This window comes from Hungatella sp. L36 (assembly GCF_014288035.1).
Window position 1 is genome coordinate 57,672 of the sequence record NZ_JACOPC010000017.1, and the last position, 57,671, is coordinate 115,342.

Consider the following 57,671-nt stretch of genomic DNA (forward strand, 5'->3'; position numbering starts at 1 on the left):
CCGGTGCGGCAGTCGTCGTCTCCTTCGGCGCGGCGGTGGTGGCTGATGTGCTGTTACCTCCGCAGCCACTTAAGGCTAACCCACTGACCATTACAGCTGACAGTACAACAGCAAGCGTTTTTTTCATAAAAAAATCCTCCTTTTTTCTATTTCAGTTTGCTTCATTCCGCTTAACTTTTATACTCTCATTATAACAGAGGCTGATCAAAAGAGAAGGGACCCAAAATTTGGTTTTAGTGCTGTTTTTATAGTTTTTAAGTTTATTACGCATGATTATTGTGCACTTTATCTCTCCCCATTGGGTGTGACTCCGTATTTCTCCTTATAGATTCGTGCAAAATGCTTTGTGCTGCTGTATCCTACCATTTCCGCGATATTCACGATTTTTAAATCTGTATTTAAAATCAGCTTTCTCGCCTTTTCCATGCGTAAGTCCGTTACGTAGTCGATATACTTTTTCCCCGTCTGTTTTTTAAACAGCGTGGAAAAGTAGGCCGTGTTCATGTGAACCACCTGGCTGACCTCCTCCAGGCTGATGTTGCGGTAAAAATTATTTTCTATGTACTGCACCGCCCTGCCGATGCTTCCGCTCTCCTCCGGCACCGTCCCCTTCTCTTCCTTCGTCTCCGCCTGTTCTCTGATCCCCAGGAGGCGCGAAGTGCAGTCTGTCAGTTCAAAACGGTTGACCGGCTTTAAAATGTATTCCCGCACTCCGCACCGGATCGCCGTTCTGGCATACTCAAAATCCCGGTACGCACTGATCACCACATACTGGGTCGTAATTCCCGCGGCCAGCGCCTTCTCGATCATGGCCAGCCCGTCCAACACCGGCATGCGGATATCCGTGATGACCGCGTCCGGATTCCACACAGCCATGGTCTTATATCCCTCCATGCCGTCACCGCACTCCCGCACCTCGATATCCCCGTAGAAATTCTCCAGAATCTTTCTGATTCCCTGTCGTATGATCGCCTCATCGTCACAGATCAAAATCTTTATCATCGTCCTCTTCCCCCTCTTTTCGCAGCGGAATTCTCAGTGAAACAATGGTTCCAATGCCATTTCCCGAGCGCAGCGTCACCTGGCTGTTTCCCCCAAACAGAAGCTTCAGGCGCCTGCTTAAATTCCGCAGCGCAAAACAATCCATAGTCTCTTCCTGGTTGTCCGGCATTAACAGTTCCCTGATTCTGGCGATGCGCTCTGCCGGAACCGCCATACCGTCGTTAAAAATCCTGATTACGAGGAACCCACGCCGCTTTAAAACGGAAACCAGCAGGCGCTTGTGCTCCGGCGTATCCTCGAAACCGTGTTTAAATGCATTTTCCACCAGCGGCTGCATGGTCAGTCTCGGTATCTTTTCCGCCATGCACTCCTCATCTATCGCGTATTCCACGAGAAAACGGTCCGGGAAACGGATTTTCTGTATCGTCACGAAATTCCGCACATTCTCGACCTCTTCTCTGACCGCCACGAGGGTGGACGGCTCCATGGAATAGCGCATCATCATGGAAAATGCCTGTGCCATATCCACAATCTCATAATTATCCCGAATCAGCGCCAGCATGGAGATGCTCTCCAGCGTATTATAGATAAAATGAGGGTTAATCTGGCTCTGAAGCGCCTTAAGGGTAGCCTGCTGGCTTTCAATTTTGACCAGATACTCGCTTTCAATCAGGCGCTTCATATCCTTTACCATGGTATTTAAGCTCTGTACCAGTTCTCCGATCTCATCGGGATGATCATCGCAGACGACCACGTCTAAATTTCCTGTGGCGATCTCCCTCGTCGCATCCCGCAGCGTGATGATTCTCCTGGAAAACCAGTCCGCCAGCAGCTTGTCGATGAGATAGATCAGGATAATGAGGACTACCATGCCGATCAGGAAATAAATCAGGGCCGCGCCGTAGCCTCTCTGCAGTTCCTTTAACTGAAGCCGGAACTCCACGTCCTGACCAAGGGCCGAGGAATAGGAGTACACCGGGACGAAATGGCCGCCTTCCTTATAGGCGTCGGAGATAATCTCGTTTCCACTGCAGATGATCTCATCCCCGCTGCCCTCCACCAGATCGTAAAAAGGCTGAATCATCTTCTGTTTATCCAGCTCCACATAGACCAGCCCCTGTACCTCTCCGTTTTTGACGCTGACTATATTGGACGCCAGAATCCAGACCGGCCTCCCGTCCTGCAGGGAATCTCCGTCCTCCCGGACAAAGGCTGTATCCCCCGCCAGCAGCGCCTCAAACCAGGGCGCACCGGCGCAGGCCGCCGATAGATCCTTGTCGGAAAAGTCTCTGGAAAACGTCTTATCGGCCCCCTTAATGTAGATGGATATCGCGCCTGTTCGTCTCCCCACAGTGCTCATATTGGTCAGGCGGTTCCTGATAAAATCCCTTAAATCCAGCCTTTCCTTATAGGTTCCCGTCACGTAATCATCGATGGCATTCTGTACATTGATGTCCGTTACCATCAGATTCATGCCCTCCTGTGCCTGTGCGAAATACGAATCCAGTTCTTCCACCGTCTTGTCTAAAAGCATCTGAGACTGGCGTTTTGAATTCTCCACGCTGACATTTATGAACACGAAAAAAACGATGGCAAATATTATCATAATCGGTATAATTGCCACCAGCCAAGTCGATAAAGTAAGTTTTTTCTGAATGGACGCGTTACGGTAGCGTTCCATTTTCCAGACTTTTTTCATATTTCCCCAATCCAGTTTTTTGCCAGTTCTTATTTATTCTTTAATGGATTCTATTATAGCATCCCGGACTGGAAATGACAATTTCCCCTGTTCTTCCGGTATCACGCGCTTCGGCCTCCGCATAAAATGATATATCTATGAGAAAGCAGGTGAAGCCACATGGCACACGTATCGAATCAGGCACAGCTGGCCGCCGCGCTGTGCCGTCAGGAACCCTCCATACAGATAACCGCTGATTTCCCCCTCACTTCCCAGCTGAATATCCTGTATGATGTTGCGATAGAAAGTCTTGCGCCGTATTCCCTTCATACGCTGTTCAAGGATCCGGGCTATGACGGCTTTCTGTTCCAGATCTTCGGAGGCGGCGCCCTCCGGCTTGCAAACATCACCCTCGACGGTCGTTCGGAGGACCATGATCCGGCTTCCGTGCTGGCGCGTTCCCTCATCTGCGTGACGGACGGCTCCCTCTGTCTGGATACGCAGTCCGTATTAAAAAATAACAGATCCTACAGCGACGGCGGCGGAGTCCGGATCTGCGGCGGCATATGCTGTACGAACCGCTTTGAAATGATCGGCAGCGCAAGGATCACCGGCTGTTCCACCCGGGCAAACGGCGGCGGGGCAGCGGTCTCCTTAAGCAGTCCCGACGACTGCATCTCCATCTCAGACCAGGCCATGATCGACCACAATTCGGCGCTGAACGGAGGCGGACTCAGTTTCACTTCCGAAATCCCCTGCCTCGGCGGCACCCTGGCTGTCATGGAACAGGCACGGATCACGGACAATGTTTCGCATTTTACAGGCGGAGGCATCTCATTTTCGGGATACCGGCCGGGAGACAGCGCGCCCTCGCTTCTCGTGCTGGATGGATCAGTCGTTCTTTCCGGGAATACCGCCGTTCACGGAGGCGCCGTCTTCTTTTACGGAGCAAACTGCGGAGACCGTATGATCGTGACGGACGGCGTCACAATTGCCGCCAATACGGCCGCAGGGACGGGGGGCGGCATCTGCTATCTGGCGCCCACCGCGGGAACGGACCTCCTGATCACCGAATCTGCTGTCAGCGGCAATACTGCGGGGACCGGAGGCGGCATCTATCTGCTCATGAATTTCGGCGGAGCCGTGACGTTTCTTGAGAGCCGCCTGTCTGACAATACGGCGCAAAGCGGCGAATCCGGGTCCGGCGGCGGGCTGTGGTTTAAGAACACCGCCGCTGACCTGCCTGCCGTCATAACGTTAAACGGGACCGAGATAAGCCATAACACGGCCTCCTCCCGCGGAGGCGGTATTGCCGCTTCCGGGCAGTCACGCCTCACCTTCTTAAGCGGGTCTGTCCATGACAACCGTTCCTCCCGCTACGGCGGAGGCGTCTGGCTCCGTGACCGGAGTGTATTTGCCATGAACGGCGGTGAAATCCTGGATAACCATGCCGTCTACGGCGGCGGCTTCTACAACGATCCCGGCGCGGCCCTGCTGATCACCGGCGGCACCGTCAGCCGAAACAGCTCGGACGCGGGAGGCGGCATCTATAACGCAGAGCAGTCCAGCGTCACCCTCTCCTCCACCGGGGATTTCGGCGGTGAGAGCACGAATACCGCCGCCCTGTACGCACCGGGCATCTACAACAGCGGAGAGCTCCGGGCCGAAAACACACGGGTCATCACAAACGGTGTCTATCTCTCCTCGCGAAACTCCATCGTCAGGATCGTAGGGCCGCTGGCCACCGGTTCCAGGATTCAGATCGACGGCTCCGGCTATGTAAGCCCCAACGACGCCGGCATTCCCATCGTAATTGCCGAGGCGGCTCCTCCCTACCGGCAGCTGACCGAGACGGACCGGGAATCGTTTTTAAAGCCGCCCTCCGGCTTTGATGGATGGGAAATACGGCTGAGCGGCGATTTGACCCAGGTTCTGCTGGCGCCGCCGGGGCCTGGTGCAGGCGAATAAGGCGGATGGGGTATGCTGGCTGCAGCATATCCCATCCGCCTTTGTTTGTTTCCTTATCTATTTCTTCCTCACCGGATAACACACCTCCGTCACCATTTTCTCCGGATCCGATGTGTCGTGGGGGCTGACGTGGTAGATGCAGAACGAAGCACCATCGTACTCGTAACCATTGTCGTGAATCCAGCGGGCTACCGCCTCGTTGACTCTGCTAATCTGTGCATAGCTTCCCTGGTAGGTAGCGGAAGCGATCTGCACAGACGGCACAGTCTTAAATTTCACATGCTCCGTGTCCTTATATGTTCCCGCAACAGAAATCTGAATCTCCACATCCACATCCTGCTCCTTGTAACCTTCATCGTGGAAGATAGCCAATCCATACACCGGGGATGCCATCTGCAGATTCTGACTGCCCGTCTCTCCATGGAGAATCCCCCATAAAATATGCTCCTGGTCGTAAGCCGGAATCACTTTTCTGACACTTGCGACATACCTCTCCGGCAGAGTTTTTAACGTTACCTGATAATCCATCATATTTCCATCCTTCCTGATCCATTCGATGGTGTTATCAAGAAGCTGCAGCTTCGTACCGATGTCGCCCAGCTGGTCCTCCAGCTCTTTCTTCTTAACCCGGAGAAACTTTTCCATTTCCTCCGGTCCGCCGCAGCAGTTTAAGATTTCGCGGATAACCGTCAGGCCAAATCCCATGGATTTCAGGCTCTGGATCTGCCCCGCCACGGAGAGCTGGTCCTCCCCGTAATACCGGTAACCGGTGGCGGGATCGACTACTCTTGGTTCCATAAGGCCGATTTCATCATAATGGCGCAGCATACGGATACTGATTCTCGACAGCTTTGAAAAATCACCAATCTTTAACATTTTGTCACCTCACATATATGTGTTTTTGAGCTCAATATCACTATAGACCGTACCACAGTGTGAGAGTCAAGCGCGGATTGAAATATTTTTTTCAGCACTACAGCATTTCCCCCATATACCGCTTCAGCGGGCTAATCCCGGGATCATACAGAAGCTCCACTGCATTTAGAATATCCTCTTTTAATGCCGCCTTTAATCCATCAGCAGCCTCATTCCTCAGGCAAACCGGTTCCTCTCCCCCGGTTTCTGCCCAAAGCGCCACATCCTCCAGCTCAAAGGGCCCGTTCCGGAAATGCCCCAGCAGGCATCCTCTAAACGCACCATCAATCAGCAGATATCCCAGCACATCGTATTCCGGGTGTGTAAATGTATCCTTCAGCCAATGCTCATTGGACTTCACCAGAAAATCATTTTTGTGGAGAATAAAAACGGAATGTTTCTCCGTTTCCTTTGGTGCATTCTCCACTGTATCAGACGGATCCCCCTCCAGCAGCTGTAAGTCCTCTCTGCGGACGTATCCCCCTTCATACGGCGCCAGCGTTCCATTTGTTACCAGCCGTTCCAGCACGCCTTTTATTTCCTTTAATGGAAGCCTGTAGAAGGACCTCACCATGGCCGCGTCAATCCAGACATTCAGCCACACAAACCGCCTTACCAGTTCCTCTTCCGCCTCCTCCTTCGTATACCGTTCCAGATTCACATCGGGAAACTCAGATTCGAACGGATACCAGGCGCGATCCCATTCGCTGTCCGCCTGATCTTCGAATACGAGGAATTTCTCCTGCAGGCGGTGCAGGGCGGGCGTGATCTCCTTCGTCAGCATACCCGTGAACTCCTTCATCACATGGATCGTCATCGGGCCTTCCCGGTTCAGAAGTTCACAGAGTTCCAGCTCCGTGTCCGTAAGAGGCTTGTCCTTCCGGTAGACAGCCGCGAACAGCTCCAGTTCGTCCGCATAAATGTAGGCAATATTACCGTTCTGGAATCTTCCCTTCATAATAGTACGGCTTCCCCTCATCTTATAGCAGTACTTCCTGTCGTCAAATGCCGCGCGGTATAAAAGCTCCGGCGGAGAACCCGGACAGCTCCAGTATACGCAGAGTACGGGAGACATCTGCTTAAACAGCACTCCATATTCCTTCTTCCCGGCAGGCTTTGTGAAATGCTGGCGTTCCAGACGCAGCTTTAAATATGTATTTCTATTCAACTGAACATACCTCCATATCATTTTATCCTGATTGCGCATTTTACGAAATGTTTATTCGTTGTGCATTCACTACGCACTTTCACCATGTGAGTTCCCGTTTACGCAGAAATACTCATACAGAAACGGGAACTCTCCCTATATCACTGATCCGCTGACCTCTCTTCGTTGTCCTGGTACCACTCCATATTCTTCCTGTTGATCCATTCCGTGGAAACGTCCATCGCCGCCCGGCACGCGTTGGTCTGATCCAGCGCATTCAGCATGACAAAATCATGGATGATCGCCTGGAAACGCAGCGCCGTCACTGACACGCCTGCCGCCCGCAGCTTTTCGGCATAGGCCTCACCCTCGTCTCTCAGCACATCCGCCTGGCCGTTTAAGATCATGGCCTGCGGAAGATCGGTAAGGTGATCGGTACATGCCCTTAACGGGGATGCGGTGATTTGGTTTCTGCAGCATTCCGATGTGGTGTACTGATCCCAGAACCACATCATACCCGCCCGGTATAAGTAGTAGCACTCCGCAAACTCACAGTACGACGCCGTATCGAAACAGGCGTTGGTCACGGGATAATAGAGAAGCTGCTTGTGGATGGCCGGCCCCCTTCTGTATTTGGAGAACAGCGTCATGGCGATCGCCATATTACCGCCCACGCTGTCTCCGGCCACGGTCAATGTATTGGCATTCAGCCTTCTTCCCATCTGTTCAAACAGCTGGGGCAGCTGGCAGAGTACGCTGTAGCACTGCTCAATGGCAGTCGGGTAACACGCCTCGGGAGACCGGGTGTATTCCGGAAAAATGACCGTACAGCCGGTCCTGGCGGCCAGCTCTCTCACCAGCTTCTCATGCGTATGGAAACTCCCGAATACCCATCCGGCCCCGTGAATATAGAAAATCACATTTTCTGCAAATTCACTGTTTATCGGTGTTACCCGGTATACGGGAATGCTTCCCCAATGGCCTGTCTCGACCATGGAAGCCTCCACCTGGGCCGGATACATGTAGACCGGCGCGTCCTGGGCCTTCTCCAGCACCCGGCGTCCCTCTTCCGGCGGCAGTTCAAAAATCAGCGGCGGAACTGAATTCTCAATACAGACAGTCTCCGCCGCCGGTTCCAACAGTACTCTTCGATTCATAGATTTCTCCCATCTGATATGATGTTCTAATGGCATCCTATTCAGAAAAGCAGAATCTGGACCTTAAAAATTATGCCGTCAAAGCTGACCCGCATAATTCCATGATACTTATCCACAACCTTCTCCACGGAGGAGAGACCAATCCCCACTCCGCTGTGTTTTGTGGAGTAATACTTCCCTTCCTTTAAAATCACATCCCGCTGATATGTATTCTGAATCTGAAGGACCAGCTGTTTCCCTCTCATTTCCGCCTGAATCTCCACATGACCGGCGCCGTCCTCCATACCGTTGCACGCCTCCAGCGCGTTCTCTAAAAGATTGCCGAAAATGATGCACAAATCCATATCGGAAACATCCGGTATCTCCGAAAGATTCGCGCTGATATCCAGCCGGATCCCGGCTGCCTCCGCTGCCGCCGCGTAATGGCGCAGAATGACATCGGCAATATGGTTCCGGCAGATGGAAATCTCTTTTCCCTCTATATACTCCGGAATCAGCTCTTTTACATATTCCTTCAGCCCTTTTATATCCTCCGCCTCCACAAATCCGTTGATGGACAGGAGATGGTGCCGCCAGTCATGCTTGAGCCGCGACGTTTTTTCGATGCTCTCCAGAAGTTTACCGTACTGCTCCTTCTGCAGCGTGAGCTGGGCCGAAACCGTTTCCGCCTGCTGTACCGCCGTAATTCCCTTGTACGCCTGAATTAACATCTGCAGCGTCACGTAAAAGAATGCATAGGTGGCAAACGACCAGAGAATCACGAAAACCACGTCACCCGGCCCCGTATGGACCCCGGTTATCCAGTAATCATTGACAATTTTCACATAGAATATCAAGTACGTCAGCGCCGGAATAATCCAGATATAGTTCCAGAAAGAAAGTGACAGCCGAAAATCAATCACCTGCTTATACAGCTTTGCCATTAAAAGCCACAAAAGAGGCGTATAGGCCGCCAAAACGGCCAGCACCAGCACCATCTTCGTCGTCTCCGCCGCGGAATCCAGGTTCAGCAGATTCCCGATCACCTTTGCAATCGCCACAATATTCACATATAAATTCAGCGTCACCAGCACTATAAAAAGGATTTCAAAGGCGCTGCCCTTTATCACAATCCGGAATACCACCACCGACACCAGAAGCCACAGACAGATTCCATAAATGTTATATTCCCGCAGCGGCGATCCCGGAACGAGAAACAGGATGGTAACTGCCGCGGTCACCGTTATATCAAACAAAAACAGTGCAGCCGACCTCCAGTAACCCAGCCGCAGCCGCGATTTGAATGAGAAAAACAGGAAAAATGCGAATACGCAGCAGCAGCACATCACCCGCAGCGTAATGCATGCCATATCCACCAGCGTCATACTCATCTGCGCGCGATCCTCACTTTCCGCAGCCTGCCCTTAATTGCTTTTTCCTGAAGCTTTTCCAGTACCTCCTGACCTTTACCGTTTAGAATCTCCACGTATGTCAGGCTTTCCCTGATGTCGATAATACCGATATCTTCCGCCTCAATCCCATCGATGTTGCAGATTGTACCCACAATGTCCACTGCGCGCATCTTGGATTTTCTGCCGCCTCCGATTGAAAGACGCGTGATTCCAACGTTTAAGGCGGCTCCCTTTTGCGCTTTCGGGGCCCGTCTCTCCCTCTGCCGCGCCCAAAAGGCCTTCGTCATCTCCTCATCCGGTTCGGGGCATGAAGTCACCGGAAGTTCGCGCCCCATATAGGCTTCCACCATATGAAGCATCCGCTCCTCGTTCTCGCACAGGAGACTTACGGCTCTCCCCTTTTCTCCGTTTCTTCCCGTCCGGCCGATGCGGTGTACGTAGGTCTCACGGCCGCCCGGGAAATCATAATTCACCACGAGATCGATCTTATCGAAATCAATCCCCCTGGCCGCAACATCGGTTGCGATCAGATAGCGGAATCCGCCTCTCCGAAAAGCGTCCACTGTTTTTAAACGCTCCCTCTGCTCCATTTCTCCATGAATCATCCCACAGAATATCCGGTCTCTCTTAAGCTTCTGAAGGAGCACATTTACCATCTCTCTGGTTCCGCAGAATATCATGCAGCTCTCCGGGTTTTCCAGAATCAGAACCCGTTTCAGCAGGTCGTATTTCTCTTCCTGGTCCGTGCGGTATACCGCCTGGGAGATCGCGGGCTCCTCTTCCTCTGTATCCGCCTCCGGGGCAATCATGACGGCGTCCGCCATATACTCATCCACCAGGAGCCGCACCTTCTCATCCAGTGTAGCTGAGAACAGAAGAACCGTTCCGCCTTTCGGCAGAAGAGCCATGATCTGTTTCACCTCGTCCAGGAAACCCATGTCCAGCATGAGATCCGCCTCGTCGATGACCAGATACCGGATGCCGGTGAGTTTTAAACAGTCCCTCTGAATCAGATCCATGACGCGGCCCGGAGTTCCCACGACAATGTGAGACTTCTGTTTGATCGTGCGTATCTGCTTATCAATCGGAAAGCCGCCAAAGACCGCCGGGACCTTCAGACGTTTGCCTCGTCCTATGTGAAACAGCTCGCTGCTCACCTGGACCGCCAGTTCCCTGCTGGGCTCCAGCACCAGCGCCTGCGGCAGATTCTCTTCCCAGACAATCTTTTCACAGAGCGGAATACCGAATGCCGCCGTCTTTCCCGTCCCCGTCCTGGACCGCGCCACCACATTCTTTCCTTCCAGAACCGCAGGGATCACTTCCCGTTGTATCTCCGTTGGTTCGTGATACCCCAGGAGCTCCAATGCACGGACGATCTCCTGAGAAAGGGCGTACGAAAGGAATCCGTTGGGGGACACCTGATCTGTATTTGATGCTGTTTCTTCATTATTACATGTCATCTCTATTTCCAAACCATTTTTATTCTCTGACATAATTAAATTCCTTCCATAATAAGAAACCCGAATTCCGGATTCCTCCCAATAAAGTAAAATCAGAAAGCAGGCCATACCATGACCTGCCGGCTGATTTTATTATACAATGGATTGAACCCAGAATCTACTGGCAAAAATAGTTCCCGGACATGTATCCGGGAACTATCATGATTCTCTCTCTCACCCCGCTTTCCGCCGCATCGATGCCAGAACGGTTTAATCCGGCAGAAAACTGATTATTTCTTATTTGATAAAGCTGACGTGCCTGTTAATTTCCTCCACAGCCTCGTCTTTTCTCTGGTTAAACACCACCTTGTTCTCCTCAAACAAATTTCTTCCATGGGTATCGATGGAGACGATCAGGGGGCCAAATTCCTTGATTCTGCATACCCAGAGTGTCTCCGGCATTCCCAGGTCACGCCACTGCGCGTCCTCAATCTCCTCGACACAGGTGGCGGCCACGACTGCACATCCGGCTGGGAATACACAGTGAATCGCCTTTCCTTCCCGGCATCCTTCCATGGTCTTTTCTCCCATGCCGCCCTTTCCGACGATGACCCTGACTCCGGTCTCCTCGATAAATTCCTTCTCAAATTTCTCCATACGCATGCTGGTGGTGGGACCTACGGATACCATCTCAAACCTGTCATCGGAACCCGGAATGGGCCTTACAATGGGGCCTGCGTGAAAGATGGCTCCGCCCCTCACATCGACCGGAAGCTTTCGGCCTTCCTCGATCAGTCTGCGGTGTGCCACATCACGGCAGGTTACGATATGGCCGGATAAGTATATAATATCTCCAGCATGGATATCTTCCAGATCTTCCGCCCGAAGCGGTGTCGTTAATACCTTCTTCTCCATTATAACGTTACCTCCTTATGAGATGTGATGGTATAGTTTAAATCCTTATCAAACTCGATGTGCCCTCTTCTGTGCGACCAGCATCCGACGTTGACCGCCACGCCGATGGTGGATGGATGGCGGGCCGTATTCTCGATATGCACGCCCATGACGGAATAGCTTCCGCTCATGCCCTGAGGCCCTAAGCCGATCTTATTGATCCCGTCTTCCAGCATACGTTCCAGGGAGGCGGCTCTCTCATTGGGATTGTGAGTTCCCAGAGGCCTCATTAACGCCTTCTTGGACAGCAGGGCCGCCGTCTCCACGGAGGTAGCCACTCCGACGCCTACCAGAAGAGGCGGACATGCGTTCAGTCCATAGCTGGTCATCACGTCCATGACGAACTGGGTTACTCCCTCGTATCCGGCTCCCGGCATCAGCACCATAGCCTTTCCGGGAAGTGTACAGCCGCCTCCCGCCATGTATGTATCGATGCAGCACGTATCGCAGTCCGGGACGATCTCCCAGAATACGGTCGGTGTTCCCTTTCCCACATTCTTGCCGGTGTTGTACTCGTCAAAGGTCTCCACGCTGTTGTGGCGGAGGGGTGCCTTGATGGTGGCCTCGATCACCGCTTCCTTTAACAGCGCCTCCAGTTCTCCGATCAGTGGAAAATGGACCCCGCATTTCACGAAAAACTGCAGGACTCCCGTATCCTGACAGCAGGGACGGTCCAGCTCCTTCGCCAGCGTCTGGTTCTTAAACATGGTATCGTAGATGGTTTTGGCCAGCGGGCTGGTCTCCTTCTCTCTCAGTTCTTCCAATTTCGCATAGACGTCGTCGGGCAGTACCTTTCCCGAATAAGCCACGAACTTCGCCATGGTGTCTGTCATCTGTGCAGCAGCCTGTTCCTTGTTCATTTCTTACATCCTCCTTGTTATAAGCACTTTGCGGCTGTCCGTGGGCCGCTTATGTACAGTACTAGAATCATTCTTTCCCGGTTCCTACGGATAAAACGGGAAGAATATGGGCAGCAGCACCAGACTCACAATCGTGGATACCACGATGAGCGGAAGCCCTGCTTTTACATAATCCATAAATTTATACCCGCCTGGCGAGATGACCATGGTGTTGGCAGGCATACCGATCGGTGTCGCATAGGCACAGGAGCCGCCGATTACGGTTGCCATGAGAACGGCTCTCGGATCCGCGCCCATACCGGCTGCGATCGAGACGCTGATCGGAACCAGCAGTGCCGTCGTCGCCGTGTTGGACATGAAGTTTGTCAGCACACAGGAAATCATGAATACGGCTACCAGCAGCAGGAACGGAGACGCATTCTTACCGAGAAGTCCAATCACGAAATCGGCGATGGCTGCTCCGGCTCCCGTGGTCTCCAGCGCTTTTGCAAGGGCCAGCGTTCCGCCGAATAAGAAGATCGTCTGCATGTCAATGGCCTTGTAGGCCTGTTTTTCACTGATAACTCCGGTTAAGACCATGATCAGCGCGCCGACACATCCGGTTATCTCCAGCTTGATTCCAATCTGCTTCTCAAAGATCATTCCTAATATCGTACAGACTAAGACCACCAGGGATACGCTCTGCTTCCACTTCGGAACGCTGCTGTAGTCCACCTGTTCATCGAAGGTGCTGTCCCCGTCGGTCGGTGTCTTCTCCGGCAGGAATTTATAACCGATGGTTGCAAAATAGATGATGCCGCAGATCAGCATCGGCAGGCCGATCTTGGCATATTCGAAGAAACCGAAGCTCATTCCCATCTCCTGCAGGGCGCTCTGGGCAATTAAGTTGCCCGGTGCTCCGATCAGGGATAAGTTACCGCCCAGAGCCGCCGCAAATACCAGCGGCATCAGAAGTCTGGATCTCGAATACCCGGACTTTGCCGCAATACCGATCACGACCGGAATCAATACGGCCGCCGTACCCGTGTTGGATAAGAAGCCCGACATCAGGCCCACCACGATCATGATGGTGACGATCAGCTGGCGCTCCGTCTTTGCAAACCTTGTAACCACGCCTCCGATCTTGTTGGCCATTCCCGTCTCAAAAAGCGCGCCCCCGACAATAAACATGGCCACAAACAGAATGACATTGCTGTTCGTAAAGCCCGCAAATGCGTCTTTCGTGCTCAGCACTCCCGTGAGCACAAGGCCAATACACACGATCATTGACGTGACTGCCAGCGGAATCCGTTCCCACACGAACATCACAATGGCAAACAAGAGAAACAACAGTGTAACAACTACTGGATCCATAAAGCCCCTCCTTTTTCATTGGATACACTTTTGATATTTGATATATGATAATGTATCCATTTGTTATCCTAATCATACGCCTCGGCAGATCCATTTGTCAAGGCGTTTGTTTGATTTCGTTGTTTTGTACTATTTTTAGTGATGATTTTTATTCAATTCTTACAATCCTGGCCTTTATTTCATCCCATCAATCCGTCTCGAATCTGGTGAGGATGTTCTTCATGCTTCTGATAATATGGTCATTCATCAGCTTTCTGGCCCGGCTGCCGTCGTGGGCCTTCATGGCGTCGAGAATCTTCTTGTGCTCGTAGATGGAAATCTTGGCATAATCCTCTTCCGTCACCTTGTGTCCCATGGACAGCCCATTCCACATGGAGGAGAGAAGCGATTTCATCTTCTCGTTGTCCGCCGCCTCCCAGATTCCCATATGAAACGCCTGGTTATATCTGGAGTATTCCGCCGAATCGTTGTCCTCCAGCGCCTTCTCGGCGATCTGATACGCCTGATCCACCGCGGATAAATCCACGCCCTCGGCGCTGGCCCTGGCCGCGGCCTCCCCTTCCAGGACGGCCCTCGTCTCGTAGTGATCCCGGATGGTCTTTTCATTGATCCCCTGGACTACAGCCCCCTTGTTGGGGCGCAGCTTAATCAGCCCGTCTCTGGCCAGTATCTGAAATGCCTCCCGCACCGGTGTCGTCGAGACGCCCACCAGCTCGGCGATTCCTTCCAGCGTGATCTCCTGCCCTTCCTGCAGCTCCCTGGAAAGAATGGCTTTTCTCAGGATAGACGCTACCTGCTCCCGGGCCGGAAGCAGCTTTACCTTACCCAGATTATTCATACGTTTTCTCCTTACTGTTCAGCAGGCAGTCCGCCATACGGCCGTAGTAACGGTTCATGGCGGCCCTCAACGCCTCCTCGTCCCCGCTCGCAAGCGCGGCCCCCACATCGGTCAGCTGTTCCGCAGCCGCATTTCCCCGTTTTACTCTCTCGACCGCATAGGAAACGTAGCTGTCTAAAAGGCGCAGAAACAGCTGATGAATATAGGAATTCTTGAGGCTGGCCAGTGCATGCTTATGCCAGGCCATCTCGGCCCCGGCGGCGGCCTTCCGTTCTCCGCTTCCCGCCGTCTCTGCCAGTTCCGACAGCCGGAGAAGGAGCTCGCCTCTCTTTTCCTCCGGTATCATCAGCAGAATCTCCGTCTCCATGGCGGCGGCCATACGAAAGGTGTCCCTCACCTGCTTCTCTTCCATGGCCGCCACCTGCATATGGCGGTTGGGGAGGCGCACAATCAGGCCTTCCTGCGCCAGAGACTGAAGCGCTTCCCTGACCGGCATGCGCGACACCCCCAGCTGTTCCGCGATCAGTTCCTGCGTCAGCTCCTCGCCCGGCCTCATATTGCCGGCCAGAATCTCGCTGCGTATGGCGGAAACGATATAGTCTTTTGTCTGTACTGCACTCACTGTCTCCATGTTATCACTCCTGTTCTTCCGGTATCGCGTATCAGCCGTTCAGTTTCTCTTTATAATACCCCTCCGCGCAGTACAAAGCGCCTGCCGGATTGTGGGCCAGAACGCGGTCCTTCACCACCAGCGTGGTGACAAATGCATCCGAATACCTGTACAGGAAGGAATCATGCCCCACACAGAGGCCCAATGCGATGTTAAACTCCGTCTTCTGCTCGTTCAGCAGGCTGGCCTGAAAGACCGGGTTGCACATCGGCTCAAATTCACCCGGATGGACCTTCCGTTCCTCGGCAATTCCAATGCGGCTCTTATCTGTCCCTCCAGCCTTGCAGATCACGGATACCACCGTAAATCCATGCCTCGTCAGAATATCCGACACGATCTCCGCCTCCTTCCGGAGGCCCCTGCAGAACGCCAGGCCAAGCTTCCGGTATCCCATGCGTCTGCAAAATTCTATGGTTTCCTTTACTCTCACCCACTGGCCGTATCCCAGGCTCTCTATCTCCGACGAAGTCACGTAAAAATCGTGATTTTCCGGTTTTTCATACTCGGATAGCGCTTCCTTCAAAAGCGGTTCATTTCTCATGGGACAGTTTTTAGGAAGCGCCTTCTTCTCTCCTGCACTGCAGGCATAAACTTTACATTTGGCACACATGTACATTGATCTTACCCAGCTTTCTTTTTATATTTAATATTGTATCCAATTATCGTTCTGATGTCAAAGGCAAAATCCCTTAATTTTCAATGGTTTACCGGCTTACGCACTTTCTTCCGGTATCAAACTGTGCTATGATAAAAGAAATATACTTTGGGCTTGAACCGGGAGGTAATTGTTTTGGGTAAAAAGACACTGGCTGAGATAGAGTCACTGGCCCGCAAAATACTGACTACGTACTTTTGCGACTCTGACATGGAATTCATGATTTCGACATTTGCCGATGACATCGTATGGCTTGGCAGCGGAGAACAGCAGAAGGCGGAAGGAAAAGAAGCAGTAGCCGCAGTTTTCCGCAGCGGCAAGGATGGGATGATCGCCTGCGACATGTGCGAAGAACAGTATCATTCCATCGATTTAGGCGGCGGCTCCTACTTATGCGAGGCGGTCAGCCGTCTGATCAGCAAGCCCGAATCAGAGACCTGCTTAAATATCCAGCAGAGGGCTACCTTCGTTTTCCGTGAAAAGGGGGACGGCCTGGAAACGGTTCATATTCATAACTCTGTCCCATTTTCGGAGATTCAGGACGACGAACTCTTTCCGGTGGAATCGGGCCGCCAGGCCTTCGAGCGTTTGAAATCCGCGCTGGACACGAAAAAGCAGGAATACGAACATCAGACCCGATTTCTGGAACAGCTGTACCATACGCTTCCCTGCGGTATCCTCCAGTTTTCCACCGATCCCTCCCGCACCATCATCTCGGTCAATCCCATGGTATGGCGATTTTACGGATACGCCTCGGAGTCGGAGTACCGGGAGGCGGTCAGGAACCCGCTCCAGAAGGTTGACACACAGGACCAGGAGTGGATCTCCGCGCTTCTCGACCGCCTCACCCTGAACGGAGAGTCCGCCTCCTACCGCCGTCACTGCATCAAGAGGGACGGGGAGGAAGCCTGGATCAATGTGGTAATGGGACGGATCATCAACAGCAACGGTGTGGAGGTCATCCAGGCGGTGTTTACCGATATCACCGAGCAGATGCATCTGGAACAGGCCCAGGAGCAGGAGCGGATTCTGGAAAACCGATCGCTGCGCGCCGCGATCTGCACTGCCTATCCTCTGATCGTGAGCGTCAATCTGACTCAGGACACGTACCACTGCTTTGTAAATGACCAGCTGGAGTATCAGTTTCCTCAGGAAGGCTGCTATACGGAGCTGCAGGGCAGCAGTATTCCGGGAATCTACAGCACCTACCAGGAGGATTTTACCAACGCCTTCGGCCGTGATGCCCTTCTTCGCCGCTTTGCAGCCGGAGAACAGGAAGTCTATATGGAACTGCAGGGGCGGGCAGTGGACGGCAAATACCACTGGCTTTCTATCCACGCCATTGCCGTGGAGAATCCGTTCAGCGACGATGTTCTGACGATCTGTCTGATCAAGTTCCTCGATGAACTGCGGCAGGAACAGGCCCGTCAGGAGCAGCTGCTCCGGGATGCCCTCGCGTCAGCCCAGGCGGCCAGCCGTGCCAAATCGGACTTTCTCTCCCGCATGAGCCACGACATACGGACACCGATGAACGCTATCATCGGCATGAGCACCATCGGCCAGATCAAGCTGAACGATACGAGGACAGTAAAAGACTGTTTTCAGAAGATTGACACCTCGTCCAAGTTTCTCCTCTCCCTGATCAACGACATTCTGGATATGTCCAGGATTGAGACGGATAAGATGGAGATCGCTCATGACCTCTTCGATTTCACGGCATTTGTGGAGGAGATCAACCAGATTATCTATCCGCAGACGCTGGAACGGGAGATTGGCTATGAGATGCGTCACCTGGAGCCTCTGGAAAGCCATTATATCGGGGATTCGCTGCGCATGAAGCAGATTCTCATGAATCTCCTGTCGAACGCGCTGAAATTCACGCAGCCGGGCGGCTCGATCTGCGTCGACATCGCGGAAGAAAAGAGAACCAACGGATACGCCTATATCCGTTTTACCATTGAGGACAACGGAATCGGTATGTCGGAAGACTTTATGAAGCGCCTCTTCCAGCCCTTTGAGCAGGAAGCCCCCGGCAACGCCCGCAACAACGTGGGAAGCGGCCTGGGCCTCTCCATCGTCTACAGCCTCGTGCAGCTGATGGGCGGAACCATCTCCGTCACGAGCCGCAAGCAGGAAGGAAGCCAGTTCACCGTCACCATTCCGTTCCAGCTGGTAACCGACGATGAGGAGAAGGAATGGGAACGGAAACGCCAGAATCTCTTAAAGGGCTTCCAGGTGCTGGTGGTGGACGACGATCCTTCCGTTGGCAGGCAGACCTCCCTGATTCTCGACGATATCGGGGCGAAAACGCGGTGGGTGGACGCCGGTATCCGGGCTGTCCGGGAAGTGGAAAACGCCATCGGGGAGAACTGGATGTTTGATATCGCCATGATCGACTGGAAGATGCCCGGTATGGACGGCATCGAAACCGCCCGGCGAATCCGCCGTCTGGTTGGCCCTGATACCATGATTATCATGATCACAGCGTACGACTGGCGCGGCATCGAGGAGGAGGCCCGCGAGGCCGGAATCGACTACTTCATCGCCAAACCGTTGTTCCGTTCGGTCATTTACGATACCTTTTCGAAGCTGGACAAAAAAGACTCCGCGGAGCCGGCCGCAGCCGAGAAGCGGACGCAGGAATCCTCTCTGAAGGGCGCCCGCATCCTCCTGGTGGAGGACAATGAGCTCAATCAGGAGATCGCAAAGACGCTCCTGGAGATGAACGGCGCCGCAGTGGATGTCGCCGGAAACGGGGAAGCGGCCATCCGCTGCTTCCGTGATCAGAAACCCGGAACGTATCAGGCCATTCTGATGGATATCCGCATGCCTGTCATGGATGGGCTGGATGCCACCAGGGGAATCCGGGCCCTGAACCGTGAGGACTCCGCCTCGGTACCCATCCTGGCCATGACGGCCAACGCCTTCGAGGAAGACAGGAAGAAGGCGTTTGAGGCCTCCATGAACGGCTATCTGGTAAAACCGCTGGATATAACTATGCTGATCAGTGAATTGGAAAAAGCGATAGGAAAATAAACGAGAAAGGGAAGTGAGACGCCATATCCGGCATATCACTTCCCTTTTCCGTTTATTTCCCCGCCGCAACAATCGCATCAATGACATCCACATACTCCGCACAGTACTTGCCGTACATGGACGTGACGGCCTCCTGGAATCTGGCCTTTTCTTCCGGAGGCAGCTCCACCACCTGGCAGCCTGCCGCCCGCACCTTTTCCTCAGAGGTCTGCTCCCGCTCCTCCCACAGCTTCCTCTCATAACGGGAGGATTCCTGGGCGCATTCGCGTATGATATCCCGGTCCTCCTTCGTCAGCTTCTCCCATGTGGCCTGGGACACCAGCTGAAGCTCCGGAACACGGTTGTGTTCGTCGATCGTATAATATTTGGCAACCTCATAGTGAGCCGTGGACTCATAGGAAGGCCAGTTATTCTCCGCCCCGTCGATAATCCCGGTCTGAAGGGCGGAATAGACCTTGTCGTAAGCCATAGGCACCGCGGTAGCCCCCAGCGCCTCCATCATTCCCACCATCAGCTCCGACTCCTGGACACGGATTTTCATGCCCTTCATGTCCTCCAGCTTCGTGATCGGCTTCGTCGAGCTATAGAAATTACGTGCTCCCGCGTCGTACCAGGACAGGGCCACCAGATCGGAGCCGTCAAAGGAATTTAAGAAATCGTCGCCAATCTCCCCATCCAGGACCTTCCACATGTGTTCCCTTCCCGTATAGAGATACGGCATCTGAAGCACATTCAGCCTGGGAACAAATTCTGCCAGCGGCGATAAGGACACACGGGCAAAATCGACACCGCCGAACTGCATCTGTTCGATCACCGTCTTCTCATCGCCCAGCACGCCTTGTGCGTTGACCGAGATCACGATTCTACCGCCGGTCTTTTCTTCCACCAGCTCGGCGAATTTGTAGGCCCCCTGTGTTGTGGGGTAGTCTTCTGCCTGATTCTCTGCATACGTAAACACAAATTCCGGATCTACGGCCTTTGTCTGGTCTTCCTTCCGGCCGCCGCACGCAGCCAGGATAACCATTGCAAAGACAAACAGAGCCGCCGTCTTTATTTTCACAGCACAGTCCCTCCTTTCCGCCATGTTCCCTCTATACAACACTTTTCAATGTTACATAGTTATAAAACGCATCCCGGTCTTTTCCAAGCACCCGGTTTGTAAGCACGTAACCGTGGGTGGTATCGGAAAACAGGATAATCATTGTAGGTTTCTTAGAAATCTTTTTGACCGCGGTCCATGGAATTGCCGAGTTCTCGTCACCCACCCGGATGCGGATTCCCGCGTCTCCAAACTCCATCTCCGTATCCTGGCCGATCCCCGCTGCCTGTTTTTCGGCCTTTCTCCAGACGGCAAGCGGCTGGATAACCGTAAAGAGACAGCAGGCGAGGAGCAGAAGGAACCGCCATACTCCGCTGACTGTATTCCATTTATTGATGGTCAGGGCGATCACCGCCGCCGTGAAGATCAGGTTGCACATCCCAACCACCGAACCGTACGTATAATACATGGAAAGCTGCCACAGTTCGCCCGCGGTATTCCTGTAGGTATACTTATATTTCATCACTCACACCTCCGAACCGCCAAACGCTGTTATTTCGCCAATACCGTGGGAAGCCACATACTGAAGGCCGGAACAAACGTAATCAGCATCAGCGTAATGATCATACACAGGTAAAATGGCAGCGTCGCCTTGACAACCCGCTCCATCGGCGTCTTGGATACCGCGGATCCGATAAACAGCACCGCGCCTACAGGAGGTGTTAAAAGCCCGATACCACAGTTCAGAATTACCATAATACCAAACTGGATCGGATCGATACCGATCGACGTGGCGATCGGGAGAAGAATCGGCGTTGCGATCAGGATGATCGGCGCCATATCCATAATACATCCAAGTACAAGAAGAATCAAGTTTAACAGCAGCGCCAGCAGAATCGGATTATCGGTGAGGCCGATGATCGCACCCGCCGCCAGAACCGGAACGTGGAGGCGTGTCAGACAGTTGCCGAAGATGTTGGAGGTGGCAATCAGGATCAGAACGATGGACAGCGTGTCGACGCAGTCACCGAGAACTCTCCAGACGCCCTTCCAGTCCAGCCCCCTGTAGATAAACACACTGACAACCAGGCTATAGATAACCGCGACCGCCGCAGACTCCGTCGCCGTAAACGCACCGCCGACAACGCCGAATACCACGATCAGAACCGCCGCCAGCGCCCAGAAGGACACGCCCAGCTGCTTAAGCAGGTTGATAATACTGAATTTCTCGCCCTTCGGATAGTTGCGTCTGACCGATATAATATACGATCCCACCATTAAGGATACCGCCAGCAGCGCACCGGGAATATATCCGGCCAGGAACAGGCTTCCTACGGAAATGCCGCCCGCCGTGGTGGCATAGATGACCATATTATGGCTGGGAGGAACGAGAAGCCCCTCACAGGATGAGGTGATGGTAACGGCCGTCGAAAAATCGTCGTCATACCCCTGGTCAACCATCATCGGAATCAGAATCGTGCCGAGGGACGCGGTGTCCGCCGCCGCGGAGCCGGAGATTCCTCCGAAGAAATAGGAGGCGACGATATTTACCATTGCCATGCCGCCGCGCATCCATCCGACGCAGGCGTTGGCCAGCGCGATCAGCTTCTCCGAAATACCGCCGGAGCCCATCAGACAGCCCATGGTGATAAAGAACGGAACCGCCATGAGGCTGAAGGAACTGATTCCCTTTACCATCTGCTGACAGATGGTCGTCAGCGGAAGTCCCTGGGAGAGCAGACAGAACACGGAGGAAAGCGCCACCGCGTAGGCAATCGGAAAGCGCAGAAAAACCATGGCAAAAAAGCTGACAAGTAAAACGACAATTGCTAATGTTTCTCCACTCATGACTGGTCCGCCTCCTTTACGAAAAAGCTTTTGATGTGATTGTATACGGCCTCCAGTTCAAAGATCAGCATGGCCACCCCCGCTAAAGGAACCGGAAAATACATCCAGAATCTGGAGATCTTCGGCATACTCACATAGGAACCCTTGGAGCCGATTCCCCTGGCATACTTCCAACCGACGAAAATCATGATCAGCGCCAGGGCCAGAACGGCCGCGTCAGAGAGTAAATCTAAAAATTTTACGACATTTTTCGGCAGATACGAGTCGAAAGCCGTCATGCGGATGTGGGCGCCTCTCCGAATTGCGAGAGCAGCCGAAAGCACCGCCATATAAGACATACAGGTTAAAACCACCTCTTCACTCCACGCCGGATCCGGAATAAACGGAACGTACCGCCCGATTACAGACATGGTGGTAATGAGGATATCCACGACCAGAAGCAGCTTGCATAAGAACATGACAGACTGATAGGTGGCATCGTAGGCAGGTTTAATCTTATCAATTTTATTAAAAATACCCGGCATCTTGATCCCCTTTCCAATACGGCCGCATGCACACTTCCGCGCACATGCCCCGTAACGAACGGGGCACAGAGGCGTAACAAGAATCTTCCTCTGTGCCCGTTTCCATTGCAGCAACAATTTATGAGTTTATTTCATATCGAGAATCTTCTGATACAGTTCTTTGTTGTCTGCTGTAGAGGAATCGATGATATCCTTACAGGCTTCCTGCCATGGGGTGATATCCGGCACTTCTATGACATGGATGCCTTCTGCCTTCAGCTCATCCAGGACCTTGTTCTCTGCCTCTTCGGAGATCTTTCTGTTGAAATCAGATGCGTATTTTCCTGCTTCCATCAGGATGTTCTGCTGCTCTTCTGTCAGCTTATCCCATGCTTCGTCTGTGATAATAACCTGAACCGCGCCAAGGGTATGGCCGTCAAGGATTAAGTTCGGCGCAACTTCCTGGAATGCATTGGACTTGTAGTTTGCAATCGGCTGTTCCGCACCGTCTACCACGCCGGTCTGAAGAGCGGAATACAGTTCGTTAAAGGAAACAACGGTTGGATTGGCGCCCAGGCCCTGAACCATACCATTCATAATCGGGTCGTTGGATACTCGTAGCTTCATGCCCTTTAAGTCCTCCAGGCCGCTGATCTCTTTTACCGTGAAGAAATGGCGGAAGCCTTCCTCGCCGTAGAATAAGCCCCTTACTCCCAGATCGTTGTCATGGGGTTCCATAAGGAATTCCGGAGCCAGGTCACTGTTGGCGAAATTCCAGAAATGGTCACGGTTTACAAATGTATACGGAATAGACAGAAGTACGGATTTTTCCACGCCGTAGCTTGTCAAAGCGAACGCGGAGATACGGGACATGTCGATGGTTCCGCCGCCGCCCAGCATGGTGTCGAGGACATCATTTTCAGAACCGAGAACACCGCTGGCCTGAATGTCGATGGCGATCTTCCCGCCGGAGAGCTCTTCTACCTTCTCCTTGAACGCGGTTGCCATCTGTCCGACGATGGTGTCTAACGGGTTTACCTCGGCATAAACAAGTGTTACTTCCGGCGTGTCGGAAGCCTCTGCCGCCGCGGCAGTCTCCTCTGCTGCTGCCTTCGTCTCCTCAGCCGCCGCTGCCGTGGTGGTCTCAGGTGCCGGCGCCGCTGTCGTCGTCTCCGGTGTCTTTAACCCACAGCCCGCCAGGGAACCCGCCACCATTGCCGCGCATAATACTGTGCTCACAAATCTCTTCTTCATGTCACAATTCCTCCTCTTAACACTCTTTTTACATTTCAGTGCGTTTCTTAACGTTTTCTTTACGTTAAGTTCATTATAAGAGGATTTCTTTTCCGTGAAAACGGTAAATAATTGTGAATCATAGTATTATTTTAACCTATATTTTGTTTTTCTTTATGCACTTCGTACAAACGCCTTCTTAACACATTCTTTATATTCTTTGAAAAATAACCATACGGTATTCCGTGGGGCTCTGGCCTGTAATCCGTTTGAAAACCTTTGCAAAGTAATTGGAATCCGCATATCCGACCGCTTTCCCAATCTCTTTTACGTTCACCGTCGGCTCCTCCAGCATCTTTTTCGCCTCCGCCACACGGAATTCGGTTAAGTAGGATGTGAAATTTTTATGGAAGCACTGTTTGAACAGCTTGCAGAAATAGGCCTCCGAATAATTCATCATCCTGGCCATGTCCTGCATGGATATGTCAAACATGTAATTCTCATGTATATACTTGTCGATGATTTCTGCCACTCTGGACAGACGGAGGCTGCCGAAATCCTCGCCCTCATCCCTGGAAGCTTCCGTACCACCTCCGTCGCCTCCGGCCGTCTTGGAGGCAGATCTGCCGTCTGATCCGGTACCGGAATACGTCCCTGCGGCCATCTGCTCTCTTACGGCTTTCTCTCCCATCCGCTCCTCGGTCAGCCGCATGGCCTCCTCCAGGACGAGCATCAGCTCCTGCTCGTCATACGGCTTTAACAGGTAGTCCAGCGCCCGGACCGTAATGGCGCTTTTTGCATAGGCAAACTCATCAAAAGCGGTCAGGAAAATAATACAGCAGTCCCCATCCTGCTCCCGGATCTTCTGCGCGGCCTCGATTCCGGTGATTCCCGGCATCTCGATGTCTAAGATGGCGATCTGAATCTTCTCCTCTTCATAGACCCGCAGGGCCTCCCGCCCGTTTTCTGCCTGAAAAATCGTGCACTGGTCCCCCAGATTCTCCGTAAGCGTCTTATAGAGAACCTTTCTCTCAATCATTTCATCATCTGCGATTAATACACGGTACATACTCATATTTCCTCCTGCGGTATTGTCATCTGAATGACGGTTCCCCGCCCCTTTTTGCTGTAAATTCTCAGGCCGCCGTTCTGGTACATGGTCTGAATCCGCTGGTAGATGTTCCCCAGGCCGATGCCCACCTTTGCCGTGTGGCTGTTCTTCAGCGCGGTCACCAGCTCCTCCAGCGTCTCCTCGTCCATTCCCAGGCCGGTGTCGGCCACGGAGATTATTACGCTGTTTCCGTCCTTCCACACCTTTAAAAAGACCCTTCCGCCCTGCTCTTTCCGCGACAAGCCGTGGATAATGGCATTTTCCACCACCGGCTGCAGCGTGAAGGCCGGGACCATCACCTGCCTGGCATCCACATCGATCCGGCACTCATACCCGATCCGGCTGCCGAAACGCATCTGCTGAAGATACATGTAATCCTCCACCACCTTCAGTTCCTGCTCCAGCGGCACAATCTGCTCCGATGTCTTTAAATTATACCGGAACAGGTTGCTCATGCTGGCGATCATCCGCTCCGTGGTCTTCGCATCCTCCAGCTTTGCCGTGCATGCGATCATATTTAATGTGTTGAACAGGAAATGGGGATTGATCTGGCTCTTCAGCACCTCCAGCCGCGTGGCATCCAGTCGTTTCTCCATCTCCATCTTCTCCAGCTCCTCCTTGTGGAGAAGCTCGGCCATCTCGTTGTTCTCCTTCAGGGTATTGATATACCCCTCCGTGGCGTGCTTCATCTTGTTGAAGGCGCTGACCAGTTCCCCCATCTCATCTTTATTTTCAACGGTTATGTCCTTGCCGCTGAAATCATTTCTGGCGATCTTCCTGGAGGTGTGGGCCAGCTTGACCAGCGGATCGATCAGGGCGCTGGACAGCAGCTTTGTCATGCATAAAGCCACCACCATCATGACGGCGGAGAACAGAAGGATCAGATACGGCAGCTGGTAAAACACCGGAACCTTTTCCTGGTAGGTCGCATTCCCCTCTTTCAGGGTTACCTGCACCAGTCTTCTGGCGTAGGTCTGAATGTAAGACTGCATATCATAAATCTCGTACAGACGGGGAATAAAGTCCTCAGAGCCAGAATCCATCTCCAGCAGCTGATCGCGGGCCGTGCAGTACCCCTCATAACCGTTCTTCACATTCCAGGTCCTGGCATACCGTTCCTCGCCGATCCGCTCATAGTCGAAGGGCAGGGAGCGGAGGCACCGCACCGACCTGACGCAGGCCAGGACATACTCGTCCCTGTTTTCCTGTGTACGGTCTCTCACATACACTTCAAACGCCTTTATTTCCAGCTCCATCGCCTCCTGGAAATCGTGACACCGTGAATTATCGTCGAGAATGACATTGAAACTGCCCAGAGAGAAATCCATAATACGAATATTAAAGGCCACGGAAAGCCCCATGACCAGAATTACCATGACGGCGAAAGAGCCGATCTTCCGCTTCAGAGAGATTGTCAACCAGATTTCTTTTATATTTTGAAACATAGCACTTCCTTCCCCATGTTCTCACATTCTTTTTGAAACTCCTCCAGTTCCCGGGGGCGGCTGCAGCACAGAATCCGCCCGTCTGTCTCATCCAGATGGGTCACCCCAATCCGCGCACACAGGCGATTCTTAAGCCGTGCAGGTAAATTCCCCAGATCCATTTCCAGCGGGGCAAAGAACCCGCTCACATCAGGATGCTTTGCAAACCGCAGCTCTCCCTGCCAGGGATTCGGCAGATTGGTTAAGTCCTGCATGAAGGGATTGATCCCCTCTTTCCGGCATTCATGATCCAGCCGCCCTCCGCCGTGCCTCGTCACGTAGGACCGTGTCACATAGAGGACGTCCAGCGATGCAGGCTCGATTCTTGCCGATGCCAGAAGGCGGCTCACATTGAACAGTCCCGTGTGGGACGGCGTCAAATGAGGATAGTACTCCGTATTGTCCTCGTCCAGTAAAAGCCCCTGGGCGCCTTCGCAGATCACCGTATCGAACGGCTCCAGGACCTGGCTGGGACCTGCCGTGATGACGTAGCGGTTAAAATTTTCCCGCATCAGATCTGACGCGTTCCAGAGCACATTGTCATCACGCAGAAGCCGGAACCACTCATGATCCCACAGCCTGTCCCGGTCAAAGGGCGCTTCCGGGCCGCCGTCCAGCTCCCTGCATATTTCCTCCAGTCGTCCGGGTACGTAACAGTCCCGGATCCTTTTCAGCATCCCGGCAATCTCCTCCGTGCTTTTTCCCTCCAGATCACCGAGACGGAAAGTCACTGCGCCGCCCATAACTGACCTGGCGCGGCGGACCGTTTCATAGATCCCCATGCCGCAGGAGCCGTGGCGCGCCTCCCTCCGAAGCTCCTCCGCCAGACTGTTCAGCAGCACGTCAAAGACGGTAACACAGACGCAGTCCGGGCTGGCATAGACGGCCACCGCGTCATGTCCGGCCCCATTGTCACCGCGCATCCGTTCAAATGCATCTGCCTCCTCCCCCAGCTTTACCAGATCGGGGAGAAATGTCTCACTCCAGTAAAACGGCGTCTCTCTGAAGCAGCCGCTCCCCAGCTGGTGGAATACAAACCGGAAATTTTTCCCTTCCACCGTGTGGCCCGCCTGCGCGCCGCCGTTATGGCGCACTACAACAGCCTTTTTTCCCTGTTCCATGGCCTCAGCACAGAGGAGGTCCACGCATTTTCCCTTTCCCTCGTCACCGAAATTCTTGCCGATAACCGCTTTTATCTCTTTCCCGTAATCACCCATGTCAAAATGTCAGGAAGCCCTCTCCCTCTTCTTTTCTGATTCCTTTTATAATCTCCGCAACCACGTCCGCGGCCTTTCCGCTCCACTGCGCGGTAATTGCCTTTGTCTCCATGCCTCTGGCCGCCTGCATCAGGCTGACAAAGACCTCCGGAAGCACATCCAGATCGTTCGGATCCAGCTCTACGGCCCGGGATCCGATCAGCTGCTTCCAGTCTTCCCCGCTGTTCTGTGCCTTGTAGGCTCCTGCCTTCATCACGATATGGAAGATCTCATATCTGCGGGAGGCCTTTTCATAGAGGGCCTCGGCGCTGTAATCCCGGAAAGCCAGATCCCCGAACACGCGCTTGATCTCCGCTTTCGTCAGAAGCTTATGGCACCGCTCGTCGCCTATGGTAAATAAGAATCCCTTTTCTCCGCGTTTGTCATAGCAGTCAATCTTCGTATGCTTATCCGCAAAATACCAGGAAAGCAGGTAAGACTCCCCGCCGTTGCCGCCGCCCCGTCCCTCGAACCAGACATCCAAAAGCTGTTCCGCAATCCGGATATCCGCCTCGAACTGGGTCACCTGGAGAGGCGCATCATCCGTCTTGGAGTCCCCGATGGCCTGAAACATAATATGCGGGTTCGTAACAGGCTCCTTCTCATAGATCTCCAGCATGGTGCGGTTTAAGGCGCCCTTGGCGATCTCCTCCGATAAGTATCCCATGGAGCCCGTCACATCCAGCCCGAAAATAATTGCGGTGGACGCCGGATTGTCCATGGAATCACACGATTCCCGGTATTTCACCCCATTGGGGTCCAGGTTCGGTCTCATCTGCCTGGAACGGTAGATATCGTTTACCGTGGAATTCTGGTTGATGTTTCTTGCTGATCTTAAATTATTCCAATCCTTACTCTGGTAGCTTCCGTGTCCCATACTGTTTCCTCCTGCATATGTGATAGATCTTTTATTCCGGTATACTGCCCTGATAATACGCAGTACTAGTACTGCATTGCGTAATTAATTGTGAATAAAATGCCTGATATCTGCGTCAGAGGCGTGTCTGCAAAGCGACGGCGTAGTGGACCCTACGGCTAGCTTTGCAGGCGCGGCTCTGGCGTAGATAGCGGGTGTTTTATCACAGTTAATTGCGCAACGCAGTACTAGCTATAGATTTCCTCATCCGTAACGGGAAGGGGAATGAATTTCCGTTCCCCGTACGAGGCCTCCAGCACTCTGTCCCACTCGGCGAAATCGCTTCCGGCACTGCCTGCTGCCGGCTCCAGCAAGAACTCCCGGAACGGTTCCGGCAGAGTCAGAAGGCCTTCCACCGCCTCCCTTGTCTCGCATCCCAGCAGCTTTGCCGCCGCAAGACGCAGCGATTCCAAGTCCGTGGAGAAATGGCATCGCTTGCTCTCCAGGTATTTCCTGTAGATGCATTTTCTTGCGTCCGCGGAGATTCCGCTCATCGTTCCGTTCTGATATCCGGCGAACCACCATCCGCCGTATAAGTAGATCTGATGGGTGGCTGGCTCCACAAATAAATTGTCCAGCGTCAGGCCATTTAAAACGATTCCGCTATAGGAGAGGAGGCAGCACAAATTCTCCAGCCGGCTGATCACCCAGGCCGCATGGCGGTCCAGCAGAATGCCTAACAGCCGTAATGGATAGACGCCCGGCTTCTTTTCTATGGCCACCATGCGGCCTCCGTCTTCCAGGCGGCAGTGAGTCACCACCTGCGGAATGTAGTTTTTCAGCTCCTGTTCCATCTCCCGGTTCGGATACTTCACCTCCGAAACCATCTTGATGTAACGGTCCGCATAGGCTTCATACTGTTTATCAAACGTGTAAATCACATTCTTCTTCGCCACATACACGGTACAGAAATCGGCCTTCATCCTCCAGAGGCAGCGGATGGCAATGATCTCCCCATCCTCCCTGACCAGCTCCTCGTCCGTGGCCTCCACCCAGAAGCCCTCCTCCGTCTTTCCCGCGTCCGCATCTTTATTCAAAAGAGCCGCAAACATGGTCTGAAACTGCTCGAACAGTTTTCTGTCCTGATCGTATACTGTGGATTTCGTCCCACAGTAAGGACAGACAGCCAGGCTGCTGTCTTTATCAATTGTGAGCGTTCCGCCGCACATCTTACATTTTAACAGTGCCATCCGCATCGTTCCTTTCCCGCCGGCAGCGGCTTTTATTTATTGGTATCCTGGCTCTCGGTCTCCTTCTCACGGATCCGGAACAGAATCATTTCTTTCATCAGATCCAGCGGCAGTTCCTTATTATGGGGGAACTGCACCGTATTCTTCTCATTCGTTTTATAACCGGACAACGCCTCTTTCCAATGCTCCAGCGTGGCCGGGGTGGTGTAGAAGCCCAGATGCTTCTTATACGCGGCAAACTGTAAGAGATATCCGTTTAAGTAGTACGTTGGGGCGCCCCACGCCAGCTTCTCGCTGCATCCGGCGGCAGTCTCTAAAACAAGGGATCGGACCGCCTCCAGCCGCTCCCGCACCGGAGCCTCAAAACCGGCGATATAATCATCGACTTCCTGGCAGCGTTCCTGATTCTTCTGATCAGCCATGGCACGTGTCTCCTTCCGCCTTCTGCTTCTCTGTTTTCTCGATCAGCCGCCTGGTTCCCTCCTCCGTATAGGAAAGAAGCTGTCCGAACTTTCTGGCAGTCTCATAGCTTTGCTGTCTTGTGTAAGTGCCGTTTTCCATAAGCCGCTTCTGCTCTTCTTTCAGACCCAGATACGATTCCAGCACCTCGTCCGCGCTGTAAAACAGATAGTTATACGTCCCCCGGTTCAGCTCCTCAGGAAATAAGTCCGTCAGAAACGCTTCATCCTCCGGATAGAACCGTATCCCGTACGAATCACAGATCCGCTTCACCTCCGGCAGAAATAAATCCCGTTCCTCCTTTGTGGCACAGGGGTGGCTCATGGCCAGCTTTTTTACTCCCGCCGCCACCATCTCGCAGAAACTGTCCATCGCGCCCAGATGATAGGAATACCGGTCGATCTCGCGGCGCGGCTCCTCTTCCTCCTGATAAAGCTCGTATTCTTCCCGGTCGAGCGACAGCGGAATTCCGGATTTGCTGGTCACGTTGACCCCTCCGTACCAGGTGCTGTCTACCGTAAAAATATCGCCCGGCTGGTATTCCAGGGAAAAATCGTTGTTTTTCTTTATGATTCTGATTTTCTGATTCTCCATATGATCGTCTCCCGTCTTTGCAATAGTCACTTTGCTTGTGTTATTAATCATTCTACCATCAAATGCTGTTTTTTTACAGATATTTCCTGATAAAACGCGGGTAGTTGTGTGGGGCGGATCACTTATATGCAAAATTCATATTTCCGGAAACCAAAAAGGAACCATAAAATCCTTTTTCCAGCCGGAAAGGCCAATGAAATCAGCATTTCTGCCATGTGAGAAACCGTCCTGCAAAGGATAAAATGGTGCCCAAGCGAACAAACCGAGTTATGAGCTGTAGCATGAAGTAATAAAACAAACTGAGCTGTTTGACATTTCCATGCGGTCATATTAAAATGAAAAAAGATTATGGGTTTGTACGCATTAGGCGGATAAGGCGCATTACCTGTGTTAATGAGAGGAAATTTAATGAATAGGAAAAATGAAATATTGTTACTGCTGACCGATAGATGGTGCGATTGGGAGGCGAGCTACGCGATAGCTGTTGCCAACGTGTTTTCAGATTATGTTGTAAAAACGATAGCTCTTGATACTAGTCCTAAAGTTTCTATGGGCAACCTGTGTGTAAACATTGATTACAGCATAGATGATTATTTGAATTTTTCCAATACTGCAATTATTATTTTACCTGGTGGTCTTTCTTGGGAAGAAAATGACTACGATAAAATTGCGGAGTTTATCAGAAGAATTTCAAATGCCAGCGTTCCTGTAGCCGCTATTTGCGGTGCAACAACATTTTTATGCAGGCATGGTTTTCTGAATGATATAAAGCATACAGGTGACAGCTTGGAACTTTTTCAAAGTCAATGCGGGTATTGTGGACAGGCACTCTATGTTCCTGCTCAGGTAGTGGTGGATGGTGGTTTTATTACTGCAAATGAAACGGCGGCGGTTGAATTTGCTTATGAAATTTTCAAAATACTAAAAGTGGATAGCGACGTTGAAATGGCAAAGTGGTATGATAATTTTAAATATGGCGCGATAAGGCAGGTATGTTTGCCGTCTTATGACACCTGAAACAGCTATGAAACAGGAGGTTGATTTTATATTAAATACAGTGGGTAAGTTGTTTTGTGATATAGATTATTTTGCTGAATATGCCTCAAAAGTAGCTATAGAAAATTATAAAGACAGCATACGCAGCAATCGTGTATATTCCTACGATGCCAGAGAAGAAGGGGCCTATTTTTGTGCAATTCCAAAATATTTGTGCAATTCCCTGGAAATGGCAGTTTCTGCCCTTTTTATCTATTCATTATATGATCATGAAGAATGGCCGAAAACAGAAAAACCGTGGAAGGATAATTTTAATACTGGTGAATGGAAGCAGCACTTAAAAAACGATTGGATACCAGAATACTTTTCGTGTCGAGGTACTTCAAGTATCAAATATATACAGGCGGATACCATAGAAGGATTCGATATTAAGAATAAAATACTTGATCTTGCAGTTGCGTCACGTATTCTTTCTATCATTCGATACGGTGATATTCATGCCTGGAACGCTTTCGATTATCTGATTGAAACGGAAGATGACTATATTCTTTTTGAATCATGGACAACAGCGTAATACGTAAAACAGACCTTTTACGTATTACGCCTTATTGGTAAAAGACGTGCCCATTATTACTTATTGTATCATCAGGCGCCGTTGTTCGGCAATGACGCTCTCACACCTTTAAAGATTTACAAACTCCAGGACAAACTTCTATTCTGAAGCTCCGTCATATGACGGTAAATCCCATTATTCTCAAGCAGCTTTTCCGGCGTTCCCTGTTCCGCCACGCATCCGTCCTTGAGTACGACGATCTGATCGGCGCCCGCTACAGTCCGCATCCGGTGGGCGATAATCAGCACGGTCTTATCCTTCACCAGATTGGAGATGGCCTCCTGGACCAGCGTCTCATTTTCCACGTCCAGGGATGCCGTGGCCTCATCCATGAGTATGATTGGTGCATCCTTTAAAAGAGCCCTTGCGATGGACAGCCGCTGCCGTTCGCCTCCTGAAAGGGTGGAGCCATTTTCCCCGATCCGTGTCTGATAGCCCTCGGGAAGACGGCTAATAAATTCTTCACACTGGGCTGCCCTGGCTGCCGCCAGTACCTCTTCATCGGAGGCGCCCTTTCTGCCCAGACGGATATTTTCCATAATCGTATTGTTGAACAGAACCACGTCCTGGAATACGATGGCGAAGCTCTTCAGCAGCGTCTCCGGCTCTATTTTGCTGATATCACAGCCGCCGATGGTGATCGTTCCCTTATCGATATCCCAGAACCGCGCGGCCAGCTTTGCGCTGGTGGATTTGCCGCCTCCGGATGGGCCTACGAGAGCCGTAACCTGCCCCTGTCTCGCGGTAAAGGACACCTCCCGCAGGACCGGTTCCCCTTCCTTATAGGAAAATCCCACCCGGTCAAACACGATATCATAGCCACGATAGGCGGCGTCCTCTCTCCCCTGCTGTATCTTCTGTTCCTCGATGGACTTCATGCGCTCTACCACAAGCAGCGTGGAATACACGGCAGACAGATTCTGAAGGCAGCCGCTCAGCGGCTGGTACAGCCTGGTCGCAGCCAGCATGAACATCAGAAAGATCATAAAGCTTATAGAGCCAGAAACGAGAAGGGACGCTCCCACCAGAACCGTGGTTGCCATGCCGATCTTTAAGATCATCTGAGCCGAGGTCACCAGCGTGCCGTTTAACAGCTCCAGTTTAACCGTAATGGATTCCACGTCCATGATTTTCTGGTCCAGCTTCTCCAGATAATCCGCACTCTGGTTATTGGCCCGGATATCCTGAATATTCTCGATGCATTCCTGAATGCCATCGGAGGCTGCGATCTTTTTCCCCTTCTGTCTCCGCTCCATCCGGTCCACAAGCGGTCTGGTCAGGGCAGCCAGCAGAAATGATACAGGTGCCACCCACAAGACCGCAATTCCCATCCTCCAGTTTGCGGCAAGAAGTCCGACTCCGATCAGCACCGTGGAAATCAAAGCCCCTATCAGTTCCGGAATAAAATGAGAAAATGCTTTCTCCACAAATGCACAGTCCGCCATAATGGTAGTCGTCAAATCGGCCAGATCTCTTTTACCGAAAAATGACAGCGGCAGCTTACGAAGCCGTTCCGCCAGCCTGATTCTCATATTGGCGCTCTCCTGATAGGAGGAGAGAAATGTGGCGTTGTACTGCAGATGCTCAAAGAAGCCAATCACCGCCAGCAGAACCACGCTGATTCCCACATATCCGCCGATTCCCATATCCGGGGCTTCCAGGCCGACGAGAGGGCCGGTCAGCCGCTCCATAAAGAGGAACAGGATTCCCATCGGAAACATCAGGCTGATATTCGTCAGGGCACAGCAAAAGATTGCCTTTGTCAGATCTTTTCCTCCCTGCCCGCTCAATGCAAATTTTTTCTGAAGATATATACTCATGCCTTTCCACCTACCTTCCATTCTACCGACCTCTGGTAATCCTCCCACATCCTGGCGTACAGTCCGCCGGATGCGAGAAGCGCGTTATGGCTTCCCTCTTCCGCAATGCGTCCCTTCTCCATCACAAAGATGCGGTCCGCACGGCAGACGGTGGACAGCCTGTGGGCGATCATGATAACCGTCTTGCCTTCTACCAGTTTCTCAAATCCCTGCTGAATCAGGTACTCATTGTCAGGATCTGCAAATGCGGTTGCCTCATCCAACAGAACGATGGGGGCATCCTTTAAGATAGCTCTTGCCAGGGCGATCCGCTGGACCTCACCTCCCGATAAATAGACTCCCTTTGTGCCGACGACGGTATGGAGGCCCTGCGGCATTTTCTCAATGATATCTTCGCACCGTGCGGCTTCCAGAGCCCGCCTCACCTCGGCCTCCGCAGCCTGGGGCCTGGCCGCCCGTATGTTATTCAGAAGGGTATCCTTAAATAAGTGGCAGTCCTGGAATACAAAGCTGACCATTTTCATCAGCTCCTCCGTACCGATCTCACGCACATCGGCGCCTCCTATGGTGATGCTTCCGCCATTGACATCAAAAAACCGGGGAATCAGGCTTACCAATGTGGTCTTGCCGCTGCCGGAAGCGCCCACCACGGCCGCGGTAGCCCCCTGCGGAACCGTGAGGGAGACTTTATCCAGAGCTGCAATTCCTCCCTTCCGGTAAGAGAATGTCACATCCTGAAACTGAATCGTATAATCCTTTGGCTTCTTCGGCGCGGGCGGCTCGGAAAGCGGCTCTTCCTTCAGAATTTTTAAGACGCGGTTCATGGCGTCTTTGGCAGCCATGGTATTTTCACTGGTCCACATGATCTTATCCATCATTGCCACACAGATCGGGCTGAATAAAATATAAAAGATAATGTCCAGCGCCGCAGCCGTATAGGAGGCTCCTCTGGAAATATCACCGGCCAGCAGAATTCCGGCGGGAATCAGTATGGCAAAAATCCCGTTGATGCTGACTGTATAGGCACACATGGGAATGCGCAGGGAGATGGTATAATTCACCGCCCAGTCCCGATACCGTAGGATCGAATCGTGAAAGCTCTTAAACGAAAATATGCTCTGCTGAAACGTCTTAACCACCGGAATTCCCCGGACATACTCCACCGCTTCGTTATTCATATCTTCCAGGGCGTTCTGATACTGCCGCATACACTCCGCCATCCCGGTTCCCATCATGCGGCTTAAGAAAAATACGCCCACGCCCATTGGAACCAGGCTGATCAGGCCGAATCTCCAGTCAAAGACCAGAAGAAGCACAAGAACGGCGACAGGCGTCACAATAGCCCCTGCCAGATCCGGAAGCTGATGGGCCAGATACGTCTCCGTCTGGCCGGCGCCATCATCGATTATCCGCCGCAGCTTTCCGCTCCCCTCCTGCTTGAAATATCCGATAGGCAGCCTTGCCAGGTGGTGAAGCGCCGCGGTCTTCATATTTCTGGCTGTGCGGAAGGCCGATAAATGAGTGCACATGAGCGCTCCATAATAAAACAGCATGCTGATCAGAGACGACGCCACCGCCAGCCAGCCCCAATGAACCAGACTCCGGCCGTCCAGACCGGTATTCCAGGTCAGAACCACCTCTTTCACTACATTCCACATGCACAGATAGGGCGCCAGCGCAATTACGGAACTGATTCCCGATAAGACACAGCCGGTCCCCGTGAGGAACCGGTACTTTCCGGCAAAGGTCATCAGCGTGACTTTCTTTGTCTCCGGAAGCCGTGTCATGATTTTCCTGTTACTGCTTTCCATTTTTCATCCTCCTTTTTGTTGAATTGTAACTCGCATTGTAACCCGCATCGTAACTCGCATTGTAACTCGCATTATAACTCGCATCGTAACCCGCATTGTACCCCGCGGTTCAGTTAGTTTTGACTAACTCTGTAGCGCAATACCTTCCCATTTACAGGTACTATTGCATCTGACCTATCTGTCCGCCATTCCTGACTATGAAGGCAGATTCAAAATCTTTTTCCACCCCGCATGCTGGAAACGGCTTAAGATGAGGGAGCAGGACATCGCCTCTTCCCGCGGGATATCGTGGTCTACAAACTCCTGAATCTGCCGAAAGAAGGTGCTGCACACGATATGGATCAACGCATCTCCCAGTTTGGGGACCGGATAACCCATCTGCTCTACCGCCGCCACAAAATCATGGCATGACTGCTCCTCCACCTCGGCCAGCCGGTCAAAGAATCGTTCTCCGCAGCCGGGAGCACCGCAGCACAGAAGCAGCTTAAACGCCTCGAAATGGTCATAGACGTAATTCACCAGCCACGGAACACACTCCTCCGTCACAACATTCAACATATCCGGCTGCTCCTCGGGCGGAAGCGACGCGAAATCGCTGTGCACCTTTGTATACAGTTCCACCAGTTCCTCCGCCGCATCTTCCGTCAGCGCCGCAAACAGCGCATCCTTTCCTGCAAAATAGCCATAGATTGCGCCGGTGGTAACCGAGGCTTCTTTTGCAATCCGCCTTAACGATGCCTTCTCGTATCCGTATTCCATAAATTCTTTCCTGCTGGCCTCCAGAATCGCCGCAGCCGTATCTCTGTTTTGGGTACCCATTTATTACCTCAATTCTGCTCTGGTTCGAGCATTTTTATAACAGTGTTATATAACACCGTTATGATACGACAAAAAAAGGAACCAGTCAATACAGCTTACTGATCCCTTTTTCTCATTTTCTCAATAACAGACATTTTTTTATATAAATGTCCGCCGGACAGCCATTCTCCCGCTTTCAGACGCTGCCATAAGGAACGAAGAGTTTATTTGTTTTACAGGACGAGCTTTCCTGAGAACCAAAAAACTTCGCCCCCATCCGGGCGCACTCGCTTCCAGAAGGCAGGGGCAGAGCCTCCAGACAGAGGTATCCGCTGTAATCCAGCTTTTCCAGCGTTCGATACAGCTCTGCCATATTCAAATGCCCCATTCCCGGAGCCAGCCGGTTGGAATCCACAAAATGGATATGTTTTGTATAGGGAGCACACCGCCGGAAGCATTCCGCCAGATCCACGTCCTCAATGTTCATATGAAATGTATCCAGCATCAAATACAGCGGAAGCCCGCTCTTTTCAATAAAATCAAGGGCTTCCATACTGGAATTTAAATGATCCGATTCATAACGGTTGATCGGCTCCAGTATCAGCGGAACCTCCAGCGGCAAAGAGATCTTAAGCAGTTCCTCAAAGCTTCCGGCCAGACGTTTAAAAAACTCCTCCCGGCCAGCACCTGCTCCGGCTCTGCCGCGCACCAGTCCAAGGGAGACCATGCCGGAGGCTTCCGAGGCAAAACGGATCATATCACCGATCCGTTCCACCGCATACTTACGCATCTCAGGATCTTTGTCCCCCAGAGATAACCCCTGTTTGGCCAGCAGCGCCGGCATGACCGCTCCAATCCCAAGACCGTGCTTCCTTAACTTTCCCAGTGCCGCCCGGTTTTCCGGGAGAAACGGATCGTCCACAAATAAATCCACGCCGGTATAGCCAAACTCTCTTATCTCCGCCAGCGTTTTTTCATCAGTTCCAGAGTAGAGTGCAGGCATTCCCTTCCAGCCTGCAAACAGAGAAAGTGCTGCCGATTTTTCCATAGGCTCCTCCTCACCGGTTCTGATAAAAATAAGCTTCCGGTCCGAATTTTCTCATATAGTGTTTCTCCGCCATATATTCCGGAAGAACCGGAGCCTTTCCGCCATTGATATCTGCGGACAGCTTCGCCATTCTGGCCAGTTCCTCCAGAATTACACTGTGTTCCACCGCCTCCTCAGGGCTCCTTCCCCAGGTAAATGGACCGTGTCCCGGAGCCAGCACCGCGCACATAGAAGCCGGATCAATGGCCTCAAACCGTTCCACGATCACACGGCCCAAATTCCGCTCATAGTCATGCTCCACTTCTTCCCTGGACAGCTGCCGGACACACGGAATCGGCCCGTAAAAATGGTCTGCATGAGTCGTTCCCATCACGGGGATATCCACGCCGGCCTGGGCCCAGGCCGTGGCCCATGTGGAGTGGGTATGGGCGATCCCGCCCGCGTTCGGGAACTTTTTATATAGTTCCAGATGGATATCTAAATCCACGGAAGGAAGCAGGCTTCCTTCCACCAGATTTCCGTCCAGATCCGTCACCGCCATATCGTCTGCCGTCAGAAGGTCATACTCAATTCCCTTCGGCTTGATAACCACCAGTCCGTTCCCGCGGTCAATCGCACTGACATTTCCCCACGTATAGATCACGAGCCCTCTCCGTACCAGTTCCAGATTACAGTCATACACCTGTTTTTTCAGTTCAGCTAAGTTCATACCCACCTCACACTATAAAAATGATTTAAACGGGATATTCGGTTCATCAGCCATGGCATCGCCGAATCCCCGCGGATACATATAGCGGGTACGGTCCCTGTCCTGGGGATACGTGTACTTTCCACCCACCTGCCATATGTAGGGATGGAACTCATACCCGAGACGTTCCTTTTTAAAGTTGTACAGCAGCTCGATTTCAGCCGGATCGGCCAGCATATTACACCAGATATCGTAGTGGAACGGAATCAGAACCTTTGTCCGTAAGTTCTCAGCCATTCTCAGGCAGTCGGCAGAAGTCATCTTATCCGTACAGCCCGGCGGATTCTCACCGAAGCTTGCCAGCGCCACATCGATGTCATAATCATTTCCGTGCTTCCGGTAATAATTGGAGAAATGGGAGTCTCCGCTGTGGTAAATCGTTCCTCCCGGCGTTTTGATCACGTAGTTTACGGCTCTGACATCCATGTCATCAGGCATTCTGCCTCTGATATCGCCCAGCGGCGGGTCTGTAATCAAGGCTGTCCGGTCAAAGGAGTCCACCGCGGTGATTTCCAGGTCCTTGATCTTTATGGTGTCCCCCGGCTTCACTACACGGATCCGCTCCTCCGGCACGCCCCAGCTCCGCCAGATATTCGCGCTGTATTCCGGTCCGATGAAGGGCACATCCTTTGTATTCCTGCATACGGCCGCGGCTACATACTGATCAATATGGTCTCTGTGAAAATGTGTGGAGAGTACCGCGTCAATCTCGTGAATCTCAAAAGGATTCATAACCATCGGCACTACTCTGGTATTGGGCTGTATCTCACGGCTTCCAGTAATCCGCGTCATCTGGAAATCCCTTCCCTGTCCGTACGGATAAGGCCAGTTCCTGGTCTTTTTCCCTGTATTCAGCCACAAATCAATACAGATATTGGCACCTCCCGGCGTCTTTACCCACAGTCCAGTGCATCCCAGCCACCACATACAAAAATGATTGTCCGGCACAACGGTCTGTTCAATCTCTTCATTTAACCAGGTTCCCCATTCCGGGAAAACGTCTTTTGCCCACGTCTCCCATGTTATATCTTTAATATCCGGCATATTATGTCAACCTCCTTTATTTTTCTGCTGTTACTGTATATAATACGGCCTGTCCTCTCTCCCGGTCTGCGCTTAAAATTTCCGCCCCATTCTCATTGGGGCAGACACAGATCTGGCTCGGTCCGCCGTTTCCGATCGTAAGCCTGGCAGGATTTCTGCTGTCTTCTGTGAAATCAAACAGAGTAAGCTCCATCCCCTCTCTTCTGTGGCCGGTGATCAGGCATCTCTTTCCCGCGATTTCTCCGCACCAGAGCGCATGTCCAAATGTGACAGGCGTACTCCATACGGTCTGAAAGCCGCCGTCTGTCCATTTATTTACAGTCACCAGATTTCCATGAAATCCTTCTATGATCACAAGCTCATCCTGACCATCACCATCCAGGTCGCAGCACGCCACATCGCTGGCCTCCCTGCTTAAGAGCTTCTCGGTTTCCCATTTATCCTCTTTTCCAGCCGGCGGATATAATGCAAATACACCCTCCGAAGCCGCGATCAGTACTGCCTCCCTCCCACGAAATGAGGTCTGGCAGAATCCGTGATTCTTTGTCAGCCCCGTCAGAACAGGCTCCAGAGACACCGGCTCTGCCCTGTGATTCCCTGCTGTCTCCGCATAGGCTCCTGCATAGACTGCCCCCGGTTTGCTCCAGTCATCTTTATTCTCTTTCCCGCCGCATAAAGTGGCCGCCAGCAGGACCCTTCCCCACGAAAGATTCAGAAGCTCAAACCGGTGGAGATAGGGAATCTTCTGCACTGGTTCTGTCACATATCCATTTTCTTCCTTATGAGATCTTACAATTACCGATTCCGCCGCGTCAAATACCGGCCAGAAGCCCTGCGTCGCCAGAAGCTCCCCTTCCTTCCCGGTGGGACACAGTGTCATCGTGCCTCCCGGGGAACTCCATCGTTCGCTTACCCTGCCGTCCTCCAGATCGATTTGGACACATCGGCCCTCCCGGCCCTCCGAAGCCGCATAACACGTCTTAAAATGGCCCTGATCCACCACTCCGGCGATTGCATAGAGTTTGTCAAATTCAGCCAAAACCCTTTTTGTCACAGAAAACATACGACTTCCTCCCTGTTCTTTTATTTCATCAATCCCTTTACCCGCTCCACAACAGCCGCCGGGGTTAAATGGTAATACTCCAGCAGTTCCTCCGGTGATCCCGACTGGCCGAAGGTATCTTCCATTCCAACGAATCCCATCGGCACCGGGCAATGCTGTGCAAGCGTCACTGCGACTGCGGACCCCAGTCCGCCGCGTATTACGCCCTCCTCAATGACCACCGCCCTGCCGGTTCTGGATGCCGATTCCACAAGCAGCGCTTCATCAAGCGGTTTTATCGTCGGCAAGTGCAGCACTTCCGCCTCAATTCCCCCGGCTGCCAAATCGTCTGCTGCCTGCATGGCTGCTGCAAGTAAGGAACCAGTCACCACCAGAGTCACATCACGCCCGTTTCTCATGACAATGCCTTTGCCGATCCTGAATTCATAGGACGATCTGTCAAATAAAACCGGCTGCGGATGTCTTCCAAACCGGATATAGACAGGTCCGTCATAGAGTGCCATCGCCTTTACCGCCGCCTCCATCTCAACCGCATCGCCCGGATACAGCACCACCATATTGGGAATTGCTGCCATGATGGCCAGATCCTCCACCGCCTGATGGGTGGCCCCATCCCAGCCCACTGCAATTCCTCCGTGACTGCCGCAGATTTTCACATTCAGTTTGGGATACGCCACCGAATTGCGTATCTGTTCAAAGGCCCTGCCCGCGGCAAATACCGCAAAGGTACACGCAAATGGTATTTTCCCCGCAGCCGCCAGCCCCGCGGCCGTGTCGATCAAGTCTCCTTCCGCGATGCCCACATTGAAAAAACGTTCCGGAAAGGCTTTCTGGAATACAGAGCTCATGGTAGCCTTTGATAAATCCGCATCCAGAACAACAATGTCACGATTTTCTGCTCCGCACGCCGCCAATGCTCTGCCAAAGGCTTCCCTCGTCGCAATCATTTCCCCCATATTAATTTCCCTCCAGTTCTGAGAGTGCGCGTGCGGCCTGTTCCGGCGTCGGCGCACATCCATGCCAGGCGGCCTGATTCTCCATAAAGGAGACGCCCTTTCCCTTAATGGTATTTAAGATTATGCAGACCGGAGTTCCCCTGCTGCGTTTCGCCTCCTGAATTCCACCGAGAACCGCTTCCATGCTGTGTCCATCCACCGTGATCGTCCTCCAGCCAAACGCCTGGAATTTTGCCGCCAAATTCCGGTTTCCGATGACTTCCTCTATGGAGCCGTCTATCTGCAGATGATTGTAGTCTACAAATGCGATGACGTGGTCCAGTCTATAATGAGATGCAGTCATGGCCGCCTCCCATACCTGCCCTTCCTCCGTCTCCCCATCTCCCATGAGACAGTAGGTGTAGAACTCTTTTTTATCCAGTCTTGCCCCCAGGGTGATTCCATTTGCAATGGAAAGTCCCTGTCCCAGCGATCCGGTGGACACATCGACACCCGGTGTCTTCTCCGCACAGGGATGCCCCTGAAGTATGGAACCAAGTGAACGGAGCGTGTCCATTTCCTTTACAGGGAAATACCCGCGCAGCGCCAATGCCGCGTACAATGCCGGACAGGAATGTCCCTTGGACAGGACGAATCTGTCCCGCTCCTCCCACAGAGGCTCCTCCGGCCTGATGTTCATCACTTCAAAATACAGAGCCGCCAATAAGTCCGCGCAGGATAACGCGCCACCCGGATGGCCGCTTCCCGCCCTGCTGACCGATGTAATAACCAGTTTTCTTATCTCTCCTGCCTTCTCCTCAAGCAGTCTGATATCGCTCATACTCATCCCCCTCTATCCTTTTACTGCCCCCGCCGTCATACCGGTTATGAGATTCTTCGAACACGCAAAGGTCACGATAAATGCCGGAATCGCTATAATGGTCGCCATCGCCATAATCTGCCCCCAATTGATTCCAAGGTCACTGATCATCAGTGATACTGCGGCCGGAAGTGTCCTCGTACTGCGGTTGCTCAAAATAATTGCCAGAAGGAATTCATTCCACGCCGTCCGGAACGTAAAGACGCTGGTCACGGAGATTCCCGGCTTAATAAGCGGAACCACAATTCCCCAAAGAATTCTCATATAGCTGCATCCGTCAATCGCGGCTGCTTCCTCCAGTTCAAAGGGTATCTCTTTAATAAATATAGAAAGCATCCAGACATTTAACGGGATCGTCAGCCCCAAATATGCCAGGACCAGTCCACTAAGGCCTCCGGTCAGTCCGAATTTAGTCCACAGTACATACATCGGCACCGCGACCACTACCGGCGGCACCATACGAATCAGCACCGTACCCATGGAAAGGAGGCCGGCCCCCCGGAAGTTAAATCTGGCCAGCGCATACCCCGACATGATGCACACCAGAATACTGACTGCCGTGGTGACAAGGGAGATGACGAGGCTGTTATAAAGGTACCGCGTAAAATTCAGTTCTGTCAGCACCGCGTGATAGTTAAAAAGCGCGGGGGCCGGCAGGAATTCCGGCGGCATATCAAATGCCTGGCTGCTGGTCTTAAAAGATGTGATTACCATAATATAGACAGGAAACAGAACCACTATGGCAATCAGAAGAACTACCAGCAGACGCAGCATAGTCCATAATGCGGAACGTGTCTTCATTATCGCTCTCCTCCCGTTAATGCTTGTCATCTGCTTCTTTGCCGCCCTTTACGAACACCGTCAGCAGAATCAGCATAATCATCAGAATAATTGCAGTTGCAGACGCAGACCCCAGGTCCTGATTTACAAATGCGTCCTTGTAAATAGACATTGGAAGCGTCATCGTCGATATCCCGGGCCCACCGCCCGTCATGATAAATATGACCACCATGCTTCTCATGGATTCAATCATACGGAGAGTCAGTACCAGGCGTATAATATTCTTCATACACGGAAGTTTTACATGGACAAGCGTCTGGAAATAAGAAGCCCCGTCAACCACTGCCGCCTCCATCAAATCACTGGGAACGCTCTGCAGGCCCGATAGGAGAATTAAAAATACAAAAGGAGTCCACTGCCAGATCTCCGTGATGATTACAGACAGCAAAGCCGTTCCCTCACTGGACAGCCACGTTCCCGCCGGCACTCCAATAAGGCCAAGCAGATAGTTCAGCATCCCGAAGTTAGCATCGTAGATATACTTCCAGATAACGCCTACCACCACAGGGGAGATCATGACTGGAAGCATGAAAATACTGCGGAAGAAACGGATGCCCGGCAGGTTCTTCTCCAGAAGAAGCGCTATGACCATTCCCAGAAGGAGCTGCACAAAGATAACAGATACCACGAAGATCAGCGTAGTCTTCATACTTGACCAGAACTGCGGATTTTGAAAGAGTGTTTTGAAATTATGCAACCCTGCAAAGGCAGGGGCATTTTTTAAATCTACCAGAGACCACTGGAAAAACCCGAGAATTAACCCGTACAGGATGGGAAATCCCATAAAAATGGTCATTAAAATCACGGTAGGCGCCGAAAAAATGTATGGAGCAAGTCTTTTCGATATGCCTTTTTTCATTGAGTATCCTCCTATGCACCTAAATGCCCGGCCTCCGGAAAAGCACCGCATGTACGCCGGACCAGCCGGGCATTTCTGTCATTTAGCCTATTTTATATATCCGCCTTCAACCATAATCTTTCTCACTGGCTCTTTGATCTCTTCCATAGCCGCTTTCGCGTCCTTTGCACCTGTCATCACCTGATTGATCGCAACACCGAGAAGCTGTGACTGTATCCTTGTGATTTCCGGAATACCCGGACGCCAGTCCGGATTCGCATGGCTTACCGCTTCTTTTACCACTACAAACGCAGGCTGCGCTTCTAATACGTCCGGATCACTGAAGGTGGAGAGTCTGGAAGGCGTCACCGCCTTAAGCGCCAGTTTTTTGTCTGTATCCTTGCTTGTCAGCCACTGAAGGAAGAGGAAAGCTGCCTTCTTATTCTGGGAATTAGCCGGAATCCCCACGGCAAATCCACCAGCCTCCGTCTCAAGATAGCCATCATCCGCCTTTGGCTGGAGCGCAAATCCAACCGTATCGGCCACCTTCGACTTCTCCGGATCCTGACACATTCCGATAAGCTTGTCCCGGTCAATAATCATGGAGGTCAGCCCCTGAAGAAATGCATTGTCAGAGGCTCCCAGGTCAAAGCTCTCAGCACCTGGCGGCGAATAGACCAGCATTTCTTTCATGAAATCCAGAGTCGCCAGAGAACCTTCATTATCAAAAGCCGGCTCCCAGTTATCATCAAACATCTCTGCTCCCAGCGATTTCCCCAGTGTAAACCAGCTGTGGCAGGAATCCGCACCGCTGGAGGTACGCATGGACAGCCCATACATATTCGGTTCCTTCTCATGAATGATACGGGCCGCTTCCATTACTTCCCCATAAGTCTCCGGGACCTTTATTTCATATTTTTCGAACAGATCCTTTCGATATGCCATGATCGATGTCTCCGTTCCAAACGGAAGTCCTACCAGTTTTGCATCCGGACCGTCTAAATAGTCCTTAACACCGTCCACTTTTCCGGCCAGTTCAAAAAAGGCAGGAGCGAAATCCTCAATATCGTATTCAGGATATGTAATAGAGGGATCTTCAAAATAGGGATCGAGCACTTCCAGTCCACCGGCACGGTTGTATTCCGACTTCCAGGAAACAATGTAAGCCACTATGTCAAAATCGGACTCCGGTTTGCTGAATTCGAGAAGCTGTTTATCATGCAGATTGTTATTAGCCAGCACATCCAACTCTACATTTATTCCCGTCAATTCCGTAAATTCCGGTATGTACTCCTTGACGGAATTCCAGTGCACGTTGTTGGGGACACTGGCAACTATGGTGGTACCGTCAAACTGTTTCCAGTCAAAGCTGCTCTCCTCCCCGGCGACGGTGGTTTCTGCCGCCTGCTCCTTTTCCGTCTGGGGTACCTGCTTAGTCTCCGTATTCCCCCCCTGATTGCTGCATCCGGTGCTGCCTAACAGCAGCATTGCACAAAGACCCATTGCAAGATTGCGTTGATGCATTTTTCTCATGTTGCTTCCTCCTTTTTTATTTTAATAAATAGGTATTTCTTTTGCGTTTAAGCAATATTTTCCCTTAGTTTCAAGATTTACCATTATTTACCAGCATAATTTTCATTAAAACCTCGTTAAAATATTAAAATTATCTCTCTTTATAGTTTTTATGATAACACATATTTTTGCACAAGTCATTAGCGAATTACGCAAACGTTTTTGTATTTTATTTTTGTTTTCGTTTTATTTTCTTTACATTTTTTCGTTAATTTGCTCAATCATATTGCGTTTTTCCAGACATTTGTTATACTAAAAAAAGATAGTATGAAAGATACCGCTGCAGGGCGGAAGAATGGAGTGTGAGGAAATATGAAACTGAAAGACATTGCTCAGGAGGCCGGAGTATCCATATCTACGGTATCGCGTGTTCTCAATGACAAGCACACCAATGCCGCCAGCAAGGAGGTCCAGGAACGAATCTGGACGGTCGTCAGAAAATACGGATATGTCCCTAACGATTCAGCAAGAAATCTGCGCAAAAAAAATCAGGACGACGCCCCTCTTAAGAAAAATGGGAACATCGCCTGTCTGTTTGCGCGTACAAGCGCCTTTACCGATATATTTTTTTCGTCACTGGCCCGCAGCATTGAGCAGGAGGTATTTAAACGGGGATACATCATAAAATACTCTTTCAGCGCCTTTGACATCGACAACACCAGTACGCTGAGTATGATCGAGGATAATCAGGTCGACGGAGTGGTAGTGCTCGGGCGCGGCGATAAGAAACTCTTTCAATTTTTAAAGAAACATTTTCGCTGTGTAGCCTATACTGGGCTGAATCCGGTAGATGCCAACTATGACCAGATTATCTGTGACGCCTACGGCGCGGGCTGCTGTGCCATGGAACATCTGCTGTCTCTGGGGCACACCAGCATTGGCTATATCGGAGACCGGGAAAATGAAAATTTATACCGTGCGTATGAGGACAGTCTGACCAAACACCATCTGCTGATATCAAAGAAGCTTGTAAACACAGTCAGGCATCTCTCCGGAGAGAGCGGGTACTTAGGCGCCCAGTCTCTCTTCGAAAAGAATCCCAATATGACAGCGCTCTTCTGCGGAAATGACATCACGGCTATCGGCGCCATGAAGGCAGCAAAGGAAGCGAAGATCCGGATTCCCGATGATCTGTCCCTGATCAGCATCGATGATATTGAGACCGTACAGTATTTATCGCCGATGCTCACAACCGTCCATGTGCCTGTGGATGAGATGGGGCAGATGGTCGCAAAAATCCTGATCGACAGGATTGAGGGAGAGCACACCATTCCCTTGAAGCTCTACCTGCCATTCTACCTGGCTGTCAGGGAAAGCTGCGACCGGCCTCCAGTGAAAAAAAGGTCTTAAGAATTGATATTTCCCCCATTATTCAGTATAATAGAAAAGCTGTGTATTCGTACGCCCTTTTCCAGGCTCCGGCCTTCGGCGTGTACACACGAGAAAAGAACATATTATTGGGGGAGATCTACTTATGAAAACGAACAACAAATGGGCCAGCAAGATGGGCTTTATCCTGGCTACCGCCGGCGCGGCCATCGGCCTTGGGAATCTCTGGAAATTTCCGTATCTAATGGGGCGCAACGGCGGATTTCCGTTCCTGATCGCTTATCTGTTTTTTATCTGCATCCTGGGTGTTCCCGTTATGATTACGGAGATGTCCCTGGGAAGAAAGACCGGGAAGAATCCCGTTCTCGCGTATGATACGATTCATCCGCATGCCCGGATCGTCGGCTGCTTCGGCGTGCTTGCCGCCTTCGTCATCTTATCCTATTACGCCATTATCGGCGGCTGGATCATCAAATACTTTGCCAGCTATGCCACCACCTTTCAGCCGCCGGCCGATTTCGGTGCGTTTACGGCGAAGCCTGTGGAACCGCTGGTCTGGTTTTTCTTATTCATGCTGATTACCGGCCTGATCTGTTATTTCGGTGTCAGTGGAATCGAAAAGGCCAGTAAATTCATGATGCCTGCGCTGTTTATCATCCTGATAATTATTATTGTCCGCGGCGTCACTCTGCCAGGAGCCGGGGAAGGGCTTGCGTTTATCTTCTCTCCGCGTTTCGATGCATTTAACATTACGTCCGTCAGCGCGGCGCTGGGACAGGTTTTCTACTCATTAAGCCTCTGTATGGGAATCACTATCACCTACGGAAGCTATCTGGACAGAGATATCAGCATTCCTAAAAGCTGCATCAACATCGCGGCCCTGGATACCGTAATCGCGGTTCTCGCGGGAATCGCCATTTTTCCTGCTGTATTTGCCAGCGGATTGGAGCCGGCCTCCGGTCCCAGCCTGATCTTTGTCACACTTCCAAAAGTATTTGATGCGCTGAAGGGCGGATCCGTTTTCGCAACCCTTTTCTTCCTGCTGGTATTTTTTGCGGCCGTGACGAGTGCTGTCGCACTCCTGGAGGTATGCGCCTCCTTCGTCATGGGAACCTGGCACTGGAGCAGAAAAAAAGCTGTGCTTCTCTTAACCACGGCGATCTTCCTTCTTGGAATTCCCAGCTCCCTGTCCTTTGGGCCGCTGGCGGATATCTCCATACTGAACTATAACATTTTCGATTTCGTCTGCATGCTGACGGACAATATCTTCCTGCCTCTGGGCGGCATCTTCATGTGCTACTACGTCGCATGGAAATGGAATCCAGAAAAGCTGGTCGAAGAAATCGAACACGGCGGAGTGCGGTTTAAGCTGGCTAAAGCCTGGATTTTCCTGATTAAGTTTATTACGCCGGTGATGGTGGCGATCGTTACTATCACGGGATTTATCACGATCTACCATACTGTTACGGGCAGATAATCCATACTCCCCCGCTGACTGAATATTTATAGAGATGCAGGAATATATTTAACCATATCTGTTGGGACAAAATATGGAGGAGAGATATGTGCACTGCAATCGCTGTTCAGACACCGCAAAGAGAAGTTTATTTTGGCCGTACCATGGATTTTTCTTATCCACTGGATCCGGAACTGTATTTTATTCCGAAAGGATATGAGTGGAAGAATCTTCTGAATACGCACAAAATCCGGAACCAATATAGTTTTATGGGGATTGGCCAGGATATTTCCAGGGTCTTCTTTGCGGACGGAGTGAATGAGATGGGATTTGCGGCCGCAGTTCTGTATTTCCCGGATTATGCCGCGTATGATCCCATCGCCGCCCCGGATTCGAAGGGAATCTCTGTGGCCGCCATCGAGCTTGTCGGATTTCTGCTGGGCCTGTGTGCTTCCGTGGATCATGCCGCCTCCCTGCTCCGGACCATCCGAATCGTGGGGGTAGAAGACTCCATTACGCACTCCATCGCCCCGCTCCACTGGATTTTGACGGATAAGAGCGGGAAATGTATGGTTGCGGAGAAGACAGCCTCCGGCCTTCATTTAATGGATAATCCCATGGGGGTGCTGTCTAACAGCCCCGACTTCCCATGGCACCTGACGAATCTGCGCAACTTTATGAACGTGACTTCTGTTCAGACTCCTGAAAAAGAGTGGGATTCTGTCAGCCTTACGCCGTTCGGACAGGGCGGCGGCACCTTTGGACTTCCGGGTGACTTCACACCTCCTTCGAGATTTGTGAGGGCGTCCTGGATGAAGAGCCATACTCCGATTCCGGAAAACAAACAGGAAGCCGTCAATACCTGTTTTCATATCATGAACAGCGTTACCATTCCGAAGGGCGCCGTCATGACCTCCCGCGGCACACCTGATTATACGCAGTATACTGCATTTATGAATCTTTCTACGCAGGAATATTTTTTTAGGACTTACGATAACAGCCGGGTTACGGCGGCGAGACTCCCTGCGGCCACTGGCCGTGATTCTAGGGCTGTGTCTCTGGGACGCATAAATAAACCGTCGGTGTTCGACCGGCGGGAGATATAGTGGAGAGAGGTATCGGAGTTGGAGATGTCGAAGCGGGAGGTATCGGAGGCAGAGGTATCCATGGGGACCGTATAATCGGTCGTTTCATACTGCAGACAAACACAGTTTTTATAATTTCTTTTTGATAATTGTATAATATTTATAATGTATAAAACGAAAGGGCACCAGATCATAAACGCTATCTGGTGTCCTTTATACTATTCATGAAACTGTAAATAAACAATATCTATCATAGAATATCTTGAAAATAATTTAGAAAGTTCTTCTTCTTTCTTATTTCTTCGGACTCTTTTTGTTTTTCTTCCTCATCGAGTTCCTGAACCACCTGCGCATCACCTGTTCCCGAAAGAGCTTCAAGCAGCTTGCGTATTTCATTTTGGGCCAGGGAACCCGAACCCAAGGACAGACTCACCATTAAGATGAGAAATAATTTATATAGCTTTTCTTTCATTCATTCCTCCAATTAAATCTTTTCTTTACTCTCATAATAAGCATGTGGCTGATACTCACTATCCGTTTGCATACAAAAAGAAAGCCATCGTTTAACTTTAAAAATGGCTTACAACCACCAGCACACTTGCAATGCTTGGAAAAGGATTTGATTCAATCGTCCAGACGTACCTTTTGATTAATTAATGTCCATTCATCAGGCAATAATATAAACAAGGCCGAAAAGTAAAACAGAAAAACTATGATAAGAAAAAGAAGCGGGCCGAATCCTTTTGGAACAGCTGCTGTTATCATTTCCGCATGAGAATTATTTTTGTTCAAAAATGATGCTTTAAAATGGGTAGTATCGTCATCATTTTCATTGGTAACGATATTTTCAGAAATTGCCATTGTCTCAATTACAGTTGGCTTATCTAATAATTCATAAAGATTATAATTACTACAAAAGAGCACATTCATAGTTAAGCCCATAACAAAAAGAAGCATAATGAAAAAGATTAAAATACGAAACAGGTGATTTTTCTTATTATTTATTCCCATTATAACTCCCTTCTGAGCTGCCTCTACGTTCCATGTGACCAGCTGCATTGATTTTAATTCTATCTATGGAGACGTCAGATAATTCCCACTTATCTTAATTATACAATAGTTCAGACCAGAAATACAGCGGTGCATATTTATTTTTGAAAATACACTGCTATACAATCAAATGAACTTTGTCTACAGTCAGAGGCGGCCGTATAACCGGTCGCTTTTTCATAAAATGCACATGGAGACTCGTGTCTTTAGACATGAGAGGAATTGTGCCCCTCCTGACTTTTTCGCGAGCTCCTTCTCCTTTTTGTTTTTTTGTTTTTCAAACATTTGTTTGCTTCTTACTCCTAATTATGGTAAAATATACTTAGTCCATAAATCTATTATGAGGTATAAAATCTATGAAATCTATTACCATTACTGCTAAAGTCAAACTATACCCTACATCAGAACAGATGATTATTTTGAATAAGACACTGTCCGTTATCCGGGATGTGCTGAACTTTGTCTCCACATTCGTTTTTGGACAGGAAGGAATACGATATCTCGAATTAGACCATGCCTTATACTACCCGGTCAGGCAGCAGTTTGGGCTCCGCTCTCAGATGACTCAGAGTGTATTTAAGACCGTCCTTGCAAAATATAAATCCATGAAAAGCAATGGACACCCCTTTTCGAAAGTATCTTTTCGAAACTTCGAGTATGATCTGGTCTGGAACCGGGATTATTCCATATCGGATCAGTCCGTCAGCTTAAATACCCTTTCCGGCAGGTTACATATTCCCTTTGAACCCAAAGGGATGGAACACTGGCTACATGCCGGCGGACGCTTTGGTACTGCCAGGCTGATTCGGAAAAACAGGAAATATTATCTGCATATTCCAGTCACTCTGGAAGTAGAAAGTATGAATATCTTAAACCATATCGTTGGAATTGATCTGGGTATCAACCATTTGGCAGTATCCTTTGATGATGAAGGGAACACCCGGTTCTTTTCCGGCCGCGCAGTCAAGGAAAAGCGTGCGAAAGCCCTTGCCCTGCGCAAGCGCCTGCAGGCATGTGGAACAAAATCAGCAAAGCGGAAGCTAAAAAAGCTCCGTGAGAAAGAAACCCGTTACGTAACCGCGGTAAACCATGCGGTTACGAAGGCACTTATCTCACAGTATGGAGCCGGAACGCTTTTTATTATTGAGGATTTAACCGGGATACGCACTGCTACAGAACAAGTTCGTTTGAAATCCCGGTACGTCATGGTCTCCTGGGCATTCTATCAGTTCCGTGAGATGCTGGAATACAAAGCTGCGCTGTCACAGTCAGAAGTCCTTGCGGCAGACCCGAAGTACACCAGTCAGAGTTGTCCGGTCTGTGGGAATACGACAAAGGCTAACCGCAGCAGAAAGAGGCATGAATTTTGCTGTACTGCATGCGGTTACCGAAGTAATGATGACCGTACCGGAGCCATAAACATCTACCGTAAAGGATATAATACTCTGTTCGCAGAGGCCTGTTAGGCAGAACCGAAGCAGGCGGGCTGCCGTCAATCAGCCTATTGTAGCCAACGTTTGAGGTAGGAGACATGAATCACATGTCGTACTACGTGTAGTTGAGTTACAAGCCCGTGCCTTTAGACATGGGTAATTGACGTGCCCTATTAACTCCTCACAAGCCATTCTTGACAATTCCGATATTTGTGGTAGACTAATATCTGGCTCTTAATAGTTTGCATACAAACATTTCACATGCAAACTATTTTATCTGAATAAATCATAAGGAGGTCTTATGGATAAAAGTCTTCACTATTTACTGATGGCAACCCACTCACTATTTCAAAAAAAGGTATTCAGCGGGCTCAGCGATTTGGGGCCCGGGCAGCCGAAGATTCTGGACTATCTCGGGCTTCATGACGGAAGTGTGCAGCGCCGGATCGCTCAGGGCTGTCAGATCGATCCGGCCACGCTGACCGGTCTTCTTACCCGTATGGAGGAAAAGCAGCTGATTGAACGCCGAACCGAAGGCGGTGACCGCCGCTCCTTTCACGTCTATTTAACACCGCTTGGCTGGAAAAAGCAGCGGGAGGTAATGGAAGTTTTTCAAAAATGTGAAGAAGAAATCTGCGGCGGACTGAGCGTTTCCCAGACGGAAGCGCTCAAAGAAACACTGACGGCCCTATGCCGCAATATGACTGATTTGGAGGTACTGCAATGACCCGCAGAGAATGGTGCAAACGATATCTGTTTTTTCTCGCCGGACTTTTTATTAACTCGTTCGGCGTCAGTTTTATAACCAAGGCCGCTTTAGGGACTTCGCCAATATCCAGTGTCCCCTATACGTTAAGTCTTGGTTTTTCCCCTACCCTGGGTATGTTTACCCTGTATATGAGTATTGTGCTGATCCTGATTCAGATGATTCTGCTGCGCAAAGATTTCCCCCGCCAGTATCTGCTGCAGATTCCCGTATCCTTTCTGTTTTCCTGGTTCATTGACATGACCATGGAACTGTTGGGATTCCTTTCACCTGCTGCTTACCCGGCCAAGGTCATATGCCTGCTGCTGGGTTGTGCCATTCTGGGGTTCGGAGTATTTATGGAAATGGCCGCAGGCGTGGTCATGCTGCCTGGCGAATGCTTCGTCAATGCCATTTCCAGGACATTCCATACTGACTTCGGCAGAACCAAGGTGGCTTTCGATACCTCAATCACCGTTGCCGCCGCCATCATTGGCATCGTCCTTTACAGGGAACTGGCCGGAGTGAGGGAAGGGACCATTGTGGCCGCTGTCCTTGTGGGGATGATCGCCCGCCGTCTAAACTGTACCATCGGGCCAAGAGTCAATCTCCTGCTGGTGCGGTAACACGGCCGGTCTCCCCCATTTACCCTGGCTGCCACAAAACAGAGCGGCGCCAGGCTTCAGCACCCAGCTGATTTCTGCCAGCGCTTTTTTAAGATGAGGCATGATATGCAGTACATTGGAGATAACTGCTCAATATCTGCCTCTTTCCCTGCATTTACTTTTCCCGCATTTACTTTGCGCAGAAGCTCGTCTCATCGAATTCATTGTGCAGCGCTATAGTGGCTCTAAATGATGGAGCGTCATCTTAATTCTTAAAGTAATAAATTCCTTTTACATATCCTTTCTGATCTCTGATCAGGCGATTGCCCTCATACTCAGCACTGCTGTTCCCATGAAATTCAATCTTCTGACAGGTTCCGGTTCCATCTGCAAGATCGTCAAACTGATAGCCGGTTCCCGTATCAGCTCCCTTCAGCACATAGATATCCCCTTTATATACAGGTTTCATTATCATACCCAACATATTTTGTGACACCGTATAGCCGCCGTCATAAGCCCCCTCATCCAGATGCACACGGATAAGTTCAGACCCTGAACCCTGAGATCCGGTCTGCAAGGCTATCTGATAGTTAAAATATGAACCTTCATTCAGCTTCTCCAAAAATGCAGTCTCTCGGGTCAGCGTATTGACAGTCACCTCAACGCGTTCTCCCAGTTCCATTTTCCTGTGTTGTTCCTCTGAAATGGTAACAGGAAGAGAGATGGTTCCCTGCACACAGTAATAGATCCCTTTATCCACTGCATTCTGACCAAATTTCATACCGATCACCTGCGTATAGGGAAGCAGCTTCAAGTAGGGAGCCGTTGGAAGCTGGTTATAGGCCTCGCGATACTCCTGTACCTTCTTCTCATCAAAATGCGCTTCCGCATTCTTCACAAACTCCAGATTCTTTTTTTCCAGAATGGTAAGCGCCTCCTCGTCAAAATCCTCCGGCTCCACAAGCCCCCGGTACCAGTCTGTCCCTTCAAAATAGGTCTTCAGTTCATCATCCTGAAATTTTCGTCCATACGTAGCATAAAACTGGTTCCGAAGCAGCCTGAGCGTTTTCTGATCCAATCCGGCCAGATCCGTCTCATTCAAAAGCCTTCCTAACGAATCCGGCAGTATCAACTGATTATTCCACGTGATCCAGTCACAGTAATCACCCGTTTCCGCGCCCTCTCCTTCCAGTGTAAACGCATTATCAGCAGTGAATCGCAGGACGTACGTTTTCATATTTCCCCCGCCATCTGTACCGTTTAGCGTATATTCCTGAATATCAGGCTGATAGTACATATCTGCTTCCATTAACAGATTCCACGCATGCTTAAAATCGAGATTTCTGCAAAAAATATTTACAGTCAGCTTTTTCGTATTCGTTCCGTGGTCTCCTGGAACAATATGCGCAATCAGGCGAACCTGACAGGCCCTGTAATACGCCTTGCAGACAGCCGGTGCGATAATATCTGTTGATGATAACGCAGAATTCTGCCCGGTAGTTTCTGACACTGCCACTGTTTCAGATGCATCTTCTATGTAAGTGCCATTGTTTTTGACGTTGTCTGTGTTTTTTTCTGTTTCATCCGAGGATTTAGTGCCGCTTGAATTATTTGTGTTGTTTGTATTATCTGTGTCGTTTGTATTATCTGTGTTGTTTGTATTATCTGTATTGCTTACACTACTTCCACCATTCTCCCCCTCCTCCTGGCATTCCCCATCTCCCTCACTTCCCACCGTCTCAGACGCCATTCCCATTCCCGCTCCTGCTCCCGCTTCCGCGTGTATTCCGTCCTCCCTCATTCCGCACGCAGTCAGTGCTGCCGCCATAAAAGCCAGTACAACGGCCAAAACACCCGCCACCTTTAATTTCATTTTTACTTTCATAATTATTTTCGCCATCATTTTCATGATTATTTTCATACTCATGTTCATTCCCCCGCTCCATCTCACCCTCATACAATCTCCCCCGCTCCTATTCCGCCTTCTCAGGCAGCAATATCCTCAGCTCAAACCAATGGTTCTTCACCGAGGCCGTCACCGATCCCCCGTATTTTCTGGCCGTGCTCTGAATGCTCTTCAAGCCATACCCGTGAAACCTTGTGTCCTTCTTCGTCGTGACCGGCATTCCGTCCTTGAGCACCGGCTCTTTTTCACAGTAATTTTCCACGCGGATCCGGACAAACCCTTTCTGTTTCACCACCGATAAATGAATCAGCCTCTTCTCGCTCTCTTCCTCCGGAATCTGTCTGACGCTCTCGATGGCATTATCCAGCGCATTGCCGAACAGGCTGCTGATATCGATGGTATCCATGAAATGCAGCGCCCTGCCATCGGCCACGCAGGTAAGGCTGATATTCTGCCCCTGGCAGTAGATGCTTTTACTTGTAAGAATCGCATCCAGCACCTCATTTCCCGTCTTATTCTGAGTTTCATAGATCTTGATCTCCCGCTCCATTCTGTCCAGGCAGTCCGTCTTCTCCTCGGAGCGCACTTCGCTTCGCAGCACCGCGATCTGGTGCTTTAAATCGTGGTATTTCTGATTCACCATATCGATGCTTTCCTGGGAGATCTGATAGTTCGCATACTGCATCTGCAGCATTTTCTGCAGCGCGTCTACCTCAAATTTCATCTGAAGCTCCTTCACCTGGAGATGGTATGCGTAGAGGACGGCCACCCCACCTAAATCCACAAATGTCCGAATAATATAAATTTCCGACAGGAAACGGCTGCTGAACGGCGTGTTGTCATAGACATAGCTTAAATTGCTCATCAGATAGATTCCTGCGCTGAGAATGATTGCGGAAAAACACTCCCTTCGTGTAATCCGTATCTCCACCTCATCCGAGGACTGCTTCGTATCCAGGAACCAGAACACGGCAAATACCACGGCATAGACCACAGCAATCAGAAGGAGGCTGGTAAGATAGGAACGCTTCAAATGCAGCCCCGCCACCGAATAGAAGTAAATCTGCCAGCCCAGGGAGGCCGTAAACTCCCCGCAGATAAATGCCCGCGCACAGTAATATCCGGCTACTGTCGGCGTAAAATCCGCACACGTATAGATTTGGAGGAACAGTATAAAAATGCATAAGGCCATGATCGGCAGGAAGAAAATTCTGTCCGGATTTGCCGTCACCGTCATGAGAACCGTGATGGCGATCAGGAAGCAAAGCTGAACGCCCCACCAGCCCCGGCTCTTTATGCGCTTCTTATTCTGCATCACAATCAGCAGGGCCGACAGCCAGTATGCGATTGCGTAATAGTATCCTGGCGTATCCGCCAGGTTCATCGTATTCATCTTATTTTCCCACCTCGTTCATGTAATCGTTGAGCACATCCAGAAACGCTTTCTTTCTGGAACGGCTGACCAGCACGGGGACTCCGCCCACGGTCGCTATGCCGTTCTGGAAATTCTCCACATGTTCCAGATTGACGAGATAACAGCGGTTGCACCGGAAAAATGTATTGCTGTGAACCGCATCTTCGACCTCGTTCATCGTGCCCTTCGAACGAAACTTCCCCGCTGCCGTATAATAGATCAGATCGTGATCCTGCACCTCCACGTAATAGATCTGGGAAATATCGATCTTCTGCATTCCCCCTTTTACCGCAATTGTCAGATACTTCCTGTCCCTCTTCTTCATACGCACCAGCGCCCTGTCGATCCGCTGGGAAAATGCGAAATAGGACACCGGTTTTAAGACGTAATCCAGCGCGTCCACCAGGTAGCCCTTGATCGCATACTGGGGCATATTGGTGATAAAAATAATGACGACTTCGCTGTCATGCTCACGAATCTTTTCCGCCGCCGTCATTCCGTCCATAAACCGCATCTCAATATCCATCAGAATGATATCGTACTCCGCTTTATAATCTGTCGCAATGTCTTCCCCATCCTCAAATACCGTAATCTTTATTTTCTCCCCACTGTCCGCTTCATAGTGACGCAGATGCTCTGTCAGGCTTTCCGCATAATTCCGATCATCTTCTACTAACGCAACATGAATCATGGACTTTTCCCCTCTTTCTGCTACCCAATACTTTCCTATTAAATTATATACCACAAAAGAACCCCAGAGACAACCGTCTGGCTGTCTCCAAGATTCCTTCTCTCGTTGCAGTTCACAACCCCGTCATCCTCTGCTTCCCGGTCTGCCCCGGCTGGCTCATGGGCCGTTTCCAGTTCAAGTTTCGGGGATAAGCACTTCTAAACGTGCAGAATTTTTCTAAAAACCAGGGGAAATTCCCAAACTCGCTGCGCTCAA

53 protein-coding genes (1 of these 53 only partly in view) are annotated in these 57,671 nt (G+C 51.0%); 10 read left to right on the forward strand and 43 right to left on the reverse strand.

Translation table 11 applies throughout. The features are described from left to right. The 3 genes from H8S80_RS28115 to H8S80_RS28125 form a co-directional block, all read right to left on the reverse strand. On the reverse strand, window positions 1-127 hold the start of the coding sequence (locus H8S80_RS28115) for an ABC transporter substrate-binding protein (protein ID WP_117630558.1). 1,247 nt of this gene lie to the left of the window's left edge; only the first 127 of its 1,374 coding nucleotides appear in the window; the start codon lies at window positions 125-127; its stop codon lies off the left edge, out of view. Between the two features lie 158 nt (window positions 128-285). Next, entirely contained in the window at window positions 286-1,002 is a 717-nt protein-coding gene (locus H8S80_RS28120; protein WP_025531541.1) for a response regulator transcription factor, read from the reverse strand. After that, window positions 980-2,701: a sensor histidine kinase gene (locus H8S80_RS28125; RefSeq protein WP_117630557.1), complete on the reverse strand. Its 1,722-nt coding sequence runs from the start codon at window positions 2,699-2,701 to the stop codon at window positions 980-982. The genes H8S80_RS28120 and H8S80_RS28125 overlap by 23 nt, the downstream gene beginning before the upstream one ends. A 159-nt stretch (window positions 2,702-2,860) precedes the next feature. On the opposite strand from H8S80_RS28125, the gene H8S80_RS28130 reads away from it, so the two are divergent. Then, the gene (locus H8S80_RS28130) at window positions 2,861-4,648 is read left to right on the forward strand and encodes a hypothetical protein (RefSeq protein WP_117630556.1); all 1,788 of its coding nucleotides are present in this window, start codon (window positions 2,861-2,863) and stop codon (window positions 4,646-4,648) included. A gap of 57 nt (window positions 4,649-4,705) precedes the next feature. Here H8S80_RS28130 and H8S80_RS28135 read toward each other — a convergent pair whose 3' ends face one another. From H8S80_RS28135 to H8S80_RS28185, 11 genes are all read right to left on the reverse strand, one after another. Next, on the reverse strand, window positions 4,706-5,524 hold the full coding sequence (locus H8S80_RS28135; RefSeq protein ID WP_117630555.1) for a MerR family transcriptional regulator: 819 nt from the start codon (window positions 5,522-5,524) through the stop codon (window positions 4,706-4,708). Window positions 5,525-5,621: 97 nt separating this feature from the next. Then, window positions 5,622-6,731 (reverse strand): DNA glycosylase AlkZ-like family protein, encoded by a 1,110-nt coding sequence (locus H8S80_RS28140; protein WP_117630554.1) that lies wholly within the window; start codon window positions 6,729-6,731, stop codon window positions 5,622-5,624. A gap of 140 nt (window positions 6,732-6,871) precedes the next feature. Next, window positions 6,872-7,867 (reverse strand): alpha/beta hydrolase, encoded by a 996-nt coding sequence (locus tag H8S80_RS28145; protein WP_025530032.1) that lies wholly within the window; start codon window positions 7,865-7,867, stop codon window positions 6,872-6,874. Window positions 7,868-7,908: 41 nt separating this feature from the next. Then, entirely contained in the window at window positions 7,909-9,237 is a 1,329-nt protein-coding gene (locus H8S80_RS28150; RefSeq protein ID WP_117630553.1) for a sensor histidine kinase, read from the reverse strand. Next, window positions 9,234-10,718, reverse strand: coding sequence for a DEAD/DEAH box helicase (locus H8S80_RS28155; RefSeq protein WP_207729899.1), 1,485 nt, complete (start codon window positions 10,716-10,718; stop codon window positions 9,234-9,236). The genes H8S80_RS28150 and H8S80_RS28155 overlap by 4 nt, the downstream gene beginning before the upstream one ends. Window positions 10,719-10,994: 276 nt before the next feature. Then, window positions 10,995-11,612: a L(+)-tartrate dehydratase subunit beta gene (gene ttdB, locus H8S80_RS28160; protein ID WP_002604967.1), complete on the reverse strand. Its 618-nt coding sequence runs from the start codon at window positions 11,610-11,612 to the stop codon at window positions 10,995-10,997. After that, window positions 11,612-12,511, reverse strand: coding sequence for a L(+)-tartrate dehydratase subunit alpha (gene ttdA / locus H8S80_RS28165; protein WP_002604968.1), 900 nt, complete (start codon window positions 12,509-12,511; stop codon window positions 11,612-11,614). Before ttdA ends, ttdB begins: the two co-directional genes overlap by 1 nt. Before the next feature lie 84 nt (window positions 12,512-12,595). After that, entirely contained in the window at window positions 12,596-13,864 is a 1,269-nt protein-coding gene (locus H8S80_RS28170) for an SLC13 family permease (protein WP_002604969.1), read from the reverse strand. A gap of 187 nt (window positions 13,865-14,051) precedes the next feature. Then, on the reverse strand, window positions 14,052-14,702 hold the full coding sequence (locus H8S80_RS28175) for a GntR family transcriptional regulator (protein WP_025530027.1): 651 nt from the start codon (window positions 14,700-14,702) through the stop codon (window positions 14,052-14,054). Then, on the reverse strand, window positions 14,695-15,333 hold the full coding sequence (locus tag H8S80_RS28180; RefSeq protein WP_117630552.1) for a GntR family transcriptional regulator: 639 nt from the start codon (window positions 15,331-15,333) through the stop codon (window positions 14,695-14,697). Before H8S80_RS28180 ends, H8S80_RS28175 begins: the two co-directional genes overlap by 8 nt. Before the next feature lie 31 nt (window positions 15,334-15,364). Then, window positions 15,365-15,988 (reverse strand): DUF1847 domain-containing protein, encoded by a 624-nt coding sequence (locus tag H8S80_RS28185; RefSeq protein ID WP_117630551.1) that lies wholly within the window; start codon window positions 15,986-15,988, stop codon window positions 15,365-15,367. Window positions 15,989-16,162: 174 nt separating this feature from the next. Here H8S80_RS28185 and H8S80_RS28190 point away from each other — a divergent pair, with 174 nt between their 5' ends. Beyond that, complete coding sequence (locus tag H8S80_RS28190; RefSeq protein ID WP_117630550.1) at window positions 16,163-19,063, forward strand: hybrid sensor histidine kinase/response regulator; 2,901 nt, start codon at window positions 16,163-16,165, stop codon at window positions 19,061-19,063. A gap of 52 nt (window positions 19,064-19,115) precedes the next feature. Here H8S80_RS28190 and H8S80_RS28195 read toward each other — a convergent pair whose 3' ends face one another. From H8S80_RS28195 to H8S80_RS28250, 12 genes are all read right to left on the reverse strand, one after another. Further along, window positions 19,116-20,087: a TRAP transporter substrate-binding protein gene (locus H8S80_RS28195; protein WP_207729900.1), complete on the reverse strand. Its 972-nt coding sequence runs from the start codon at window positions 20,085-20,087 to the stop codon at window positions 19,116-19,118. 67 nt (window positions 20,088-20,154) lie between these two features. Then, entirely contained in the window at window positions 20,155-20,625 is a 471-nt protein-coding gene (locus H8S80_RS28200) for a YcxB family protein (protein WP_117630549.1), read from the reverse strand. Window positions 20,626-20,654: 29 nt separating this feature from the next. Beyond that, entirely contained in the window at window positions 20,655-21,950 is a 1,296-nt protein-coding gene (locus H8S80_RS28205) for a TRAP transporter large permease (protein WP_002604976.1), read from the reverse strand. Further along, window positions 21,947-22,474, reverse strand: coding sequence for a TRAP transporter small permease (locus H8S80_RS28210; RefSeq protein ID WP_002604977.1), 528 nt, complete (start codon window positions 22,472-22,474; stop codon window positions 21,947-21,949). Before H8S80_RS28210 ends, H8S80_RS28205 begins: the two co-directional genes overlap by 4 nt. A gap of 126 nt (window positions 22,475-22,600) precedes the next feature. Further along, a complete protein-coding gene (locus tag H8S80_RS28215) occupies window positions 22,601-23,707 on the reverse strand; it encodes a TRAP transporter substrate-binding protein (RefSeq protein WP_117630548.1) in 1,107 nt (368 codons plus the stop codon). Between the two features lie 190 nt (window positions 23,708-23,897). After that, complete coding sequence (locus H8S80_RS28220) at window positions 23,898-24,755, reverse strand: response regulator transcription factor (protein WP_117630547.1); 858 nt, start codon at window positions 24,753-24,755, stop codon at window positions 23,898-23,900. Between the two features lie 2 nt (window positions 24,756-24,757). Next, on the reverse strand, window positions 24,758-26,242 hold the full coding sequence (locus tag H8S80_RS28225; RefSeq protein WP_002604980.1) for a sensor histidine kinase: 1,485 nt from the start codon (window positions 26,240-26,242) through the stop codon (window positions 24,758-24,760). After that, window positions 26,227-27,498 carry an adenylosuccinate synthetase gene (locus tag H8S80_RS28230; protein ID WP_117630546.1) on the reverse strand — a complete coding sequence of 424 codons (1,272 nt, stop codon included), beginning with the start codon at window positions 27,496-27,498 and terminating at the stop codon, window positions 26,227-26,229. The genes H8S80_RS28225 and H8S80_RS28230 overlap by 16 nt, the downstream gene beginning before the upstream one ends. A 1-nt stretch (window position 27,499) precedes the next feature. Continuing rightward, the gene (locus H8S80_RS28235; protein ID WP_025530018.1) at window positions 27,500-28,414 is read right to left on the reverse strand and encodes a hypothetical protein; all 915 of its coding nucleotides are present in this window, start codon (window positions 28,412-28,414) and stop codon (window positions 27,500-27,502) included. Window positions 28,415-28,641: 227 nt separating this feature from the next. Further along, window positions 28,642-29,643 (reverse strand): TFIIB-type zinc ribbon-containing protein, encoded by a 1,002-nt coding sequence (locus tag H8S80_RS28240; protein ID WP_147338527.1) that lies wholly within the window; start codon window positions 29,641-29,643, stop codon window positions 28,642-28,644. A 32-nt stretch (window positions 29,644-29,675) separates the two neighbouring features. After that, window positions 29,676-30,065 (reverse strand): iron chaperone, encoded by a 390-nt coding sequence (locus H8S80_RS28245; protein ID WP_002604984.1) that lies wholly within the window; start codon window positions 30,063-30,065, stop codon window positions 29,676-29,678. Then, window positions 30,058-30,696: a hypothetical protein gene (locus tag H8S80_RS28250; RefSeq protein ID WP_002604985.1), complete on the reverse strand. Its 639-nt coding sequence runs from the start codon at window positions 30,694-30,696 to the stop codon at window positions 30,058-30,060. The genes H8S80_RS28245 and H8S80_RS28250 overlap by 8 nt, the downstream gene beginning before the upstream one ends. 408 nt (window positions 30,697-31,104) lie before the next feature. Here H8S80_RS28250 and H8S80_RS28255 point away from each other — a divergent pair, with 408 nt between their 5' ends. Further along, window positions 31,105-31,713, forward strand: coding sequence for a type 1 glutamine amidotransferase family protein (locus tag H8S80_RS28255; protein WP_117630544.1), 609 nt, complete (start codon window positions 31,105-31,107; stop codon window positions 31,711-31,713). Continuing rightward, window positions 31,703-32,266, forward strand: a complete 564-nt coding sequence (locus H8S80_RS28260; protein ID WP_117630543.1) for a hypothetical protein — start codon at window positions 31,703-31,705, stop codon at window positions 32,264-32,266. Before H8S80_RS28255 ends, H8S80_RS28260 begins: the two co-directional genes overlap by 11 nt. A gap of 116 nt (window positions 32,267-32,382) precedes the next feature. Here H8S80_RS28260 and H8S80_RS28265 read toward each other — a convergent pair whose 3' ends face one another. From H8S80_RS28265 to H8S80_RS28320, 12 genes are all read right to left on the reverse strand, one after another. After that, entirely contained in the window at window positions 32,383-34,125 is a 1,743-nt protein-coding gene (locus tag H8S80_RS28265; RefSeq protein WP_117630542.1) for an ABC transporter ATP-binding protein, read from the reverse strand. Then, window positions 34,122-35,936, reverse strand: a complete 1,815-nt coding sequence (locus H8S80_RS28270; RefSeq protein WP_117630541.1) for an ABC transporter ATP-binding protein — start codon at window positions 35,934-35,936, stop codon at window positions 34,122-34,124. Before H8S80_RS28270 ends, H8S80_RS28265 begins: the two co-directional genes overlap by 4 nt. A 195-nt stretch (window positions 35,937-36,131) precedes the next feature. After that, window positions 36,132-36,755: a TetR/AcrR family transcriptional regulator gene (locus tag H8S80_RS28275; protein ID WP_002604990.1), complete on the reverse strand. Its 624-nt coding sequence runs from the start codon at window positions 36,753-36,755 to the stop codon at window positions 36,132-36,134. 175 nt (window positions 36,756-36,930) lie between these two features. Then, the gene (locus H8S80_RS28280; RefSeq protein WP_117630540.1) at window positions 36,931-37,782 is read right to left on the reverse strand and encodes a sugar phosphate isomerase/epimerase family protein; all 852 of its coding nucleotides are present in this window, start codon (window positions 37,780-37,782) and stop codon (window positions 36,931-36,933) included. Between the two features lie 10 nt (window positions 37,783-37,792). Continuing rightward, window positions 37,793-38,491, reverse strand: a complete 699-nt coding sequence (gene araD, locus H8S80_RS28285; protein WP_055653225.1) for an L-ribulose-5-phosphate 4-epimerase AraD — start codon at window positions 38,489-38,491, stop codon at window positions 37,793-37,795. A gap of 12 nt (window positions 38,492-38,503) precedes the next feature. Continuing rightward, window positions 38,504-39,574, reverse strand: coding sequence for an L-ascorbate 6-phosphate lactonase (gene ulaG, locus H8S80_RS28290; RefSeq protein ID WP_055653224.1), 1,071 nt, complete (start codon window positions 39,572-39,574; stop codon window positions 38,504-38,506). A 16-nt stretch (window positions 39,575-39,590) separates the two neighbouring features. Continuing rightward, the gene (locus tag H8S80_RS28295) at window positions 39,591-40,637 is read right to left on the reverse strand and encodes a hypothetical protein (protein ID WP_117630539.1); all 1,047 of its coding nucleotides are present in this window, start codon (window positions 40,635-40,637) and stop codon (window positions 39,591-39,593) included. A 20-nt stretch (window positions 40,638-40,657) separates the two neighbouring features. After that, window positions 40,658-41,593: a transketolase family protein gene (locus tag H8S80_RS28300; RefSeq protein WP_117630538.1), complete on the reverse strand. Its 936-nt coding sequence runs from the start codon at window positions 41,591-41,593 to the stop codon at window positions 40,658-40,660. 1 nt (window position 41,594) lies between these two features. Beyond that, entirely contained in the window at window positions 41,595-42,413 is an 819-nt protein-coding gene (locus H8S80_RS28305; protein ID WP_117630537.1) for a transketolase, read from the reverse strand. 12 nt (window positions 42,414-42,425) lie between these two features. Beyond that, on the reverse strand, window positions 42,426-43,253 hold the full coding sequence (locus H8S80_RS28310; RefSeq protein WP_055653220.1) for a carbohydrate ABC transporter permease: 828 nt from the start codon (window positions 43,251-43,253) through the stop codon (window positions 42,426-42,428). Window positions 43,254-43,269: 16 nt separating this feature from the next. Then, complete coding sequence (locus tag H8S80_RS28315) at window positions 43,270-44,151, reverse strand: carbohydrate ABC transporter permease (protein WP_117630536.1); 882 nt, start codon at window positions 44,149-44,151, stop codon at window positions 43,270-43,272. A gap of 87 nt (window positions 44,152-44,238) precedes the next feature. Then, window positions 44,239-45,663, reverse strand: a complete 1,425-nt coding sequence (locus H8S80_RS28320; RefSeq protein ID WP_117630535.1) for an extracellular solute-binding protein — start codon at window positions 45,661-45,663, stop codon at window positions 44,239-44,241. A 351-nt stretch (window positions 45,664-46,014) separates the two neighbouring features. On the opposite strand from H8S80_RS28320, the gene H8S80_RS28325 reads away from it, so the two are divergent. The 3 genes from H8S80_RS28325 (at window position 46,015) to H8S80_RS28335 (ending at window position 49,593) form a co-directional block, all read left to right on the forward strand. Further along, a complete protein-coding gene (locus H8S80_RS28325; protein ID WP_117630534.1) occupies window positions 46,015-47,052 on the forward strand; it encodes a LacI family DNA-binding transcriptional regulator in 1,038 nt (345 codons plus the stop codon). A 124-nt stretch (window positions 47,053-47,176) separates the two neighbouring features. Next, window positions 47,177-48,508 (forward strand): sodium-dependent transporter, encoded by a 1,332-nt coding sequence (locus tag H8S80_RS28330; RefSeq protein ID WP_117630533.1) that lies wholly within the window; start codon window positions 47,177-47,179, stop codon window positions 48,506-48,508. An 86-nt stretch (window positions 48,509-48,594) separates the two neighbouring features. Then, window positions 48,595-49,593, forward strand: a complete 999-nt coding sequence (locus tag H8S80_RS28335) for a choloylglycine hydrolase family protein (RefSeq protein WP_025530012.1) — start codon at window positions 48,595-48,597, stop codon at window positions 49,591-49,593. 229 nt (window positions 49,594-49,822) lie between these two features. Here H8S80_RS28335 and H8S80_RS28340 read toward each other — a convergent pair whose 3' ends face one another. Beyond that, complete coding sequence (locus tag H8S80_RS28340) at window positions 49,823-50,044, reverse strand: hypothetical protein (RefSeq protein ID WP_002604993.1); 222 nt, start codon at window positions 50,042-50,044, stop codon at window positions 49,823-49,825. Window positions 50,045-50,196: 152 nt separating this feature from the next. Then, window positions 50,197-50,583, reverse strand: a complete 387-nt coding sequence (locus H8S80_RS28345; protein WP_117630532.1) for a hypothetical protein — start codon at window positions 50,581-50,583, stop codon at window positions 50,197-50,199. A gap of 395 nt (window positions 50,584-50,978) precedes the next feature. Here H8S80_RS28345 and H8S80_RS28350 point away from each other — a divergent pair, with 395 nt between their 5' ends. The 3 genes from H8S80_RS28350 (at window position 50,979) to H8S80_RS28360 (ending at window position 53,426) form a co-directional block, all read left to right on the forward strand. Further along, window positions 50,979-52,088, forward strand: coding sequence for an RNA-guided endonuclease InsQ/TnpB family protein (locus H8S80_RS28350; RefSeq protein ID WP_117630531.1), 1,110 nt, complete (start codon window positions 50,979-50,981; stop codon window positions 52,086-52,088). Window positions 52,089-52,356: 268 nt separating this feature from the next. Beyond that, complete coding sequence (locus H8S80_RS28355) at window positions 52,357-52,782, forward strand: MarR family winged helix-turn-helix transcriptional regulator (RefSeq protein WP_055653212.1); 426 nt, start codon at window positions 52,357-52,359, stop codon at window positions 52,780-52,782. Further along, on the forward strand, window positions 52,779-53,426 hold the full coding sequence (locus H8S80_RS28360; protein ID WP_117630530.1) for a YczE/YyaS/YitT family protein: 648 nt from the start codon (window positions 52,779-52,781) through the stop codon (window positions 53,424-53,426). The genes H8S80_RS28355 and H8S80_RS28360 overlap by 4 nt, the downstream gene beginning before the upstream one ends. Before the next feature lie 244 nt (window positions 53,427-53,670). Here the strand turns inward: H8S80_RS28360 and H8S80_RS28365 are convergent, their stop codons facing one another. From H8S80_RS28365 to H8S80_RS28375, 3 genes are read right to left on the reverse strand one after another with little or no spacing between them, the layout of a single operon-like run. Further along, window positions 53,671-55,332, reverse strand: coding sequence for a DUF4454 domain-containing protein (locus H8S80_RS28365; RefSeq protein WP_181987863.1), 1,662 nt, complete (start codon window positions 55,330-55,332; stop codon window positions 53,671-53,673). Window positions 55,333-55,378: 46 nt separating this feature from the next. Further along, window positions 55,379-56,704 carry an ATP-binding protein gene (locus H8S80_RS28370; protein WP_002604995.1) on the reverse strand — a complete coding sequence of 442 codons (1,326 nt, stop codon included), beginning with the start codon at window positions 56,702-56,704 and terminating at the stop codon, window positions 55,379-55,381. A 1-nt stretch (window position 56,705) separates the two neighbouring features. Next, complete coding sequence (locus tag H8S80_RS28375; protein ID WP_055653209.1) at window positions 56,706-57,416, reverse strand: LytR/AlgR family response regulator transcription factor; 711 nt, start codon at window positions 57,414-57,416, stop codon at window positions 56,706-56,708. Window positions 57,417-57,671: the final 255 nt, after the last annotated feature.

What these genes read in the sequence shown, in the direction of transcription:
- H8S80_RS28260 (WP_117630543.1), top strand. Translation starts at nt 31,703, where the DNA reads ATGACACCTGAAACAGCTATGAAACAGGAGGTTGATTTTATATTAAAT.
- H8S80_RS28265 (WP_117630542.1), bottom strand. Translation starts at nt 34,125, where the DNA reads ATGAGTATATATCTTCAGAAAAAATTTGCATTGAGCGGGCAGGGAGGA.
- araD (WP_055653225.1), bottom strand. Translation starts at nt 38,491, where the DNA reads ATGAACTTAGCTGAACTGAAAAAACAGGTGTATGACTGTAATCTGGAA.
- H8S80_RS28200 (WP_117630549.1), bottom strand. Translation starts at nt 20,625, where the DNA reads ATGAAATATAAGTATACCTACAGGAATACCGCGGGCGAACTGTGGCAG.
- H8S80_RS28205 (WP_002604976.1), bottom strand. Translation starts at nt 21,950, where the DNA reads ATGAGTGGAGAAACATTAGCAATTGTCGTTTTACTTGTCAGCTTTTTT.
- ulaG (WP_055653224.1), bottom strand. Translation starts at nt 39,574, where the DNA reads ATGCCGGATATTAAAGATATAACATGGGAGACGTGGGCAAAAGACGTT.
- H8S80_RS28360 (WP_117630530.1), top strand. Translation starts at nt 52,779, where the DNA reads ATGACCCGCAGAGAATGGTGCAAACGATATCTGTTTTTTCTCGCCGGA.
- H8S80_RS28280 (WP_117630540.1), bottom strand. Translation starts at nt 37,782, where the DNA reads ATGGAAAAATCGGCAGCACTTTCTCTGTTTGCAGGCTGGAAGGGAATG.
- H8S80_RS28315 (WP_117630536.1), bottom strand. Translation starts at nt 44,151, where the DNA reads ATGAAAAAAGGCATATCGAAAAGACTTGCTCCATACATTTTTTCGGCG.
- H8S80_RS28345 (WP_117630532.1), bottom strand. Translation starts at nt 50,583, where the DNA reads ATGGGAATAAATAATAAGAAAAATCACCTGTTTCGTATTTTAATCTTT.
- H8S80_RS28230 (WP_117630546.1), bottom strand. Translation starts at nt 27,498, where the DNA reads ATGGGTGATTACGGGAAAGAGATAAAAGCGGTTATCGGCAAGAATTTC.
- H8S80_RS28335 (WP_025530012.1), top strand. Translation starts at nt 48,595, where the DNA reads ATGTGCACTGCAATCGCTGTTCAGACACCGCAAAGAGAAGTTTATTTT.
- H8S80_RS28355 (WP_055653212.1), top strand. Translation starts at nt 52,357, where the DNA reads ATGGATAAAAGTCTTCACTATTTACTGATGGCAACCCACTCACTATTT.
- H8S80_RS28220 (WP_117630547.1), bottom strand. Translation starts at nt 24,755, where the DNA reads ATGTACCGTGTATTAATCGCAGATGATGAAATGATTGAGAGAAAGGTT.
- H8S80_RS28340 (WP_002604993.1), bottom strand. Translation starts at nt 50,044, where the DNA reads ATGAAAGAAAAGCTATATAAATTATTTCTCATCTTAATGGTGAGTCTG.
- ttdB (WP_002604967.1), bottom strand. Translation starts at nt 11,612, where the DNA reads ATGGAGAAGAAGGTATTAACGACACCGCTTCGGGCGGAAGATCTGGAA.
- H8S80_RS28130 (WP_117630556.1), top strand. Translation starts at nt 2,861, where the DNA reads ATGGCACACGTATCGAATCAGGCACAGCTGGCCGCCGCGCTGTGCCGT.
- H8S80_RS28125 (WP_117630557.1), bottom strand. Translation starts at nt 2,701, where the DNA reads ATGAAAAAAGTCTGGAAAATGGAACGCTACCGTAACGCGTCCATTCAG.
- H8S80_RS28215 (WP_117630548.1), bottom strand. Translation starts at nt 23,707, where the DNA reads ATGAAGAAGAGATTTGTGAGCACAGTATTATGCGCGGCAATGGTGGCG.
- H8S80_RS28175 (WP_025530027.1), bottom strand. Translation starts at nt 14,702, where the DNA reads ATGAATAATCTGGGTAAGGTAAAGCTGCTTCCGGCCCGGGAGCAGGTA.
- H8S80_RS28305 (WP_117630537.1), bottom strand. Translation starts at nt 42,413, where the DNA reads ATGAGCGATATCAGACTGCTTGAGGAGAAGGCAGGAGAGATAAGAAAA.
- H8S80_RS28185 (WP_117630551.1), bottom strand. Translation starts at nt 15,988, where the DNA reads ATGTACATGTGTGCCAAATGTAAAGTTTATGCCTGCAGTGCAGGAGAG.
- H8S80_RS28370 (WP_002604995.1), bottom strand. Translation starts at nt 56,704, where the DNA reads ATGAATACGATGAACCTGGCGGATACGCCAGGATACTATTACGCAATC.
- H8S80_RS28255 (WP_117630544.1), top strand. Translation starts at nt 31,105, where the DNA reads ATGAATAGGAAAAATGAAATATTGTTACTGCTGACCGATAGATGGTGC.
- H8S80_RS28330 (WP_117630533.1), top strand. Translation starts at nt 47,177, where the DNA reads ATGAAAACGAACAACAAATGGGCCAGCAAGATGGGCTTTATCCTGGCT.
- H8S80_RS28150 (WP_117630553.1), bottom strand. Translation starts at nt 9,237, where the DNA reads ATGAGTATGACGCTGGTGGATATGGCATGCATTACGCTGCGGGTGATG.
- H8S80_RS28120 (WP_025531541.1), bottom strand. Translation starts at nt 1,002, where the DNA reads ATGATAAAGATTTTGATCTGTGACGATGAGGCGATCATACGACAGGGA.
- H8S80_RS28240 (WP_147338527.1), bottom strand. Translation starts at nt 29,643, where the DNA reads ATGGCACTGTTAAAATGTAAGATGTGCGGCGGAACGCTCACAATTGAT.
- H8S80_RS28310 (WP_055653220.1), bottom strand. Translation starts at nt 43,253, where the DNA reads ATGAAGACACGTTCCGCATTATGGACTATGCTGCGTCTGCTGGTAGTT.
- H8S80_RS28350 (WP_117630531.1), top strand. Translation starts at nt 50,979, where the DNA reads ATGAAATCTATTACCATTACTGCTAAAGTCAAACTATACCCTACATCA.
- H8S80_RS28270 (WP_117630541.1), bottom strand. Translation starts at nt 35,936, where the DNA reads ATGGAAAGCAGTAACAGGAAAATCATGACACGGCTTCCGGAGACAAAG.
- H8S80_RS28295 (WP_117630539.1), bottom strand. Translation starts at nt 40,637, where the DNA reads ATGTTTTCTGTGACAAAAAGGGTTTTGGCTGAATTTGACAAACTCTAT.
- H8S80_RS28250 (WP_002604985.1), bottom strand. Translation starts at nt 30,696, where the DNA reads ATGGAGAATCAGAAAATCAGAATCATAAAGAAAAACAACGATTTTTCC.
- H8S80_RS28170 (WP_002604969.1), bottom strand. Translation starts at nt 13,864, where the DNA reads ATGGATCCAGTAGTTGTTACACTGTTGTTTCTCTTGTTTGCCATTGTG.
- ttdA (WP_002604968.1), bottom strand. Translation starts at nt 12,511, where the DNA reads ATGAACAAGGAACAGGCTGCTGCACAGATGACAGACACCATGGCGAAG.
- H8S80_RS28195 (WP_207729900.1), bottom strand. Translation starts at nt 20,087, where the DNA reads ATGGTTATCCTGGCTGCGTGCGGCGGCCGGAAGGAAGACCAGACAAAG.
- H8S80_RS28210 (WP_002604977.1), bottom strand. Translation starts at nt 22,474, where the DNA reads ATGCCGGGTATTTTTAATAAAATTGATAAGATTAAACCTGCCTACGAT.
- H8S80_RS28300 (WP_117630538.1), bottom strand. Translation starts at nt 41,593, where the DNA reads ATGGGGGAAATGATTGCGACGAGGGAAGCCTTTGGCAGAGCATTGGCG.
- H8S80_RS28275 (WP_002604990.1), bottom strand. Translation starts at nt 36,755, where the DNA reads ATGGGTACCCAAAACAGAGATACGGCTGCGGCGATTCTGGAGGCCAGC.
- H8S80_RS28375 (WP_055653209.1), bottom strand. Translation starts at nt 57,416, where the DNA reads ATGATTCATGTTGCGTTAGTAGAAGATGATCGGAATTATGCGGAAAGC.
- H8S80_RS28180 (WP_117630552.1), bottom strand. Translation starts at nt 15,333, where the DNA reads ATGGAGACAGTGAGTGCAGTACAGACAAAAGACTATATCGTTTCCGCC.
- H8S80_RS28325 (WP_117630534.1), top strand. Translation starts at nt 46,015, where the DNA reads ATGAAACTGAAAGACATTGCTCAGGAGGCCGGAGTATCCATATCTACG.
- H8S80_RS28145 (WP_025530032.1), bottom strand. Translation starts at nt 7,867, where the DNA reads ATGAATCGAAGAGTACTGTTGGAACCGGCGGCGGAGACTGTCTGTATT.
- H8S80_RS28155 (WP_207729899.1), bottom strand. Translation starts at nt 10,718, where the DNA reads ATGACATGTAATAATGAAGAAACAGCATCAAATACAGATCAGGTGTCC.
- H8S80_RS28235 (WP_025530018.1), bottom strand. Translation starts at nt 28,414, where the DNA reads ATGGGACACGGAAGCTACCAGAGTAAGGATTGGAATAATTTAAGATCA.
- H8S80_RS28320 (WP_117630535.1), bottom strand. Translation starts at nt 45,663, where the DNA reads ATGAGAAAAATGCATCAACGCAATCTTGCAATGGGTCTTTGTGCAATG.
- H8S80_RS28245 (WP_002604984.1), bottom strand. Translation starts at nt 30,065, where the DNA reads ATGGCTGATCAGAAGAATCAGGAACGCTGCCAGGAAGTCGATGATTAT.
- H8S80_RS28365 (WP_181987863.1), bottom strand. Translation starts at nt 55,332, where the DNA reads ATGAGTATGAAAATAATCATGAAAATGATGGCGAAAATAATTATGAAA.
- H8S80_RS28225 (WP_002604980.1), bottom strand. Translation starts at nt 26,242, where the DNA reads ATGTTTCAAAATATAAAAGAAATCTGGTTGACAATCTCTCTGAAGCGG.
- H8S80_RS28135 (WP_117630555.1), bottom strand. Translation starts at nt 5,524, where the DNA reads ATGTTAAAGATTGGTGATTTTTCAAAGCTGTCGAGAATCAGTATCCGT.